Raw genomic sequence first — 57,486 nt, forward strand, 5'->3', positions numbered from 1 at the left:
TGCCGCGCTTGGTGGTGGTTTCCAGCTTGGCCAGCGCGGTCACGGCGGCGCCGTTGCTGAATTCCTGCTGGTAGTGGAAGCCGTTCTGGAACACGTCCACCAGCAGCTTCTGCGACAGCGCGTTGACCACGCTGACGCCGACGCCGTGCAGGCCGCCGGACACCTTGTAGCTGTTGTCGTCGAACTTGCCGCCTGCGTGCAGGACGGTCATCACCACTTCGGCGGCCGACACTTCGCGACCGAGCTTGGCGCTCATCTGCTCGTGCTTGCCGGTCGGAATGCCGCGACCGTTGTCGGACACCGAGACGGAGCCGTCGGCGTGGATCGTCACCGCGACATGGTCGGCGTGGCCGGCCAGCGCTTCGTCGATCGAGTTGTCGACGACCTCGAACACCATGTGGTGCAGACCGGTGCCGTCATGCACGTCGCCGATGTACATGCCGGGACGCTTGCGGACAGCCTCCAGGCCTTCCAGGGCGGTAATGCTGTTGGCGTCGTAATTGCCGTTGTTTGCCGGGGTGTTCTGTTCGTCGCTCATTGCGCTTGCCGTAGGCTCCGCAGGTCGGCCACCGCTTGGAGCGATGTGCCGAGAATGAAAGGATTCCAACCCGAATTATACCAGCCGGGGTCGAGCGGCCCTGGTGTGCCCACTATGGCACAGCCACGATCTGTGCATGTTCCACGTGGAACCGGGCGATGTGGGTCAGTTCCTGCAGCGCCGCCGGCGTTTCGGTGGCGGTGATGAAGATCTGCGCCGGCCCACCGAGCAGACGCTGCAGAACCCGCGCCTGGTGGGTGCGATCCAGCTCCGAGGCCAGATCGTCCAATGCGATCACCGGCCATTCGCCGCGCTGTTCCGCGTAGTCCTCGGCCTGCGCCAGCAGGCAGGCCAATGCCGTCAGCTTGGCCTGACCACGCGACAGTGCATCGCGACCCGGAATGCTTTGGAAATCCACACTCCAGTCCGCCCGGTGCGGTCCAACCGAGGTGTACCCGGCCTGGCGGTCACGTTCCCGGGCCAGAAGCAGCGCATCGGCCAGAGGGAGCTCGTGCCGACGCCAGCCCGGGCTGAGTTCCAGTGCCTGGATGCCGAGCTGCGGGGCCAGGCTGGAAGCCAGCGCCACGGTGCGCTGCTGCAGACGCTCCAGGTAGTGCTGCCGACGGCTGGTCAACGGTTCGCCGGCTTCAGCCAGTTCGTGATCCCAGGTATCCAGCATACGCGACGGACCACCTTGCTTGAGCAGGGCATTGCGCTGTTTCAGTGCCCGCGAATACCGGCGCCACAGGGACAGGAAATCAGGTTCCACGTGGAACAAGCCCCAATCGAGGAATCGGCGGCGGGGTTCACCACCACCGCTGACCAACGCATGGCTGCCTGGCTCGAATGTGACTACCGCAAGCGCTGCGCACAGATTGCCGAGCTGGGCCACGTCTTCGCCGTCCAGACGCCCCTTCCAATCCTGGCCACTGTGCCGCAGGCCGGCCTTTCGGCGGTGCGGCGGGTGATTGGCACGTTGTTCGTCCCATTCCACGAAGATTTCCAGCGCTTCCTGGCCCTGCCGCACCAATCCATCGCGGACACGACCACGGAAGCTGCGCCCATAGGCCATCAGGTGCAGGGCCTCGAGCACGCTGGTCTTGCCGGCACCGTTGTCGCCGGTCAGCAGGTTCAATCCCGGCTGGGGCGACAGCTCCACCGCATTGAAGCGACGCAGTTGGTGCAGGGCGAGGCGGCGGATAAGCATGGGGCGCGAAAGACCATCCGCACGGGGCGGCAGAGGGGCAGGGAATCCATCAGCTTACTGCATCGGTCAAGCCGGACGTGCCCGGCCAGCTATCCGGCCGGCTATGGAGCAGGAACCGCAGGTCTGCCTGCGCCCTGACCGCTGGTTCCACGTGCCGCTGTTTCCTCATCCCAGCAGATGCGGGCCTCGGCAAGCCTGGAAATCCTTCGATTCTGCGAAGGGTTGCGGGGGTGTGAGCCTCGGATTTCGCCGATTTGAGGCGATGCTGTGGACAGCGTTTACCTCGTCGCCGACGAGTGCCGGCGGATGAACCTGCAGATTCCTTGAAATCTGCGATCCCATGCCCTGGGCGGTTCCACAGATTTCAAAGAATTCAGACCGATCGTTTCACGCTGTCCACAGCTGCCCTGTATGACTTATACACAAGGTATGGGCAATCTGTGGATAAAAAAGCCCTTTTGCCATGCCTTCGAAACTATCCACAGGTTCCCCCCCAGGCTGGGAGGCCGATATACAGGGGGTTTCAGGTGCATAAATTTCTTTTAAATCAGTCAGATAAGGTGTTTTTCCACGAGATCTGGCTCTACCATCACCACCATGCTTTAGATTTATACCCAGATTTAGAAGCTAGGCTTGCCCCAATCTGCATCGAATCTTCCCTGTGGACAGCGGCGTTTGCAGAGGGAAGTCCATCGCGCCGCGATGCAGGATCATCGGTCCCTGTCTGGCCGGATCTGGGGACAGGCGACGAGTATCGGATCCTGCACCTGGACTTTCGATCAATCGCGACTCGTCATTGCTACGATCCAGCGATCCTGTTTTCAACGATCGAGACGAACATCCCGGAAAGGCAACGGATTTCAACCGAGCCCATCGACGGAAGTGACGTCGTCCGGAGAACTGCGTCTTCTCGATGCTCCACGTGGAACCTGCAAAAAAAACGCCCGGGAAGATCCCGGGCGTCGTTCGGTTCCACGTGGAACAGCAGCTGTCAGAGACGCAGCGGCATCACCACGTGGCGCGACTTCTCGCTGCTGGATTCACGCACCAGTGCCGAGGAGTTGGAATCGCGCAGCTGGATGATGACTTCCTCATCGCGCAGGGCGGAGAGGGCATCCAGCAGGTAGTTCACGTTGAAGCCAATGGCCAGATCGCTGACCGTGGTATCGGCTTCGATCTCTTCCTGGGCTTCTTCCTGTTCCGGGTTGTGCGCGCTGATCTTCAGGTTGCCCGGCGAGACTTCCACGCGGATGCCGCGGTACTTCTCGTTGGACAGGATCGCGGCGCGCTGAAGCGAGGCGCGCAGCGCTTCGCGATCAACCTTCACTTCACGGTCGGCACCGATCGGAATCACCGCTTCGTAGTCCGGGAAGCGGCCGTCGATCAGCTTGGAGGTAAAGGTGACATCGTCGCGCTTGACGCGCACGTGGCTGCGGCCGACTTCCAGCTCGATCTCGCGATCGCCGCTTTCCAGCAGTCGCTGCAGTTCGGTCACACCCTTGCGCGGCACGATGATCTGGCGCTTGGACCCGCTGGGCTTGGCCAGATCGGTTTCACACAGCGCCAGGCGGTGGCCGTCGGTGGCAACGGTACGCAGGGCATCGCCGCGCAGGTCGAACAGCAGGCCGTTGAGGTAGTAGCGCACGTCCTGCTGGGCCATCGCGAACGCGGTGCGCTCGATCAGCTCCTTCAGGGTCGCCTCACCGATGGCCACGCGCTCGGTGGCTTCGACTTCATCCACCGACGGGAAGTCGTTCGAAGGCAGCGTGGCCAGGGTGAAACGGCTGCGACCGGCCTGCACGGTGATCTTGTCTCCGGTCTGCGAGACGGTGATCCGGCTGCCGTCGGGCAGGGCGCGGATGATCTCGAACAGCTTGCGGGCGGGAATGGTGGTTTCGCCGTCCTGGGCATCTTCAACCGCGATCCGCGACACCATCTCCACTTCCAGGTCGGTACCGGTCAGCGACAGCTGGCCGTTCTGCACCTGGACCAGGAAATTGGCCAGAACCGGAAGGGTCTGGCGGCGTTCGACCACGTTGACGACCTGTGCCAACGGCTTGAGAAAGGCTTCGCGCTGCAGTGTGAAACGCATGTGGTTCCGTGCCCCTATGCTTTAAAAAATGTGGAATAAATCAAAAGCTTGGTGGTGCTGGTAGAGACAGAATCGCTGGAAAACAATGCTAAGTCTTTGTAATTAAAGGTATTTCAGACCTCGAAACCCTCTGTATTACCGACCCCCAAGGGGTGGGGAAAGCTGTGGATAAATCTGGCGCGATTTCAAACGGCATTTTTATCCACAACGTGTCCCGCGCTTGCTACCGGATTCTGCACCGTTTTGTGCGATGACGCCTCATCGGCATCCGTGCATCATTCGCTCAGCTTCCGGATCAGCTTGTCCCAGTCTTCGCGGAGCTTGCCGTCGGTCTCCATCAGGGTCCGGATCTGGCGGCAGGCATGCAGCACCGTGGTGTGATCGCGACCGGCAAAGGCGTCGCCGATCTCGGGCAGGCTGTGCTCGGTCAGTTCCTTGGTCAGTGCCATGGCGACCTGGCGGGGACGGGCCAGCGAGCGGGTCCGACGCTTCGACAGCAGATCCTTGATCTGCAGGCCGTAGTAGTCGGCAACGGTTTTCTGGATGTTGGGAATGCTGATCGCCTGCTGCTGGGCGCGCAGCAGGTCGCGCAGGGTTTCCTGGGCGAATTCGGTGGTGATCGCGCGGCCGGTGAAGTTGGCGCGGGCGGTCAGGGTATTCAGCGCGCCCTCGAGGTCGCGCACGTTGGAGCGCATCTTCTTGGCGATCAGGAACGCAACATCATCGGGAATCTCGGCACCGCGTTCGCGCGCCTTGGCCAGCACGATCGCGGCGCGGGTCTCGAAGTCCGGCGGTTCGATCGCGACCGACAGGCCCCAGGCAAGCCGCGACTTCAGGCGCGCTTCCAGGCCCTCGACTTCGCGCGGATAGCGGTCGCAGGTCAGGATGATCTGCTGCTTGCCATCGAACAACGCGTTGAAGGTGTGGAAGAACTCTTCCTGGGTGCGGTCCTTGCCGGCGAAGAACTGGATGTCATCGATCAGCAGCGCATCCACCTGCTGAAACTGGCGCTTGAACTGATCCATGGTCTTTTCCTGCAGGGCCCGGATCATCGCGCTGAAGAACTGTTCCGAACGCAGGTACAACACCTTTGCACCTGGATTGGCCTGGCGCATGGCGTTGCCGGCGGCGAACATCAGGTGGGTCTTGCCCAGGCCCGTGCCTCCGTACAGCAGCAGCGGGTTGTGCGCCCGGTCGCCCGGTTTCTGCGCTGCCTGGAAGGCGGCGGCCAGGCCCAGCTGGTTGCTGCGGCCTTCGACGAAGTTGGCGAACGTGTAGTGGCTGTCCAGATTGCCGGCGAAGGGCACCTGCGGTTCGCTGGACACATGCGCCGACGGCGTGGAAACCGGCGCGTTCTGCGCCTCCACAGGGCGCGGGCGCGAGCCGATTTCAAGAAAAACGTCGCTGAAACCGGCGAAATGCGCCAGCAGCTCGCGGATCCGGGCCAGGTACAGCTCGCGGACCTGGTCGACGATGAAGGCATTCGGTGCATACAGCACCAGGCTGTCCACGCGCAGATCGGCCTGCAGCGGCTTCAACCAGGTATGAACGTCTTCCGGCGGGAACTCCGCTTCGAGGCGCTCGAGACTACGGGACCAGGCATCCATCAGCAATAATCGTCCGGTGGCCGGGGCATGGACGCGACAAGGCGCCCAAACACAGGCCGGAAAGGGGGGAAATGGATGGCTCAGACTACCACCGAGCGCCCGCCTTCGGAATGCTTGTCCCCTACTTATTCACAAAAACATCCACAGCTATTGCACAGCCCGGTGAATTCGCGTAGCTGCCAGGGGTTGACGCGGGGTAGGGTACCTCTCTAGAATTTCCGGTTCTTTCCGTCCCATTCATACGAGAGGCCCCCAATGGCCACGAAGCGCACCTACCAGCCCAGCAACCTCAAGCGTAAGCGCGACCACGGCTTCCGTGCCCGTATGAAGACCGCTGACGGCCGCAAGATCCTGTCGCGTCGCCGCGCCAAGGGCCGCAAAGTCCTGAGCGCCTGATTGCCATGCCGCACCCCGCGGCAGACGCAATCCCTTCGACAGTGAATACTGCAGACCCGCGCAAGCGATTCCCTCGCTCTGCGCGGGTTCGCACGCGTGCCGAATATTCAACGGTCTTCAACGGCGCCCGCCGTGTGTCCGATCCGCTGATGACCCTGCACTGGCTGCCGGCTGACCGGCCGGCCAGGCTGGGTCTGGCGGTTTCCCGCAAGGTTGATCCGAACGCCGTGGGGCGTAACCGGATCAAGCGCGTCCTGCGCGACATCCTGCGTCAGACACGTACCGAAATCCAGCCAGGCGACTTCGTCGTCGTGGCGCGTAGTGCTGCGCGTTCCGCCAGCAACGACGAGATCCGCCAGGCCTTCCTGCGCCTGCTGCGTCGCCTGCGTGCATTGCCCGCGCCGGGCGTGGACGGCACAATGCCGCCGCCTGATGGCATCGCAACTCCTTCTTTGACCGAGCCGGCATCGCGTCCCGGCCCCGCCGAGCCTGTCCGCTGATGAACCAGACCCGCGTATTCCTCATTTTTGCCTGGCTGATGGTGGCCGTGCTGCTGTGGATGGAGTGGAGCCGTGAAAAGGCTGCTCCGACCCCGGCACCGACGACCACGTCGGCCCCGGCTGCTGCACAGAGTGTTCCGGGCGCGACCCCGGGCAGCATCCCCAGCGCGCAGGTCCCGGGTGCGCCGGGCCAGGCCGCTGTGCAGGCCCAGGCCAGCGCCACCCCGGCCAGCCAGCGCGTGACCGTCACCACCGACGTGCTGCGCCTGGTGCTGGACGGCGGCCGTGTGCTCGATGCCGAGCTGCTGCAGTTCCCGCAGACCAAGGACGAAGGCAGCCCGCCGGTTCGCCTGCTGACCGAAGACCCCGCGCATCCGTACAGCGCGATCAGCGGCTGGGCCAGCGAAGACAAGAACACCCCGGTTCCCGGCGCTGACGGCTTCAAGCTGGTCGGTGATACCAAGGACTTCGTGCTGGCCAAGGGCCAGAACGAACTGCAGATCCCGTTCGTGTGGACCGCCGACAACGGCGTGACCATCAAGCGCACCCTGACCGTCTCGCGCAACGAGTACGCCGTGCGCTTCAAGGACGAAGTCAGCAACGCCGGCGCCGCACCGTGGAACGGCTACGTCTACCGCACCCTGGACCGCACCCCGACCATCCTGTCGCGGAGCATGACCAACCCGGATTCGTTCAGCTTCAACGGCGCCACCTGGTACGACAACGACAAGAAGTACCAGCGTCGTGCGTTCAAGGATTACCTGGACGACGGCGCACTGAACCAGAACATCACCGGCGGCTGGCTGGCGATGCTGCAGCACCACTTCTTCACCGCCTGGATCCCGCAGAAGGACCAGACCGCGCACTACGTGCTGTCGCAGGTGGCCGGTCGTGACCTGATTGAAGCGCGTGGCCCGGCCTTCACCGTGGCCCCGGGCCAGTCCACCAGCACCGAGGCCCGCCTATGGGTCGGCCCGAAGCTGGTCAACCTGATCGCCAAGGAAGACGTGCCGGGCCTGGACCGCGTGGTCGACTACAGCCGCTTCTCGATGATGGCGGTGATCGGCCAGGGCCTGTTCTGGGTGCTGAACCAGGTGCACAAGCTGGTCGGCAACTGGGGCTGGGCGATCGTCGGCCTGGTGGTGCTGCTGAAGCTGGTGCTGTACCCGCTGTCGGCGACCCAGTACAAGAGCGGTGCCAAGATGCGCCGCTTCCAGCCGCGCATCGCGCAGCTGAAGGAACGCTATGGCGATGACCGCCAGAAGTTCCAGACCGCGATGATGGAGCTGTACAAGAAGGAAAAGATCAATCCGATGGGCGGCTGCCTGCCGATCCTCATCCAGATGCCGATCTTCTTCGCCCTGTACTGGGTGCTGGTGGAATCGGTCGAACTGCGCCAGGCGCCCTGGTTCGGCTGGATCCAGGACCTGACCGCACGCGACCCGTACTTCATCCTGCCGGTCATCAACGTGGCAGTGATGTGGTTCACCCAGAAGCTGACCCCGGCACCGGGCATGGACCCGATGCAGCAGAAGATGATGCAGTTCATGCCGCTGGTGTTCGGCGTCATGATGGCCTTCATGCCGTCCGGCCTGGTCCTGTACTGGGTGGTCAACGGTGGCCTGGGCCTGCTGCAGCAGTGGTGGATGACCAAGCGCCATGGCGGCGAGCCGGTTGCGGCCACCACCGCTCCGGCCCCGGTCAAGAAGAAGTAATCGGTAGAGCCGGCCGCTGGCCGGCCGACCCCAGCAAAAGCCCGCCGCAAGGCGGGCTTTTCGCATGCGGCGGTAGAATCGCCGGCACACCGTTCCTCCCACCTTCGAGTCCGCCATGCCGCGTGCGTCGTCGTTCCGCCTGTTCCTGCCCTCGCTGTTGTTGACCCTGGTTGTTGCCGGCTGCGGCGACAAGGACGCGAAGGCGCCGGCGACCACCGTCACCCAGCCAAGCGCGCAGGCCGCGGCCGCCGCCGATCCGGCCGCCGCGCCGTTGCTGGCGGCGCTGCAGAAGCAGCTCGACGGCTACCGCCGGATCATCGTGCTGCTGGCAGACGAGGAACAGCAATCGGCCGCCGACCGCGGCACCTCCACGCGTGTGGGCCAGCAGCTGTTCCACGATGGCCTGGAACAGCGCACGGCGATCGCCGCGCAGTTCGACACCCTGCTGCGCGGCTCCAGCCCGCAGCGCTTCGCCACCCTCGGCACCGTGCTGGACTACATCGAGTCGGCGCCGGAACTGTTCGACGCCGACCGCCTGGCCTTCCGCGAAGTGCTGCGTGATCTGCATGAGCGGGTCGGCACTGATTCGTCGCTGCCGGCGGTCAAGCTGCACCAGCGCATCGGCGAGGACCTGGAGGCACTCGACGAGATCGAGCGAAACTACAACCAGGAACTGACCCGCATCTTCAGCCGCTTCGAGCGCACCCGTGCCATCGAGCTGAAGCGTGAGAAGTGGGACGACTACATCGCCCACCTGCACAAGGACTACAGCCGCGAAGCGATCCTGCGCGACTACGGCGTGATCGAGCCCTACCCGATGTCGATGAAGGACAGCGACCGCGAGATCTTCGGCCGCGACCTGCCGGCCAAGACCGTGGTGCTGACCTTCGACGATGGCCCGCACAAGGCCTATACCGATGAAGTGGTGGCCATCCTCAAGCGCTACGACGTGCCGGGCGTGTTCTTTGAAGTGGGCCGCAACCTTGGCAAGGTCGAGGCCGATGGCAAGGTCAGCCTTGGCCCGATGGCGAAGATCAGCCGCAACCTGATGGAAGAGGGCTATGCGGTCGGCAACCACAGCCTGACCCACGCCCAGCTGTCGCGCACCACCGGTGACGCGCTGCGCCAGCAGGTGCTCGACACCGACACGCTGCTGAAGGATGTCGACAGCAAGCGCGCGCCGCTGTTCCGTTTCCCGTATGGCGCGCGCAACGCCGAAGGCCTGCAGCTGCTCAACGAGGCCGGGCTGAAGTCGATCATGTGGAACATCGACTCGATGGACTGGGCCGACCCGGTACCGGAATCGATCGTGCAGCGCGTGCTAGACCAGGTGAACAAGGAACAGCGCGGCATCATCCTGTTCCACGACATCCACGACCGGGCGGTGAAGGCGCTGCCGCAGATCCTCGACCGGCTGATCGCCGATGGTTACCAGTTCGCCGGCTGGAACGGCCGTGACTTCACTGTCGCCCGTGCGCGCAAGGGTGATGCCGGTGCCGCCACGGTCACCACCGGCTACGAGAAGTCCTGGGCGATCGTGGTCGGCATCGACAACTATGCCAAGTGGCCGAAGCTGGAGTACGCCAGCCACGACGCGCAGGCGGTGGCCGATACCCTGACCGGGCAGTTCGGCTTCCCGTCCTCGCAGGTGATCGTGCTGAAGAACGAGCAGGCGACCCGCAACAACATCCTCGCGGCCTTCCACGATCGCCTGGCCGATGACCGCACCGGCAAGAACGACCGCGTGTTCGTGTTCTTCGCCGGCCATGGCGCGACCCGCCAGCTCGCTTCCGGGCGCGACCTGGGCTACATCATTCCGGTCGATTCGGACCCGAAGGAATTCGCCACCGACGCCATCGCGATGACCGACATCCAGAACATTGCCGAGAGCATGCAGGCCAAGCATGTGATGTTCGTGATGGATGCCTGCTACAGCGGCCTGGGCCTGACCCGCGGTGGGCCGTCGTCGTCGTCGTTCCTGCGCGAGAACGCGCGTCGCAGCGCGCGGCAGATGCTGACCGCCGGTGGTGCCGACCAGCAGGTGGCCGATGCTGGCCCGAACGGCCATTCGGTGTTCACCTGGGTGCTGTTGCAGGCGCTGGCCGGCAAGGGCGACCTCAACGGCGACGGCCTGATCACCGGTACCGAGCTGGCCGCCTACGTGGCGCCGGCCGTATCGGCGGTCTCGCACCAGACCCCGGCCTTCGGCAGCCTGCCCGGTTCGCAGGGCGGCGAGTTCGTGTTCCAGGTGCCGGACAGCCAGGAATTCCTCAACGCCGATACGCGCCAGCTGACCGCCGATGCGATCGCGCTGAACAACAAGGTGGACGCGGCCAGCGAGGCCAAGGGCAGCCAGGCGCCGGTGACGGTGGCCGACCTGCAGGGTGGCAAGGCCAAGCTGGTGGTGCCCACCGCTGGCCCGGCGTCCGACCGCCAGCGCGCGCAGCAGGCCAACGACCGCGGCCTGCAGCTGTACCGCGAGAAGCAGTACGACGAGGCAGCCGCGCAGTTCGCCGAAGCGCTGAAGCTGCGTCCTGATTTCGCCCAGGCCGCCAACAACCTCGGCTTCGTCTACTACCGCCAGCAGCGCTATGCAGAAGCCGCGCGCTGGCTGGAGAACACGCTGAAGATCGACCCGTCGCGCGCGGTGGCCCATCTGAACCTGGGCGATGCCTACTTCAACGCCGGCGACAAGGCCAAGGCGAAGCAGGCCTACACCACCTACCTGGCGCTGCAGCCGCAGGGCAGTGGCGCGGCCCAGGCGCGCGCGCAGCTGGAGAAGCTCTGAGCCATGAACGACGCGATCCGCACCGACACCATCGTGGCCATCGCCAGCGCCCCCGGCGCCGGCGGTGTCGGCCTGTTGCGCCTGTCCGGTCCGCGCGCTGCGGCGATTGCCAATGCGCTGGGGGCGCCTGCACTGCGCCCGCGCCACGCGCACTACGCGCGCCTGCGTGATGCCGACGGCGAGGTCATCGACGATGGCATCGTGCTGTGGTTCCCGGCACCGAACAGTTTCACCGGCGAAGAGGTGGTGGAACTGCAGGGCCATGGCAGCCCGGTGCTGCTGCAGCAGCTGGTCGCGCGCTGCATCGCGCTCGGTGCGCGCCAGGCGCGGCCGGGTGAGTTCAGCGAACGGGCGTTCCTCAACGGCAAGCTGGACCTGGCCCAGGCCGAGGCCATCGCCGACCTGATCGCTGCGGGCGACAACCGTGCCGCACGCGCGGCGCGTCGTTCACTGGATGGCGTGTTCTCGCGCCGCATCGATGCGGTGGTCGAGCAGCTGGTGCTGCTGCGCATCCACGTGGAAGCGGCCATCGACTTCGCCGACGAACCGCTGGATACCCTCGGTGGCGCGCAGGTACGGCGTGGGCTGGAACAGGCGCGCAGCGATCTGGCCATTCTGCGCCGCGATGCCGAACGCGGCCGTCGCCTGCGCGATGGCCTGCACGCGGTGCTGATCGGTCCGCCCAATGCCGGCAAGAGTTCACTGCTCAACGCGCTGGCCGGCAGCGAACGCGCCATCGTCACCGACATCGCCGGCACCACCCGCGACACCCTGCGCGAAACCATCCGCCTGGATGGCCTGGAGCTGACCCTGGTCGACACCGCCGGCCTGCGCGACGGCGGTGACGCCATCGAACGCGAAGGCATGCGCCGCGCCCACGTGGAAATCGAGCGCACCGACCTGGCGCTGATCGTGCTGGATGCGCGCGATCCGGCGGCCGGTGAAGCGGCGCTGGGCGAGGCCGTGGCGGCGGTACCGCACAAGCTCTACATCCACAACAAGTCGGATCTGCTGGCGGCGCTGCCGTCGCTGGATGATCCGGATCGGGTGTTCGTTTCGGCCGCCACCGGCGCCGGGCTCGACGATCTGCATGCGCGCCTGCGTTCGATAGCTTCGGCCGGTGCCGGTGAGCAGGTGGACGGCGAGTTCTCCGCGCGTACGCGCCACGTGGATGCGATTGAACGCGCGCAGGAACATGCGCAGCGCGCCGATGGCGAGCTGGCGCACGAGCACCTGGAGCTGGCCGCCGAGGAACTGCGGCTGGCCCACGATGCGCTGGGTGAGATCACCGGGCAGATGAGTGCCGATGATCTGCTGGGGAGGATCTTCTCCAGTTTCTGCATTGGCAAGTAACACGGGGTCAGATCCCCAAAGGGGCTCTGACCCTGCACGGTTCCGCCACGGGGTCGGAGCCCCTGCGGGGATCCGACCCCAGGTCCCCCACCTGTCACATTGCCGCCGCATACTGACGCCCATCACATACCGCTTGGGGAAGTCGCAGTGAAGTCGTGGGGTTGTGCGTTGCTGTTGTCGCTGGCCGTGGCACCATCGGTGGCCATGAGTGCTGAATCCTCCACCCCGGCCGTGCCCAAGGTGTCGGTCTACGGCCATCGCGGGGCAAGCGCACTGCTGCCCGAGCACACCCTGGCCTCGTATGCGCAGGCCATCGCCGATGGCGCCGACTACATCGAACCGGACCTGGTGATGACCAGGGACGGCGTGATGGTGGCCCGCCACGAGAACGAGATCGGCGGCACCACCGACGTCGCCTCGCATCCGGAGTTCGCCAGCCGCCGCACCCGCAAGGTGATCGATGGGCAGCAGGTCGAGGGCTGGTTCACCGAGGACTTCACCCTGGCCGAGCTGAAGACCCTGTACGCCCGTGAGCGCCTGCCGGAACTGCGCAGCACCGCCTACGACGGCCAGTTCCGCATCGCCAGCCTGGACGAGATCCTGGCCTTCCTGGTGCAGCAGGCCGGGCGCGCCAACCGTGGCATCGGCCTCGTGCCGGAGATCAAGCACCCGACCTATTTCCAGTCCATCGGCCTGCCGATGGAAGACAAGCTGCTGGCCGCGCTGCGTGGCAACGCGTACACCAATGTCGGCCCGGTCACGATCCAGTCGTTCGAGACCGCCAACCTGCGCTACCTGCATGGCAAGATCGGCCGGGGCAGCAACATCCGCCTGCTGCAGCTGCTGTGGAAGGGCGATACCCAGCCGGCCGACATCGCCAAGGCCGGCGGCACGCTGACCTACGCACAGATGATGACCCCGGCCGGGCTGAAGGACATCGCCGGCTACGCCGATGGCATCGGCCCCGAGCTGCGTTCGATCATTCCGCTGGATGCGAAGGGTGCGCTGGGCACGCCGACCGCGCTGGTACGTGATGCGCATGCGGCCGGCCTGATGGTGATTCCGTACACTTTCCGCCCGGAGAACCATTTCCAGCCCAGCAACCTGCGCAAGGGCGCCGACAACGCGCGCAACGTCGAAGGCTCGATCGCTGAGATGCGCGCCTACCTGGCGACCGGCATCGATGCGTTCTTCACCGATGATCCCGCGCTCGGCCGGCAGGCGGTGGACGGGATGGGCGCGGCGGGGAACTGAGCGATCAACGCGCCGGGCATGGCCCGGCGCTACCCGGGGGCCGGTGTGCTCTGGTAGGTGCCAACCTTGGTTGGCACGCAACAACCGCGCCGACCAAGGTCGGCCACTACCGGTTCATGAGGTTGCCGGCCAGTGGCCGGCACTACCGTTACCTCAACCGCGCGGCTCGTCCGGGCGGCGGAACGGGATCACCACGTAGTCCTGGCCCTCGCGCGGCTGCCACAACACCGGTACGCGCTGCGGAGACGGCGGCTCCAGCTCGTCGTCGGCCAGCGGCTCTGCCTCGTCTTCTTCGTCTTCCCAGCTGTAGCGCTGGCGCGGCGGCAGCGGATCGGCGTTGCGGAACAGCAGCGCGGCGATGATGCCGGCGAAGGCGCCGCCCATGTGCGACTGCCAGGACACGCCATCGGCATGCGGCAGGATGGTCATCAGCATGCCGCCATAGAACAGCATGCCGATCAGGCCGGTGGCGATTGCCGCACGGTCGCGGCGCAGCAGGCCGAGGCTGGCCAGCAGGAACATCAGGCCATGGGTCACGCCACTGGCACCCAGGTGCACGCTGCCCGGATTGCCCAGCATCCACGCGCCGAGGCCCGAACCCAGCCACAGCAGGGGCAGGGCGCGCACGGTGGCTTTGGGATACACACTGCCGGCCAGGGTGCCGAGGATCAGGATGGCGATGCTGTTGGCGGCGATGTGCTCGACCGAGGCATGCAGCATCGGGCCGCCGATCAGGCCGAGCAGGCCCTTGGCTTCCAGTGGCGCAACCGCCCACGGTCGCCAGTCGAACGTGCCCTGCAGGGCGAACACGGCCACCAGCACCAGCACGGCCGCCAGGCTGACATTGAACGCCCGCAGGATGCGCGAGCGGTCATTGCGGGGGGCCGGCACGTCGCCGGCGGGCAGGGGCGTGTTGTTGTCCATACCTCAGCAATGGCGGTGGCTGGCGCGAAACCAAGGCCACTGTTGCGGGAGAGTGGGTGCGGCCGGCGGGACAATCCCGCCGGCCGCGTCTTCCCACCGCCCAGGCTCAGGCGTGGCCCGAGCCTTCCTTCGGCGGGTACTTCAGGCTCAGCACCACGGTGGCGGCGATGATCACCGCGACCACGCCCAGCGACACCGGGGTCGGGATCTTGAACAGGTCGATGATCATCATCTTGATGCCGATGAAGGCCAACACCAGCGCCAGGCCGTACGGCAGCAGGTGGAAGCGGTCGGCCATGCCGGCCAGCAGGAAGAACATCGCACGCAGGCCCAGCACCGCGAACACGTTGGAGGTGAGCACGATGAACGGGTCGGTGGTGATCGCGAAGATCGCCGGGATGCTGTCCACGGCGAAGATCACGTCGGTGACCGCGATCAGGATCAGCACCGCGAACAGCGGGGTGAACCAGCGCACGCCATCGCGCTTCACGCTCAGCGCATTGCCGGCGTAGTCCGGCAGCAGGCGCAGGTGCTTGCGTATCCAGCGCAGGGCGGGGTTGGTTTCCAGATCCGGTTCCTGGCCGGCGGCGAACCACATCTTCCAGCCGGTGAACAGCAGGAAGGCACCGAACACGTAGAGCAGCCAATGGAACTGGCTGATCAGCACGCTGCCGGCGAAGATCATGATCGTACGCAGCACGATCGCACCCAGGATGCCGATGATCAGCACCTTCTGGCGCTGCTCCTCCGGTACTGCGAAGTAGCTCATGATCATCAGGAACACAAAGATGTTGTCGACCGCCAGCGCCTTCTCGACCAGGTAGCCGGTCAGGAATTCGAGGCCGACCTTGTTGGCCACCACCTGGCCGGCGGTCTCATTCAGGTAGCACCAGAGGCCGGCGTTGAACAACAGGGCCAGCGCGACCCAGCCGATCGACCACCACAGGGCTTCCTTGAAGGTGACCTTGTGCGGTCCACCATGGCGCATCAACACGAGGTCGACCAGCAGGGCGATGACCACCACCGCTGCGAAGCCGCCCCACAACCACACGTTACCGATCGTCTGCATTGGGAATGTCCGTTGGAAAGATGAATGCCAGGCCGGACGGCGAGGATCTGCAACGGAGGATCGGGAGGGGGATCCAGGGACAGAGCTTCGCCAGTACGGCGAAGGTCTCGCTCGCAGTTCCAGTCGGCTGGAACTGCCGTTGCACCGGAGCCTGCGGGCTCGAAATGACGGCGACAACGTCTGGGAGCTACTCCCCTTCTGGCGCCGATTCTGCCGTCTGGCTGGGCCGCCGTCAAATGGGGGACGAGGGGTCGGATCCCCGTAGGGGCTCTGACCCCATTCCCGAGCCTGTTCCGGCCTGGTGGGTGCCAACCTTGGTTGGCACGCCGGCGGGGGTCAGAGCCCCTTCGGGGATCTGACCCCGGCGCCCGGTTTACAATGGGTGGATGAATACCCCCCTTCCGATTGTCCGCCTCAAGAATGCGTGGCGCTCCAGCCACCCGTGGATCTTCCAGAAACTGGTCGAGAAGCCGACCGTCCGGCCCAAGCCCGGTTCCATCGTCGACGTGGTCGGCATTGATGGCGAGTTCATTGGCCGCGGGTTCTACAACGGGCATTCGCGCATTGCCGTGCGCATCCTTGAGACCGACCAGAACGTGCCGGTGGATGCCGGCTGGTTCTCGCGCAAGATTGCCCAGGCGGTGTCACTGCGCCGTGAGGTGCTCAAGCTCGACGCGGTCTCCGACGCCTGGCGCGTGGTGCACAGCGAAGGCGACGGCCTGTCCGGCCTGGTGGTGGATCGCTACGGCGACCTGGTGGTGGTCGAATTCTTCGCCGCCGGCATGTTCCGCCACCGCGAGTGGATCTACGACGCCCTGCGCGAGCAGTTCCCGGGTTGCCGCTTCCACAGCTTCGCCGATGAGCACGTGCAGAAACAGGAAAGCTTCGATTTCCACGGCAATACCACCACCGAGGCGTCGGTGATCACCGAGTACGGCATCAAGTTCCGCGCCGACCCGGCCGGTGCGCACAAGACCGGCTTCTTCGCCGACCAGCGCGAGAACCGCGAGTGGCTGAGCCAGCAGGTGGAAGGCAAGCGCGTGCTGGACCTGTGCTGCAACACCGGCGGTTTTGCGGTGTACGCGGCGGCGCGAGGCGCCTCGGAAGTGGTCGGCATCGACATCGATGAAGACGTCATCCAGATCGCCAAGGGCAATTCGCGCCTGAACAACGTGCGCCCGAAGTTCGTCCAGTCCGACATCTTCCCGTGGCTGCGTGATGCGGCCAATCGTGGCGAGCAGTACGACGTGGTGATCCTGGACCCGGCGAAGATGACCCGCGACCGCGACCAGGTCATCACTGCGCTGAAGAAGTACCTGGACATGAACAAGCTGGCGCTGGGCGTGGTCAAGCCGGGCGGCCTGTTCGCCACGTTCTCCTGCACCGGCCTGGTGGCCGAGGACCAGTTCCTCGACATGCTGCGCCGCGCGGCGTATTTCTCCGGCCGCACGATCCAGATCCTGAAGGTGGCCGGCGCCGGTCCGGACCACCCGTTCATGGCCCACGTGCAGGAATCGCGTTACCTGAAGGCCGTGTTCTGCCGCGTGGTCGACTGACCGCGTCACTGCCGATCTCTGTAGAGCCGAGCCCACGCTCGGATGATCTGTCTGGCAGCCGAGCATGGGCTCGGCTCTACAAAAAGGCCGGGTGCAGCGCTATGGTCGGGCTCTTCCCATTGCCGGTGAGAGCCCATGCCATCGTTGCGCCACCTGTCCGTCGTGCTCGCCGTGGCGCTGTGCGCGCCGCTGTCGGCTCATGCCATCGAGTTCAGCGCCGAGGAACTGGCCCGTGCCAAGGCGCTGCAGCAGCGCCTGGTCACGCTCGACAGCCATCTGGATACGCCGGCAAATTTCGGCCGGACCGGCTTCGACATCGAGCAGCGCCACGACCGCAACGCGCTTTCGCAGGTGGACTACCCGCGCATGGTCGAAGGTGCGCTCGATGGCGGTTTCTGGGCGATCTACACCGACCAGGGCGATCGCAGCGCAGCGGCCCACCTGGCCGAGCGTGACCACGGCCTGCAGCGACTGCTGGAAATCCGCGAGATGCTGGCGGCCAATCCCGCGCGCTTCGCGCTGGCACTGACCGCCGATGATGCGGCGCGGATCAAGGCCGCCGGCAAGCGCGTGGTCTACATCAGCATGGAAAATGCCAGCCCGCTGGTGGAAGACCCGAGCCTGCTCTCGTTCTACCACCGCGCCGGCCTGCGGCTGCTCAGCACCGTGCACTTCGCCAACAACGAGTTCGCCGATTCGGCCACCGATCCCAAGGGCGCGGAGTGGAAGGGCCTGAGTCCGGCCGGCAAGGAGCTGGTGCGGCAGGCAGTGAAGCTGGGCATCGTGATCGACCAGTCGCATGCCTCGGACGCGGTGTTCGACGACCTGCTGGCGATGATGCCGGTGCCCTTCGTGCTGTCGCACAGCTCGGCCAAGGCGGTGTACGACCACCCGCGCAATCTTGATGACGCGCGGCTGCGCAAGCTGGCCAAGGCCGGCGGCGTGATCCAGGTGAACGCCTATGGCGGCTACCTGATCGACACGGCGAAGACGCCCGAGCGCAAGCAGGCCGAAGAAGCGCTGAGCAAGCAGCTGGGCGGCTGGGAAGGCATGGGCATCGAGCAGGGTGTTGCCCTGCTGAAGGCCGAGCAGGCACTGGACCACGAGCACCCGGTGCGCCATGCCAGCCTCGACGACTTCTTCGCCCACTTCGAGCACATCCTCAAGGTGGTCGGCCCCGAGCACGTGGGTATCGGCCTGGACTGGGATGGCGGCGGCGGCCTGAGTGACCTGCCCGATGTCAGCCAGCTGCCGAAGATCACCGCCTGGCTGCTGCGCAAGGGCTATACCGAGCAGCAGATTGCCGGCATCTGGGGCGGCAACCTGCTGCGGGTGATGCGCCAGGCGCAGGACTACGCGGCAAAGCAGGGCGGTTGACCGCCCTGTGGTAGTGCCGGCCGCTGGCCGGCATTGCCCGTATCAACAGGATGAGAGGTGCCGGCCAGCGGCCGGCACTACCGGTGATCGGTCTATTTCGCGATCAGCGCATGGCGTCGGCTGTACAGCAGGTACAGCACCAGGCCGGCCACGTTCCACAACAGGAAGTACAGCTGGGTGGTGTGCGGCAGGCTGATGAACAGGTAGATGCAACCCAGTGCGGCCAGCGGGCCAACCACGAAGGCCAGCGGCGTGCGGAACGTGCGCGCGCGGTCCGGCTCGCGCAGGCGCAGCACCACCAGGCAGACGCCCACTGCAGTGAACGCGGCCAGGGTACCGGCATTGGCCAGCGCGGCGATCTCGTCCAGGCGGGCCACGCCGGCCAGCGCCGACACCACCACCGCAGTGAACAGCGTGGTCGCCACCGGCGTGCCGGTACGCGCGTTGACCTTGGACAGGCCACGCGGCAGCAGGCCGTCGCGGCTCATCACGAAGAAGATGCGGCTCTGGCCGTACAGGAAGGCCAGCAGCACGGTCGGCAGCGCGATGATCGCGATCACGCCGATCACCATCGCCGCTGTCGGATGGCCCAGCTGGCGCATGATCAGCGCCAGCGGCTCGGCGCTGTGCCCGAACACGGCGTAGCTCATCGCACCCACTGCAGCCAGCGCCACCAGCACGTAGACGATGGTGCAGCCGATCATCGAACCGATGATGCCGATCGACAGGTCACGGCCCGGGTTCTTGGTCTCCTCCGCAGCAGTGGAGATCGCATCGAAGCCGTAGAAGGCGAAGAAGATGATCGCCGCTGCCGCCATCACGCCGTGCTCGACGCCATCGGGGCCCATCGACTTGGCAAAGCCATACGGCATGAACGGCTGCAGGTTGGCGCTGTCGAACGCAGGCAGGGCCACGGCCACGAAGATCGCCAGCGCGATCAGCTTGAACACCACCAGGATGGCATTGAGCGTGGCGCTTTCCTTGGTGCCGGCCATCAGCATGACGGCCACCAGCCAGGTGATGATGATCGCCGGCAGGTTGATCATGCCGCCTTCCACGTGCGGGCCGGCTGCCAGCCAGGCCGGCAGGTGCACGTTCCAGCCGAACTGGGTGTGGACCCATTCGAGGAAGCCGACGAAGTAGCCGGACCAGCCCACCGCCACCGTACTTACCACCAGCGAGTACTCCAGGATCAGGCTCCAGCCCACCACCCAGGCGAACACCTCGCCCAGCGCACTGTAGCTGTAGGTGTAGGCGCTGCCGGCGGCCGGCATCATCGTCGACAGCTCGGCATAGGACAGCGCCGCACAGGCGCAGACCGCACCGGCGATGGCGAAGGAGATCAGCACGGCCGGGCCGGCCAGATTGGCACCGACGCCGATCAGCGTGTAGATGCCGGTGCCGACGATGGCACCGATGCCCAGTGCGATCAGGTGCGGCCAGCTGAGCGTCGGGATCAGGCGCCTGCCGGCTTCGTGGACGGTGACGGAATCTAGGGACTTGCGCCGGAACAGGGACATGCAGGCCTCGGAAGGGGTGACTAAGAACGACAAGTTCCCGAGTGTGACCGAACGCAGCGCAGCATTACCACTGACGGGGGTCATGCATGGCGGGGCACGCGCTGCGCCCCGGCCAGGCTGCCGGAATCGGCACAATCCGGCGGCAGCCACCGGTGTACGTTCGTCCCGGCCTCCGCTAGGACTCGATGTTGGCCATGCCGCTGACCGAATAGCGTTCGCCGGCCGCGGCATGCAGCGGGAAGGCCGCATCCAATGCGTCCAGCGTGGCCGCATCCAGTTCCACCTGCAGTGCAGCGAGGTTCTCGTCCAGCCGTGCCCGCCGCGTCGTGCCCGGGATCGGCACGATGTGCCCGCCGCGCGACAGCACCCAGGCCAGCGCCAGCTGCGAGGCAGCGATGCCGCGCTCGGCGGCCAGCGCCTGCACGGTGTCCACCAGTGCCAGGTTGCGCTGGAAGTTTTCGCCTTCGAAGCGGGGCGAGGTGCGCCGGTAATCGTCGGCGTCGAAGTCGTCCGGGCTGCGGATGGCGCCGGTCAGGAAGCCACGGCCCAGCGGCGAATACGGCACGAAGCCGATGCCCAGCTCCGCCGTGGTGGCCAGCACTCCGTTCTGCTCCGGCTCGCGCGACCACAGCGAGTACTCGCTCTGCACCGCCGTGATCGGGTGCACCGCATGGGCGCGGCGGAGGGTGGCCGCCGAGGCCTCGGACAGGCCCAGCCAGCGCACCTTGCCCTGTTCCACCAGGCGTGCCATGGCACCCACGGTGTCCTCGATCGGCACGGTCGGGTCGACGCGGTGCTGGTAGTACAGGTCGATGTGGTCCACGCCCAGGCGGCGCAGGCTGGCCTCGCAGGCGGCCTGCACATAGTCCGGGTGGCCGTTGATCTGCCGCGCCTTCGGGTCAGCCGGGTCCAGGCCGATGCCGAACTTGCTGGCCAGGAACACTTGGTTGCGGCGGCCGGCAATCGCGCGACCGACCAGCACCTCGTTGGTGTGCGGGCCATACACATCGGCGGTGTCGAGCAGGGTCACGCCACGGTCCAGCGCGTGCCGGATGACGGCAATGCCGTCATCGTCACTGCCGCGGCCGCCGTAGTACGCGCTCATGCCCATGCACCCCAGGCCGAGGGCGGACACGGTGGGGCCGGCGGGGCCGAGAGTACGGGTCTTCATGTGGATCTCCTTGGGGAAGGCGCCACGTCTGGATGGGCAGTGGCGAGGGGCACAGCATCCTCCACGCCATCATGTGGATAAACTGCGTGTCACCGGACTTACCTTGAAGGCTGCCTTCACAATGGATGCCTCCGTCCCGCTCACTGCTGTGGTCGCTTTCGTCCACGTGGCCGAGCACGCCAGCTTTACCCGCGCCGCCGATGCCCTGGGTGTGTCGACCTCGGCGCTGTCGCAGAGCGTGCGCGCGCTGGAAGCGCGGATGGGCGTGCGGCTGCTGCAGCGGACCACGCGGCGGGTCAACCTGACCGAGCACGGCGCGCGTTTCCTGCAGCGCGTGCGCGGCGGCCTGGACCAGATCGACCAGGCATTTGCCGAACTGGACAGCGCGCGCTCGGTGCCTGCCGGGCGGCTGCGCGTGACCCTGCCGCGCATCGTCGCCGATCGCATGGTGCTGCCGCGGCTGCCCGACTTCCTTGCGCGTTACCCGCAGGTGCAGGTGGAACTGTGCGTCGACCCCGCGCTGACCGATCTGGTGGCCGAGGGCTTCGACGCCGGCATCCGCCTGGGCGAATCACTCGCACAGGGCATGATCGCGGTGCCGGTCGGGCCACCCGAGCGGCAGGTGGTGGTAGCCACGCCGGCCTATTTCGAACGCCATGGCGTGCCGCAGACCCCGCATGACCTGCAGGGCCACGCCTGCATCGTGCACCGGCTGGCCAACGGCCGGCTGATGCCCTGGGAGTTCAGCCGCGACGGCCACGACCTGGACGTGCAAGTGAGCGGGCGGCTGGTGTTCAACGATGCCGGCGTCGCCCATGGTGCCGTGCTGGCGGGTCTGGGAATGGCCCAGGGCTTCGCCTCGTTGATGGCCGACGACATCAACGCTGGGCGACTGCAGAGCGTGCTGCAGGACTGGCAGCCGCCATTCCCCGGCTTCCACCTGTACTACCCCGCGCGTGAGCAGATGGCGCCCAAGCTGCGGGTGTTCATCGACCACCTGCGCGCGGAGATGCACGACCGGTAGATGCCAACCTTGGTTGGCATGCTTCAATCGACCACGCGCGCCGCTACGCCTCCCGGCCAATGGCAGCCATCCTCCTGCCACGCCTGGCTGTCATCGTGGAAGGTGGTGCGACGGCCATCACGGGCGCGTTCGTAGCTCAGATCCAGTACCAGCGCGCCCTGCGTGCTCAGCAGGTAGCGGCCGTTGAGGCGCCCGTCGATGCGTTCTTCCCAGACGCTGTCGAACTGGTACGGGCGATCCTCGGCCAGCACCGTGGTCTCCATCGAGATCCGGTGCAGGGGCAGGCGCTCGCGCTGGCCGGCGTAACGCACGTCGGCCCGGCCGTCTTCCAGCCAGCGCCATTCCAGGTGGATGTTGTCGTTGCGACCGCCCGTCAGGCAGCGATGGTCCTGCACGGTGCCGGCAGAGGCGGCACCGGCCAGCAGCAGGGTCATGCCGAGCAGTGGCAGCCGCCCGTTCATCCGTTCAGCCCCAGGCGGATGCCGAACCCCACCAGGAACAGGCCGGCCACCCGGCGCAGCGCATCGCTGATCCGCGGGTGCTGGATCAACCGGCGGCGGGCCAGGTTGCCCACGCCGATCAGCATCGAGCAGTAGGCGATGCTGACCACCAGGATGATGCCGGCCAGCGCGGCGAAGGTGGCGATGCCCTGGTGTGCCTTCGGATCGATGAACAACGGCAGGAAGGCCATGTAGAACAGGATCGCCTTCGGGTTGAGCAGGCTGACCAGGATCGCCTGCTGGAAGTAGCGGCCGGGTTGCATGCGGATCGGGCCGGCGTCGCCGCCCTCGTGCTTGGGCGTGCGCAGCAGGCTGATGCCGACCCACACCAGGTAGGCCGCGCCGAGGTACTGCACGGCGTGGAATACCAGAGGATTGGCCTTCAGCAGTGCGGCCACGCCGGCCAGCGCCAGCCACATCAGGATCTGGTCGCCGACCAGCAGGCCGGCCAGTGCGGTGTAGCCGCCGCGCACGCCGCCACGGCCGGTGGCAGTCAGCAGCGTGAAGGTACCGGGACCGGGCAGGGCGAGAAACACCAGCACGGCGACCAGAAACGTCCACAGGTCCTGGATGCCCATCCACGGCATGGCGGTGCTCTTCTGTTACGGGGGGCCGCCATTGTCGGCCAGCGCTGCGGCGGGCGACAGGGGGCCGGTGGGGCCAACCGGCATCCCGGACAGCAGCGGTTGCAGGTGCTGGCGCAGCTGCGCGTGCAGCTGCCGCACGGCGGGTGAGAACTGCTTGCGATGCGGGCACACCAGCTGCAGCGGGATGCTGCTGCCAACGCCGTCCAGCAGCACCTGCAGGCGCCCGGCCAGCACATCCTCGCGCAGGTCCAGCCAGGACTTGTAGGTGATGCCTTCGCCGGCCACGGCCCAGCGCCGCACCACGTCGGCGTCGTCGCAGACCAGCGGGCCGCGTACCGGAACCACGCTGCGGCGCCCGTCCACCTCGAACGACCAGCGATCGTAGGCGCGGCCATTGAGTTGATAGATCAGGCAGTCGTGCTCGCGCAGATCCTCCAGGCGCGTGGGCGGGCCACGCCGCTGCAGGTAGCCGGGTGAGGCGGCCAGCACGCGCCGGTTGCCTTCCAGCAGGGGCAGGGCTACGTAGTTGGCGTCATCGAAGTGGCCGATGCGGATGGCCACGTCGACCGGTTCGCGGAACACGTCGGCGACCTCGTCGGACAGGCGCAGGTGCAGGCGCAGCCGCGGGTGCGCGGCGCGGAACGCGCTCAGCCAGGGCAGCAGCAGGTTGCGGCCGAAGTCCGACGGCGCCGACAGCTGCAGGATGCCGTGCAGCTCGGTGTCCTCGCCCTGCACGCGGGCCTGGCCTTCGCGCAGGGTGGCCAGCACCTCCTGCGCATACGGCAGGTAGAGCGCGCCCTCGCCGGTCAGGCGCAGGCTGCGGGTCGTGCGCACGAACAGGCGCAGGTCCAGCTCGCGCTCCAACCGTGCCACCGCCGCAGCGACCTGCCCGGGCAGCAGGTCGGCCTCGCGGGCGGCCTGCGAGAAGCTGCCCAGCGCGGCAGTGCGGACGAACAGCTGCAGATCGTCGAAGCGGATCATCTTCATCGCCAGAGTGAAAGTGCTGCCCGATTCTGCGCCTTTCCGAGGGAGCGCGCGCGGCGCAACCTGTCGCCTCCTTCCCCACTGGACCGCTGCCATGCGCGCCATTGCCTATACCCACGCCGGCCTGCCGATCGATGATGCCCGGGCCCTGATCGACATCGAACTGGAGCTGCCGCAGCCCGGCCCCCGCGACCTGCGCGTGGCGGTACGCGCGGTGGCGGTGAACCCGGTCGACACCAAGGTCCGCCGCGGCGTGGCCACCGATGGCCCGCGCGTACTGGGCTGGGACGCGGTCGGCATCGTCGACGCGGTGGGCAGCGAGGTGACCCTGTTCCAGCCCGGCGACGCGGTCTACTACGCCGGCGTCATCGACCGCCTGGGCAGCAATGCCGAGTACCAGCTGGTGGACGAGCGCAGCGTCGGGCGCAAGCCGGCCAGCCTCGATGATGCCGCCGCCGCGGCGCTGCCATTGACTGCAATCACCGCCTGGGAGCTGCTGTTCGACCGCCTGCGCATCCCCGAGGGTGGTGGCGAGGGCCAGACTCTGCTGGTGATCGGTGCTGCCGGTGGTGTCGGTTCGATCCTGGTGCAGCTGGCGCGGAAGCTGACCAGGCTGACCGTGATCGGCACCGCCTCGCGTCCGGATACCCAGGACTGGGCATACGCAATGGGCGCGCACCACGTGATCGACCACCGCCTGCCGCTGGCCGAGGGACTGGCGCGGCTCGGCATCAGCGAAGTGCAGCATGTGGCCAGCCTGACCCACTCCGACCAGTACTACGCGCAGATCGTGGAACTGCTGGCGCCGCAGGGCCAGCTGGGGCTGATCGATGATCCTGGCCAGGTGGACGTGATGGCGCTCAAGCGCAAGGCGTTGTCACTGCACTGGGAGTCGATGTTCACCCGGCCGCTGTACCGCACCGCCGACATGCAGCGCCAGCACGACCTGCTGAACCGTGTGGCCGAGCTGATCGACACGGGCGTGCTGCAGACCACGCTGGGCGAGCACTTCGGGCGCATCGACGCGGCCAACCTGCGGCGCGCCCACGCGCTGCTGGAGAGCCACCGCGCCAAGGGCAAGATCGTGCTGGAAGGCTGGTAAGGCCGGGTCGTTCCCGCACCCTTGGGGTCAGATCCCTTTGCCCCGGGAAAGGGATCCGACCCCTGCCTCAGGCCACGCCGTTGTCGACGTGTTCGGCGAAACCGGGCTGCTGGCGCAGGCGCTCGAACCAGGCGCCCACGTGTGCCAGCGCCGGCTTGTGGCCCGGTGTGCTGCGCCAGCGCTGGGTCGACAGCCCGAGCACGATGTCGGCGAGGGTGAAGGTGTTGCCAGCGGCGTAGCCGCCAGCGGCCAACTGGGCATCAAGCACGCCCATCAAGCCGTTCCACTGGACCAGGCTGGCCTCGGCGCGGGCATCGTCCGGGTAGTCCGGATGCTGGCGCACGCGTGCCATGAACACGTGCCGCCAGGCACTGTTGAGGTCGCTGGCCTGCCAGTCCATCCATTGTTCGACCCGCGCACGATCCTGTGCCGCGCGGGGCAGCAGGTCATCACGGCCAGCGCGTACGGCCAGGTAGCGGCAGATGCTGTTGGATTCCCACAGCACGAAGCCGCCATCGCGCAGCACCGGCACCTGCCGGTTCGGGTTCAGTGTGGCCAGCAGGTCCGTCGGCGGCGCTGGCTCGTGGTGAAGTGGCAGGTCGAGGCCGGCGCACAGCCAGAGCACCTTGCGCACGTTGATGGAGGTGGGTTTTCCGTACAGAGCGAGCATGGGGGCTTCCGGGGCAGACCGACCCAGCCTAGCGCAGCGGGGCTAAACTGATCGCATGAATATCGAAGTCCTCTTGATCCTGGCAGTGGTCCTGCTGCTGGCGACCCTGGTCGCGCTGGTGCTGCTGTGGCGTCGCAGTGCTGGCGGTGCACCCTCCGACGAACTGCAGCGGCTGCTGGACAGCGAACGCGAACAGCATCGCCTCGCCCTGGTCGATGCCGGCCAGCTGCGCGGCCGCCTCGATGCGCTGAGCGCTGAACTGGAGAACGAACGGAGCCGCAGCCAGCAGCACGCACAGACCGTCACTACGCTGACCGCCCGGGTGGAGCGCGAAGCAGCGCTGTCGGCCAGTCGCGAAGCACAGCTGGCCGAACGTGAAGCGGCCCTGGCGCAGGCGCGCGCTGCCGTTGCGGAGACCAGCAGCGAGCTGCAGCAGGCGCAGCAGCGCTACCAGCAGTTGCACGGTGAACATGCCCGCGCGGTGGCCAATCTGCAGCACTCCGAACGGGCCAGTGCCGAACTGCGCAGCTATCTTGATACCGCCAAGGAAAAGCTGTCGGGCGCGTTCGCCGAACTGGCGGGCAAGGTGTTCGACGAACGCGGACAGCAGTTCGAGAAGAACGTGCGGCAGGCGACAGTGCAGTCACGCGCGGACATCGAGGGGCTGCTCAAGCCGTTCGCCGACAAGCTGGGCGATTTCCGCACCCGCGTCGATACGCTGTATGGCGAGGAAGCGCGGCAACGCGCCAGCCTGCTGGGTGCGGTTGGCGAACTGAAGACGCTCAACCAGGACATGGCGGCGCAGGCATCGGCGCTGACGAATGCGCTGAAGGGCAATGCCAAGGTCCGCGGCGACTGGGGCGAGCTGATGCTCGACAACGTACTGCGCGGATCGGGGCTGGAAGAGGGCGTGCACTACCAGCGTCAGAAGCATGCCGTGGATGACGAAGGTGCGCGCCTGCGACCGGACGTGGTGGTGCAGTTCCCCGACGAACGCAGCGTGGTGATCGACAGCAAGGTGAACCTGATCGCCTGGCAGGAAGCCATGAATGCCACTACCCCGGAGCAGTCGGAAGACGCGTTGCGCAGGCACGCGGTTGCGCTGCGCCAGCACGTTAAGGACCTGGGCGAGAAGAATTATCCGAAGGCGTTGGGCAGCGAGACGCTGGACATCACCATCGCCTTCGTTCCCATCGAGGGTGCCTTGTCAGCCGCACTGGGCGCCGATGGCAGCCTGCAGGCGTTCGCCTTCGACAACCGCGTGGTGTTCGCCTCGCCCAACACCCTGATGGCGCTGCTGCGCGTGGCCGAGCGCCTGTGGACGCGCGACAAGGTGCAGAAGCAGGCGCTGAAGATCAGCGAGGCCGGCGGTCTGGTGCTGGACGCCCTGACCGGGTTCCTGCAGGACTTCACCGCCATGGGCAAGAAGCTGGACGATGCCGGCAAGGCCTACGCCGATGCGCGCAATCGCCTGATCGATTCGCCGCAGTCGGCCATCAGCCGCGCCCGTCGGCTTGCCGAACTGGGCAGCAAGGCCAAGCGCGCGCTGCCACCGGAGCTGACCCCGGACCCGATGCAGCAGCTGGGCGCGCCGGAGGACGACGAGGACAGCAATGCGGGTTGACACGTCCCGTGCACCTGCGCCTGGCTATGCTGGGCACCCTGAGTCCGTGGCGGGTATCGACATGCGCTTGCGCTCCTGTGCCGTTCTTGTCCTGGCTGCGTTGCTGGCTGCGTGCAGCAGCACGCCCCCGGTCGCCGACACGACTACGGCCGCTCCTGCGCCGGAAGCCAGCGAGGCCTACCGCGAAGCACGTGACGTCGACTGCCAGGCCGCTGGCGGCACGCTGCAGCGGCTCGGCCGCCTGCAGCGCGAGCAGTGCGTGATTCCCTATGCGGACGCCGGCAAGGCCTGCAGCCGCAAGAGCGACTGCACGGGCCAGTGCCTGGCCGGAGCCGAGGTGGCCGCCGGCAGTGCCGCCACCGGTACCTGCCAGCGTGATGTGCGCCAGAACTTCGGGTGCCGCCAGCGCATCGATGATGGCAAGGCGCAGGGCACGATCTGCGTGGACTGAATCCTGCCTGTAGAGCCGAGCCCACGCTCGGCTGCCATGCCATCAGCCGAGCATGGGCTCGGCTCTACAACTGCGCGCGCGGCGCTATGCTGGTGGGCCATTCCCCGCCGTAGCCGGAGCCCCCGCGTGAGCACCCCGATCCAGGACATTCCCCTCACCACCATCGACGGCCAGCCGTCCTCGCTTGCCGACTACCAGGGCAAGGTGCTGCTGCTGGTCAACGTCGCCTCCAAGTGCGGCCTGACCCCGCAGTACGAAGGCCTGCAGGCGCTGTATGCGGAAAAGCACGCGCAGGGCCTGGAAGTGCTGGGCTTCCCCGCCAACAACTTCCTTGGCCAGGAGCCGGGCAGCGAGGCCGAGATCCAGCAGTTCTGCCAGCTCACCTACGATGTCAGTTTCCCGATGTTCTCCAAGATCAGCGTGGCTGGCGAGGACACCCACCCGCTGTACCAGCAGCTGACCGCCGCGCAGCCGCAGTCGATCGGCGAAGGCCCGCTGCGTGAGCGTCTGGCCAGCAAGGAGATCCCGATCCATCCGGCACCGGCGGTGCTGTGGAACTTCGAGAAGTTCCTGGTCGGCCGTGATGGCAGGGTCGTCGCACGCTTTGCCCCGGACGTGGCCGCCGATGACGCGCGCCTGCGCGAGGCCATCGAGGCCGCGCTGGCGGCCTGAGCACGGCGTGCCAACCAGGGTTGGCACCCACCGGAAAAGAAAAACCCCGCCGAGGCGGGGTTTTTCATGCACCGTCGCGCGGCCTCAGTGGGTCCACTGCGGCATCGGCATCGCATCGACCGGGATCGGCGAATTGGCATCGTCATGGCCGCGGTCGCGCTTGCTGCGCAGATCGTTCTCGATCTGGTAGTTGCGGCGCTGCATCCAGGCATCGCGGACCAGGGCGTATTCGTCCACTGCGGTGTCGCGCAGATCGTCGATCGCCAGCAGTTGTGCGCGGGTGTCGACCAGCTGCAGGCCCTGCAGGCCGATGCGGATCTTGTCTTCCTCGACGCGCCGGATCGGCGACAACGGGATGTCACCGGCCAGGCCGAACACGTCGCGTACGGTACGCGGGCCGAAGAACGGCAGTTCCACGTAGCGCGAACGACGCCAGCCCCAGGCACCCAGGGTCTGGCCGAAGTCTTCATTGCGACGCGGCACCATCGCCTTGCTGGCTGGATCGAACAGGCCACCGATGCCCAGCGTGCTGTTCATCAGGAAGCGGCCGAGGCTGTCCCACGCATCGGCACCACGGCCCTGCAGCAGCTGGTTGGTGATGGTCACCGGCGCACGCAGGTTGCTGAAGAAGTTGCTGACGCCGGTGCGCGCGAAACGCGGCACCACATGGGTATAGGCGGTGGCCAGCGGGCGCGCCACGCCGCGGTCGACCGCATTGTTGAAGGTGTGCACCTTGCGGTTGAACGGTTCCCACGGATCGTAGGCCGCCGCGTTGCCGGTGTTGCCGGTACCACCATAGAGGGCGTCGAAATCATCGTCGCCGGCGGCGGCGGTGGACGCTGCGGCCTTCGGTGGGCTGGCCTCTATGCCCTGCGGCGCAGCCGTCGGCGCTGAAGCGGTGGGCTCGGCAGGGTTGGCCACGGAGGCGACCGGAGCAGCGTCGACCCCGCCGGTATCGGCCGTTGCGGCCGGAGCAGCAGGGCCGGGCGCAACCACGGTGCTGGCGACCGGTGCATCGCTGCGCGCGGGCTTGCCGGCACAGGCGGTCAGGGTGGCCAGGAGGATCAGGGGGAAAGTGCGTACGACGTTCATGTCAGCTCGCAGCAGAAGTAGCGTTGAAATCCAGGTCGGGCGACAGCCGGTAGGCTGCGCTCAGCTCGTTGAAGCCGGCGGGCGCGCCGGAAATGGCCAGCGCATGGCCCGCCTTGCGTGCACGGGCCGCCAGCTCGGCCAGCAGCGCCAGGCCGGCGCTGTCCACGCGCTCGACCTCACCCAGCTCCAGCCGCGCCAGCTTGGCCGGCAGGGCCTGCAGCTGCGGCCACAGTGCGATCACCGCGGCACGGTCAAGCACCCCGCGCAGGCGCAGGGTGTCGCCTTCCAGCAGCGCAAGTGCGTTACTTGCCATTGCCGGCGGGCCCGGCCTGCATGCTGCCGCTGTGCAGCTCGCTGGCCACCTGCTTGATGCCCTTCTGGCGCAGCGGGGTATCGAACTGGTTGCGGAAGGTCTGCACGTAGGAGATGCCTTCGATGTTGACGTCGAAGATCTTCCACTGGCCGTTCACGTTGCGCATCCAGTATTCGACCGGGGTCGGTTCGTTGCCGGCGCGCACCAGTTCGGTGCTCACGCGCACGCCACGGTTGCCCGGCAGCGGGCTTTCACCCTTCAGGCGGAAGCTCGGCTTGCCCTGGATGTTGAGCAGGGTCGAACCGTAGCGCTGCATCAGGCTGTCGGCCATGGCATCGGCGAACAGCTTGATGTCGGCATCCGAGGCGCCGCGGGCGTGCGGGCCCAGCACCAGGCGCGCGGCATAGTCGCGATCGAAGGTGCGGTTCAGTTCGCTGTCGATGTAGCTGCGCAGGCTGGCCGGGTTGCTGCTGAACTCGCTGCGGCGCTGCTGCAGGGTGGTGAGGATGCGCGTGCTGGCATCGATCACCACCTTGCCGGCCTGGCCCTGCGCCGCGGCAGCGGCGGGGGCGGTGGCCTGGGCCTGGGCCTGGGCGAGGAATGGAGTAGCCGCCAGCAGCGCCGAGGCGAGCAGGGCCGGGATCAGTTTCATCTTCATGGTTGCGGTTCCGTTGCAGGCGCCTGCGCGCCATCGTTGGGCTTCTGGCCTGCGCCACCACCGGCGCCGCCACTGAACATGTACTTGCCGACCAGCTGGATCAGGTCCACCGCCGGCTGGGTGAAGACGATCTCGTCACCGGCCTTGAGCACGTCCGGGTCACCGCCCGGCTGCAGACCGATATAGCTCTCGCCGAGCAAACCACTGGTGAAGATGCCGGCCGAGGTGTCCGCCGGCAGGTCCTTGACCTTGCTGTCCATGCGCAGGGTCACGATGGATTCGAACTTCACCGGATCCAGGTCGATCGAGGCGACCTGGCCGACGGTGACGCCGCCGATCTTCACCGGCGCCTGCTTGCGCAGCTGGCCGACCTGGGAGAAACGCGCCTTCAGCTCGTAGCCCTGGCTGCCCCAGCTCCAGCGCTGGTTGGTCGAGGCCACGGCCAGCACCATCAGCGAGGCCAGGGCCAGCAGCAGGAAGGCGCCGACGGAGAATTCGAGTCTGGGACCGCGGATGGCCATGTGGATTACCTGATCGAGTCGTGGTGGCCGCGCGCGCCTGCGCACCGCCGGTGGAGGGGTTAGGTGAACAACATTGCCGACAGCACGAAGTTGAACATCAGTACCAGCAGCGAGGCGTTGACCACCGCACGGGTGGTCGCCACCGAGGTGCCCTCGATGGTCGGCTCGGCGTGGAAACCAACGTAGGCGGCGACCAGCGCGGCGGTGCCGCCGAAGATCGCCGACTTCAGCATCGCCACGCCGAAGTCATCCCAGAAATCGACGCTGTTGCGCAGCGCCGACCAGAACACGCCATTGTCCAGGCCCAGCACGTGTACCGCTTCGAAGTAGCTGGCACTGATCGCCAGCGAACAGAAGATGCCGGTCAGCAGGGGCACGGTCAGCACCGCCGCCCAGAAGCGCGGCGCCACGGCCTTGGCCACCGGGTCGATCGCCATCAGCTCCAGTGCCTTGATCTGGTCGGTGGCGCGCATCAGGCCCAGTTCGGCGGCGATCGAGCTGCCGGCGCGGCCGATGAACAGCAGCGCGGTCAGCACCGGTGCCAGTTCGCGGTACAGCGACAGGCCGAGCAGGGTCGACAGCGCGTCGGCCGCACCGAAGGTGGTCAGCGTGCGGTAGCCCTGCAGCGTCAGCACCAGGCCGACGAAGGCGCCACCGACGGCGATGATCGGCAGCGAGCGCGCGCCGATCTTGTAGATCTCGCGGGTCAGCTCGGCCAGGAAATCACGGGTCGGCAGCGAACCACGAAGCACGGTCAGCGAGAACAGGCCGGCGCGGCCGAGCGAGCGGGTGGCTTGGACGAACGGCATCAGGCGACCCTCGCGCGCGGTGCGGCATCGAACGGGATGGGGCCATCAGGCTGGCCGTGCAGGAACTGCCGCAGCAACGGGTCCTGGCTGGACTGCAGCGCCTCGGGCGTGCCCTGGAACACGATGCCGCCATTGGCGATGGCGATCACCTGGTCGCAGATCGGCAGGGTCTCGTGCACGTGGTGGCTGACGATGATGCTGGTCAGGCCCAGGCTGTGGTTGAGGCGCTGGATCAGGCTCATGATCACGCCAGAGGCGATCGGGTCCAGCCCGGTCAGTGGCTCGTCGTAGATCATCAGCGGCGGGTCCAGCGCCAGCGCGCGGGCCAGCGCGACGCGGCGCGCCATGCCACCGGACAGCTCGCGCGGCCAGGCATCGGCAGCGGCCAGCAGGCCCACCGCATGCAGCTTCATTTCCACAAGGCGGCGCAGCACGGCGTTCGGCAGGCGGGTATGCGTGCGCAGCGGCAGCGCGACGTTTTCGGCCACAGTGAGGTCGGTCAGCAGGCCGTTGCCCTGCAGCAGCACGCCCACACTCTTGCGCATTTCCAGCAGCGCGCCGCTGTCCTGCGGAATCGGCTTGCCGAACAGGGTGACCTCGCCAGCCACCGGGCGCAGTTCGCCGGTCAGTGCCGCCAGCAGGGTCGACTTGCCGCTGCCGGACGGACCCAGCACGGCCGTGATGCTGCCCTTGGGCACCTGCAGCGACACGTCGCGCAGGATCGTGCGCCCGCTCCGGTCGATGCGGACGTTGGATAACTGCACCAGACTGGAGGTGGAAGCCGACATGGGCACCATTAACGTTTTTTAGACATCGAAGGATCGGGCTCGTCGGCTGAACATAAGCAGACTGGACGGTCCAGTATTGTGGCACGGCAAGATCCCTGCCAGGCCGGGATAATCGGCCGGCAGCCCGGAACAATCCGTACCGGCGATGGGCCGGCCATTGAATACTGCCTGCCGTGCTGCACACTGTGCATGATGAGTGACCCGGGCAGCGATTTCCGCCTCTACCATTCCAACTCCCTGGACGTGCTGGCCGCGCTGCTGGCGCGCAACGTGCGTGCGCCGGTTGCGGGTCAGCCGCTGCTGGCGCCGGAGGTGGTGCTGATTCCGCAGGTGGCGATGCGGCGTTGGCTGCAAGCAACACTCGCTGCCGAATATGGCGTGGCCGCCAATCTTGAGTTCCTGACCCCGGGCGAGTTCGTTGCCCGTGCACTCAACGCCAATGTGCCCGGCGAACGCGACGACCTGGACGCGGCCGGCCTGCACTGGAAGGTGTACCAGGCACTGCGCGACCCGGCGTTGCTGGCGCAGCCACCGATGCGCGCGCTGCAGTCCTATCTTGCCGGTAGCGATGCATTGAAGCCGTGGGCGTTGGCCGGTGAACTGGCGTCGGTGTTCGAGAAGTACCAGGCCTGGCGCCGCGACTGGCTGCTGCGCTGGGAGGCCGGCGCCGACCCGGCCGACCCGCAGGCCATCCTCTGGCGCAGCATCGCCGCTGGCCACGACTACCGCGCGCGCCGCATCCAGGCTTACCTGGACCGCTTCGAGGGCGCCGGCCAGCCGTTGCCGCAGGGCCTGCCACCACGCATGTCCGCGTTCGCGACGCTCAACATCTCGCCCGATGTGCTGCGGGTGATGGCCACCCAGGCGCGGGTGGGCGAGCTGCACTTCTATATGCCCACGCCGGTGCAGTCGTACTGGGGTGACCTGCAGACGCTGGCCGAGCGCCTGCGCAGCGGCGCGCCCGATCCCTTCGGTGAAGCGGCCGGTGAGAACCGCCTGCTGGAAGCCTGGGGCGCGGCCGGGCGCGATTTCATGGCGGTGCTGGGCAGTTACGAGGTGGTGCACCCGGCCGGCGAGATTGCCGCGTATTCGGATCCGGAGGACGACACCCGGCCGACGCTGGCCGAAGGTGGACTGTCCGACAGCCTGCTGCATCGCCTGCAGCGCGATCTGTTCCACCGCCGTGCGCTGCCCTCGGGCGAGCTGCGCGACGGGCTGCGCAGCGACGATCCCAGCCTGCAGGTGCATGCCTGCCATACCCGCCTGCGCGAACTGCAGGTGCTGCACGACCAGCTGCGCAGCCTGCTGCAGGACCCGCGCTTCGACCCGCCGCTGCAGGCGCGGGAGATCGCCGTGCTTGCACCGGACATCGACCCCTATGTGCCGTATCTGGAAGCAGTGTTCGGCGGCCGTGGGGGCGAGGACGAGCACATTCCCTATGCGCTGGCCGACAGCAGTCCGCTCGCCGGCGAGCCACTGGCCGACGTGTTCGTGCACCTGCTGGGCCTGCCGGTCTCGCGTTTCGGCCTGAACGAAGTGCTGGACCTGCTGGCCAGCGCGCCGCTGGCCGAAGCGGCCGGGCTGGAGGCGGTGGACTTTGATCGCCTGCATGGCTGGCTGCAGCAGGCTGGCGCGCGCTGGGGCCTGGATGCGAAGCACCGCAACCAGCACCAGGCCCCGGCCGACGACGCCTACACCTGGCAGTTCGCGCTGGATCGCCTGGTGCTCGGTCATGCCACCGGCAGCGAGGCCGACCTGGCCGGTGTTGCCCCGTGGATCGAGCTGGAGGGCGGCGCATTGGACGCCCTGGACCGGCTGCTGCGCCTGTTGCGCGTGTTGGCGGTCTACCAGCGCCGCCTCGGCGAACTGCTGACGCCGGCGCAGTGGCGGCAACGCCTGCTGTCGCTGCTGGACGCGCTGCTGCCGACTGCGCCCAGTTCGCCCAACAGCCAGCGTGCCCTGGAGCGCCTGCGCAAGCTGCTCAACCAGTTCGCCGATGATGCCGCCAAGGCCGGCTTCACGGACGGGGTGCCGCCGGAGGTCGTGCGCGCGCACTTCGCCGGAGCACTGGGCGAGGCCGATACGCGCGCGCCGCTGCTGACCGGTGGCATCAGCTTTGGCCGCATGGTGCCGATGCGCCTGCTGCCGTTCCGGGTGATCTGCGTGCTCGGTCTCAATGATGGCGATTTCCCGCGCCGTGACCCGGCTGCCGGTCTCAACCAGCTTACTGCCGAGCTGGACACGCCGCGCCGCCGGCCCGGCGACCGCTCCACCCGCGAAGACGACCGCTTCCTGTTCCTGCAGCTGTTCGCCGCCGCGCAGGAGGTGTTCTACCTGAGCTACCTCGGTGCCGATCCGCGCGATGGCAGCGCGCGTGAGCCGTCGGTGCTGGTCAGTGAACTGATCGATGCCGCCGCTGCGTATCACCTCGATCCGCCTGCGGCGGTCCGCGACTTCACCGTGCGCCACGCACTGCAGCCGTTCTCTCCGGCGGCGTTCGGTGACGGTGATCCACGCCGCTTCAGCTATCGCCGCCAATGGCATCCGGCCGCCGGTCGCCTCACCGGCGCGCGCGGAGGCCTGCAGCCGTGGTTCGATGCCGCGTTGCCGCCGCTCGACGATGCGGTGGAAGACGACGTTGCACTCGATACCCTGCGCCGCTTCCTGTGCGATCCGGCCGGGCAGTTCTTGGCGCAGTCGCTGGGCCTGCGCCTGGCCGACGATGTCGAGGAGGTCGATGACCTGGAACCGCTGGTGCTGTCCTCGCGCGGGCCGGAAAAGCGCAGCGTGCAGGCGGCGGTGGTACGCGCCACGCTCAGTGGCGATACCGAGCCGTTGTATCCGCGGCTGCGCGCGCGTGGCCTGCTGCCGTCGGGCCCCCTGGGCGAGCGCCAGTTCGAGGTGGAGCAGTTGAAGACCCGCCCGTATGCCAGTGCATTGCTGGGCTGGATGCGGGGCGAGCCGCTGGAAAGCCGCCGCTATGAAGTGGAGATCGATGGCGTGCGCCTGCATGGCCGTGTGGCCGATCGACACCCCGACGGGCTGGTGCGCCTGCGCGCTGGCACCCTCAATGGCACTGCGGTGATCCGCCAGGGCCTGGATTGGCTGCTGGCCAACGCTGCCGGCGATGCCCTGCCGCTGGTGCAGTTCCATGATGGCGGCGACGCCGGTCCCGGCCCGCATGTACTACCGGCACTGAGCGCTCCTGCTGCACGCGCGGCATTGCGCGCATTGCTGCAGTTGCGCCAACGCGGACTGCGTGAACCGCTGCGCTTTGCCCCCTACACCGGCTGGGTGCTGTACAACGCGCCGGCCGAAAAGCAGCGCAGCGAAGGCTGGAAGCAGTGGCACGGCAGCGACCGCAGTTGGGGTGAATCCAGCAGCGACGCCTGGCAGCTGCTGCTGCGCGGTGCCGATCCATTTGCCACCGACGCCGGCTATGCCGATCTGCTGCGCAACAGCCAGGTGGTCTTCAGCGCGGTGCGCGAAGGCCGCACCCTTGGCGCCGATGCACGCCAGGAGGGCAGCACATGAGCACCGCCATCGTCGATGAGGACTCCCAGCGCATGGCGGGCGATCCCTATCTGGCCCTGCCGCTGGATGGTATCCGCCTGATCGAGGCCAGCGCCGGTACCGGCAAGACCTTCACCCTGGCCACGCTGTTCACCCGCCTGGTGGTGGAGCAGGGCCTGCGCATCGGCCAGATCCTGGCGGTGACCTTCACCGATGCCGCCACCCAGGAACTGCGCAAGCGCATCCGCGAGCGCCTGTCGCTGGCCGCGCGCCTGGTCGATCTGGAACCGGCCGGGGGCGAAGCACCGGACACGAGGCTGACCCGCCAGGTGCTGCAGCGCCATCTGCAGGGGGGGACCGAGAGCGCCGCCGCACTGAAGCGCCGCCTGCAGGTGGCCGCCGATGAGATCGACCTGGCGTCGATCTTCACCATCCACGGCTTCTGCACCCGCGTGCTGCGCGAGCATGCGCTGGAGAGCGGCCATACCTTCGATCCGCCGGAACTACTGGCCAGCGACCGTGAGCTGTTGGAGGAACTGGCGGCCGATCTGTGGCGGGTGCATGCCAACGACGCGGCCACGCTGGAGCCGCTGACCTGGCTGTGGTCCAACCCGGACGCGCTGGCCACCGATCTGCGCGCGTTGCTGGCTGCGCCGCCTCTGCACCCGTTGCCGCGGCCGGTGGCGCTGGCCGATCCACAGCCGGCTTTGCAGGCCGCCGCCACCGAACTGCAGCAGGCGCTGCGCGGGCATGGCGAGCAGTTCTTCATCGACCTCTGCGATGCCGTCGACAACAAGTGGATCAACGGGGTGTCCTACAAGCTGGGTTGGCTGCACTCGCTGGGCCGGCAGCTGCTGGCCTGGGCCGAGCGCGGCGACCCGCGCGAGCTGCTGGCCAGCGAGCGCCTGCCGGCACTGCTGCCGGAGGTGCTGGCCGACAAGACCAACAAGAAGTTCCCCGACCGCACGCCGTCGTCGCCAGTGCAGGTGCCATTGGCGCGCTATGTCGCGCTGCTGGCCGAACGCGATGCCTGGCTGCGTGGTACCGCGCTGAATTTCCTGCACGCGCTTCGCGCCGAAGCCATGCAGCGCCTGCAGGCGCTGAAGCGCACGCGCCGGGTGCAGACCTACGACGATCTGATCGATGGCGTGGCACTGGCCCTGGAAGGCCCGCAGCGGCTGCCGCTGGTAAGGCAGCTGCGCGCGCAGTACCGCATCGCGCTGGTCGATGAGTTCCAGGACACCGATGATCGCCAGTGGAACATCTTCCACACCGTGTTCGGCAATTCGCCGGAGGTGCGCGAACTCGGCCTGGCACCGGCGCTGTTCCTGATCGGCGATCCCAAGCAGGCGATCTACGGGTTCCGCGGCGGCGACATCCACACCTACCTGAAGGCCAAGCAGGTGGCGCAGCAGGCGCCGGTGCTGGACCAGAACTTCCGCTCGCGACCGTCAGTGCTGCGCGCGTTGCAGGCGCTGTACGACAACGGGGGTGAGGACGCCTTCCTCGAGCGTGACATCCAGTTCGAGCCGGTGCGTCCCGGTGGCGTGCGCACCGATGAGGACTATCTGCACGACGGCCACGCCGCCAAGGCACTCACCCTGCGCGTGCTGCGCAGCGGGGGTGACAAGGCGATGAGTGCCGATGCCTCGCGTGAGGCAGCGACCCAGGCCTGCGTGGCTGCGATCCACCAGGCCCTGGTCGAGGCGCGTGCGGGCAAAGCGGTGTTGCGTGGGCGCCCGGTGCAGCCTGGTGATATCGCGGTGCTGGTGCGCTCGCATCGCGAGGCGACGCTGGTGCAGCGCGCGCTGGCTGCGGTTGGCATACCCGCAGTGGCGGCGGGCAAGCAGAGCCTGTTCGCCACCAGTGAGGCACGTGATCTGCGCGCGCTGCTGCTGGCGCTGCTGCAACCGGCAGACGAAGGCCGCCTGCGTGCAGCGCTGGCCACGGTGTTGCTGGGCCAGCGGGCCAGTGCGATCGCGGCGATGGAGCGCGAGGGCGACCTGCAGCGCGGGTTCCAGGCGCAGCTGCTGCACTGGCGCGAGCGCTGGCAGCGCGGTGGTCCGTTCGCGGTGATCGCCGATGTCTGTGCCGCGCACGGCGAACGCCTGCTGGCGCTGATCGACGGCGAGCGCCGCCTGACCAACTACCTGCAACTGGGCGAACTGCTGCAGGAAGCCTCGGCGCAGGCGCTGGGCATGCATGGCCTGCTGGACTGGCTGCAGGGGCAGATGGCCAGCGCCGACCAGGATGACGAGCAGCAGTTGCTGCGCCTGGAATCGGATGCACGCCGCGTGCAGATCATCACCCTGCACAAGAGCAAGGGCCTGGAGTATCCGCTGGTGTTCCTGCCCTTCGTCGGCATCGACGGCGGCGCACCGAACACCGCCTCGCACTGCACCGTGCACGTCGATGGCCAGCGCCAGCTGCACTGGAAGCTGGACAGGGACGAGGCCTGGGAAGCGGCCAGCACACAGCGCGAGCGTGAGCAACGGGCCGAGGATGCGCGCCTGCTGTATGTGGGACTGACCCGCGCCGAGCATGCGCTGTGGATCGCCGTGGGTGATCTGGCCGGGCTTGGCAAGACGCGCCTGGCGCCGCTGCTGGGCGACCTGCAGGCGCTGCGCGCGCACGCCGACGTGCACATCGATGACAGTGAGACAGTGGCCGCGCTGCCGCAGCTGGCGGCCGAAGTGGAAGGGGATCTTCCGGCAGTGCGTGCACTGACCCGGCGCGTGCCGCACGACTGGTGGGTATACAGCTTCACCCAGCTGGCGCATGCCGACGCGGGCGCTGGCAGTGATATTGAAGCCGCCGCCACCGAGCTGCCGGCGCCCGCCGCCGACGAACCCGCGGGCCCGGAACTGCCGCTGGAGCCCGCGCTGCCGGAACCCGCCGCCGTCGAAGACAGCCCGCCGGTCGACCCGCGCTTCATGGGCAGCCGCTTCGGCAACGTGCTGCACGAGGCGATGGAGAACGTCGACTTCGCTGCGTGGGGGGGCTGGCAGCCGGGCCTGGAAGCGCCCGAGGGCCAGGCCGAGGTGCTGCGCAAGGCGCTGCACGATGAAGGCTATGCCGACGTCGACCTGGACGATGGCGTGGCGGTGCTGGTGCCGTTGGTCGGCCACACGCTCACCGTGCCACTGCCCGAGGGCGGTGCGCTGCACAGCCTGGGCGAAGGCGAGCGGCGCGCGGAAATCGACTTCCATTTCGCCATCGAACCGACCACGGTACCGGCGCTGTTGCAGCTGCTGCATGCACATGGGGTTTCCAGTGCGCGTCGCGGCTTCGGCCAGCGCCGCCGCCTGGAAGGGCTGATGACCGGCATGATCGACCTGACCTACGTGCGCGACGGGCGCTGGTACGTGCTCGACTACAAATCCAACCGGCTGCCCGGCTACAGTCCGGACCTGCTGGCCATTGCCATGCGCCACAGCGAGTACGACTTGCAGGCGCTGATCTATACCGTGGCCCTGCATCGCTGGCTGCGCTTCCGTCTGGGCGCGGCCTACGATTACGAGCGCGACATGGGGGGCATCCGCTACCTGTTCTGCCGCGGCCTGGATGCTGCCGGCAACGGCGTGCATGTGGACCGCTTCCCGTTCGCGCTGGTGGATGCACTCGACGCACTGTTCGCAGGTGGCGAACAGGCCCAGGCCGAACTGGCCGCACGTGCCCGTGGGGCCAGCGCATGAGCCTGCTGAAGGAACTGCACCAGAAGGGCCTGCTGCGCACCCTCGATCACGCGTTGGCGACCAGCCTGCAGCGGTTGCGCGACGACACGCCGGACAGTGTGGCGCTGGCGGCCGCGCTGGCCTCGCTGGCGGTGTCGCAGGGCCATGCCGGGTTTGATCCGGCACAACCGCAGCGGTTGCTGGACGGCGTGCCCGAGTGGCCTGCCGCGCAGGACTGGCTGGCGCAGCTGCGCGCATCGCCCTGGGTAGCGACGCCGGAGCAGGCCGATGCCATCGCCGAGGATGCGCCGCTGGTGCTGGAGAACGGCCTGCTCTACCTGCGCCGCTATCGCGAGTACGAGCGGCAGTTGGCGGCCGGGCTGCAGCGCATCGGCCGGCATCCGCTGCCGGCACCGGACATGGCCGCGCTGGCACCGTTGTTCGCGCAGCTGTTCCGGCAGGCACTGGGCAGCGAGGATCACCAGGCACGCGCCGCCGGCGTGACCCTGCGCCATCCGCTGGCGCTGGTCACCGGCGGTCCCGGCACCGGCAAGACCACCACCATCGCGCGGCTGTTGCTGCTGCTGGCCGCACAGGCCCGGCACGCTGGCCAGCCGCTGCCCGAGGTGGCGCTGGCCGCGCCCACCGGGCGCGCCGCCGAACGCATGGCCGAGAGCCTGCGGCTGGCCGTGCAGCGCCTGCAGGAGCACGGCGTGGACCCGGCGCTGTGCGCGGCACTGCCCAGTTCCGGCACCACCCTGCATCGCCTGCTCGGCGTGATCCCGGATTCGCCGCGCTTCCGCCACCACGCCGACAATCCGCTGCCGGTGGACGTGGTGGTGGTCGACGAAGCCTCGATGATCGATCTGCCGATGATGGCCAAGCTGGTCGATGCGATCGCCAGCGGCACGCGGCTGATCCTGCTCGGCGATCCCGACCAGCTGCCGTCGGTGGAGGCCGGCGACGTACTCAGTGCGATCCTGCGTGCCAGCGGTGATGGCATCGGCACCCGCGCCGATGACGCGCAGGCGCTGCGTGGATTGCTGGCGCCGTCCACGCTGCAGCCCCAGGCCGAACCGAACACCTTCGCCGGCCGCCGCGTGCAGCTGCAACGAGGGTACCGGCAGAGCGATGCACTGGTGCTGGCCCCGTTGGCAGATGCCGTGCGCGAGGGTGACGCCGTCGCCGCTTTGCAGCTGCTGCGCGGCGGTGAACTGGCAGGCGTGCATTTCAATGAAGGTGAGGCAGACCCGCTGCGCGGCCAGCGCGAGCACCTGCTGGGCCATTGGCGTGCGTTGGCCGACGCCGCCGATCCAGCGCTTGCCCTGCAGCAGGCCGGGCGCCTGCGCGTGCTGACCGCGCTGCGCGAAGGCCCGCAGGGTGCGCGCGGGTTCAACAGCCGCATCGAACAGCTGCTGGCCGGCAACACCCCGGGCTACTTCCAGGGCCGCCTGCTGCTGGTCACCGAGAACAGCTACCGGCACCGCCTGTTCAACGGCGATATCGGCATCTGCCTGCGCGATGGCAGTGGCGCGATGGTGGCCTGGTTCCCCGGCGACACCGTCGAGCAGCCGCGCGCCTTCCACCCGGCCGCACTGCCCGCGCACGAAAGCGCCTTTGCGATGACCGTGCACAAGGCACAGGGCTCGGAGTTCGATGAAGTGTGGTTGCAGCTGCCACGCCAGGACAGCCGTGTGCTGTCGCGCGAACTGGTCTACACCGGCCTGACCCGCGCCCGCCAGGTGCTGCATGTGGCGGGCAGCGCAGAGGTGCTGCAGGCCGCATTGAAACGCCACGCCAGCCGGTTGGGTGGCCTGGCCTGGCGGCTGGGTGCGGAAGCGGTGGCCGAAGCACCGGCGCGCATCGAACAGCCTACCGTGCAGGGCACCTTGTTCTGAACCGGGGTCGGATCCCGTTCCCACCGGGAACGGGCTCTGACCCCTTCACCTGATCGCCAGGCAGAAGCAGTCGAGCATGGCTCGACTCTACAAAAGCGTACTTCGATCATTCCGACGTTCATCCACGCATGCCGTGGATCTACCGTGTCGACCAAGGTCGACACCCACCAGAGCAGAACGCCGTGCCGACAGATCACAGGAAACTGTCGAAGGCGGGGTGGGTCCGGTTGAGGGGGTGTGAGCGGCATGGATGCCGCGACCAAGCCCCCATGGATGGGTTTACGGCGTCCCCCTCAACCGGACCTACCCCGCCATCCCACGGAATGCCAGCCTTTGACGTTGCCGTTGAAGTTGATTCGGCAAGTGCAGGGCGCAGCCCTCCCGCCACACCTATTCCGCGATCAACACCAGCCCATCCGGGAACACGATTGCCGCTTCATCGGCACTCACATCGAAGAAGCCCACGCCGTGCTTTTCGGCCAGGTCCTGCACGCGTCCATGCGCACGCTCGGCCACCGAATAGGCAAACGCACCGTAGATCACCTGCTGGCCGATGCTGTACTCGGTCACCTCGGCGCGGTCGTCATCGTCGTTGCTCAATGGACCGTTCAACGGCGGGAAGTCCTGCGCCATCTCCGCGAACCACGCCTGCAGCGCCGCGCTGCTGACTGCCGGGTCGTCGTACTCGTGGCGCTCGTTCCACTGCGTCTGCTTTTCGAACCAGGCGATGAAAGCTGCCGCCTCGCGTGGTGCGGCGCTGGCCTCGAACACCATCATGTCGTAACTCATTGGAGCTTCCTGTGCAGAGCAGGGGTCAGAGCCTTCGCCCGCAGCGAAGGATCCGACCCCGGCAACGGGGTCTGTGGACGCACAGGGTATCGCGCTACGGCTGTTCGGCTGCACTCATGGCCAGGCCCGGCGCCAGCGCCTTCGCCTCCGGGAACAGCGCGAAGCGCAGGCCGATCAGGCCCATCAGCGCCTCGTCGCGTGCCTTGCAGGCGGCTACGCTGCCGACCCGCCCCAGCGAGGTATCCAGCCGCTCGCGCAATGCGTCGGCCGCCACCATCGGCTTGCGTGCGGCAATCTGCCGCCGGTAGTGCGCGGCGATCTCCTCAAGAATGTGCTCGACCGCTTCGCGGCTGCGCTCGGGCAGTTCCAGCCGCGCGCGGCGCAGCTGCAGGATGTTCAGGCCGATGCGCGCTTCGTTGAGCATATCCACCGAGGCGATGTCGCTGCCCTCCGGGGTTGCCGCCAGGCGCGGCGCGAGCAGGCCCAGCAGGTCGAGCATGCGTGCGGCGAAGCGCTGGCGGTCCTGCTGGCCGCGCCCTTCGGCGGCCTCGGCCAGCGTAGTCCAGCCCTGCCGCACCAGCCGGCGCGCGGTCCACTCGGCACCCACCGAACGGAACAGGCGGGTCATCACCACCGCAAAGCCAATGCCGATGAACATCGCGATCGACGAGTTGAGGAAGGTCTGGATGTTGGCGCTGTAGGTGTTCTGCAGGCTCAGCAGCGCGGCCAGGTTCACCGTCAGCGGCAGTGCGAACAGCGCGCTCTTGGGGTGGTGCAGCATCAGCCCCAGCGGCAGGAACGCCACCGCCAGCACCAGCGCCAGCAGGCCGAAGTCGTGCACGGCCGGGAACACGCCGAACAGGTACACGCCTGCCACCACCGAGGCGACCATGGCCCACACCAGGAACGACACCATGCTCGGTGCCGGGTCGTCCTGCGCGGCGAAGAACGCCGCGGTCACCGCGGCCATCATCGCGCCGTTGCCACCGCCCTCCCAACCCAGCGCGATCCACAGCACGCAGTAGCTCATCAGTGCCACGCCGGCACTGAGCGCGGAGAACAGCGCCATGCCGTAGTCGACGTGCTTGTCAGCGGCTACGCGTTCGGTACGGATGCGGTAATGCGCGCGGTCCAGCGGCGCGGTGCCGTGGTCGATGGCGTGCTGCAGGGTGCGGCAGTCCTGCCACAGGTCCACCAGTTCCTCCAGGCGCAGCAGCAGGCTGGCCAGCTGCAGATGCTGCAGGTCGCGGTCGACCTGCGGCTTTAGGGCACTGATGCGCGCGCGCAGGCGGGCGTATTCACTGGCGTTGGTTGGGCCATCCAGCCAATCGTGGATGTCATCGACCAGCGCCGGCAGCCCTTCGGGCAGGGCCTGGCCGTCGCTGCGCAGCGCACTCAGGCGATCGGCAATCGAGGACAGCACTGGCAACAGCAGCAGCATGCGCTCACGCAGGCGCTCCATCGACACCGCAGACCCGGCATGGCGCGGATCATCGCGGCGCAGGAATTCGATCAGTGCCTCGAACTGCACCAGGTCGGCGGCCAGCCGGTTGCGCGGCGCGTGCGCGCGTCCACGTTCAAGGATCTGCCGGCACCACTGCGCGGCGTCCTCCATCCAGTTGCCGATGCGCGCGCGCAGCATCGGGCGTACCGAAGCCGGGAACAGCAGCGAGGCGAACAGCACGGCCACCACCGTGCCGAGAATGATCTCCTCGCTGCGTGCCACCACCGTGTCGAAGATGGTTTCCGGCGAGGTCACCGCCGGAAAGCCGATGAAGGCGGTGGTGTAGCCGGCCAGCAGGAACGCGTAGCCGCGCGGGCCGCGGTTGAGCAGGGCCATGAACAGGCAGCCGGCCAGCCAGATCGACATCGCCGCGCTCAGCACCAGCGGCGTCTCCACCAGCGCCGGCAGCACCAGCAGGGTGGCCAGGCCGGCCACCAGGGTGCCGACGATGCGGTACACGCCCTTGGCCCGGGTCGGGCCCAGCAGCGGCTGGCTGACGATGTACACCGTGCCCATCGCCCAGTACGGGCGCGACAGGTTGCCGGCCATGGCGATGTACAGCGCGGCCACCGCGGCCAGGTAGGTCTTGATCGAGAACAGCCAGGCCTGGCGGTCGGTCAGCGCGTTCATGGTTTACTTCGCTGCGGTCGAGGCGTTGGGCGCGGTGGCGCTTGCCTGCCAGCCACCGCCCAGCACCAGGAACAGATGGATCTGGTCGCGCGAGACCTGCGCTTCGGCGGCGGCCAGGGTGGCGTCGCTGGTGGCCAGGCTGCGGTCGGCATCCAGGCTGGACAGGTACGGCGTACGGCCACCCTGGTACAGCCGGCGGTTCTGCTCGGCGGCCAGTGCGGCCTGCTCCTGCGCGATGCGCAGCGACTGCAGCCGGCGCAGGTCCTGCGCGTAGCGGTCCAGCGCGGTCTGGGTCTCGCGCAGCGCTTGCAGCACGGTGTGGTCGAACTCGGCCAGGGCCGCATCGGCGCCCGCTTCGGCAGCGTGGATGCGTGCGTGCGTGCCGGACGACGGCAGCGTCCACGAGATCAGCGGGCCGATCGACCACTGCTGGGTCATCGGCGTGCCGAAATCCTCCAGCAGGCCGGCGGCACCGAGCGAGGCCCCCAGGCGGATGTCCGGATACAGCTCAGCGGTGGCGACGCCAATCCGCGCGGTGGCCGAAGCCAGCTTGCGTTCGGCCTGGCGCACGTCCGGGCGGCGCTGCAGCAGTGCACGGCCATCACCAACCGGCAGCGGCTGCGCCAGGCCAGGGGCGTGTGCACAGTCGATCACGCCGGCCGGCAGCTGGCCCGGGGTCTGCCCGAGCAGGGCGGCCAGCGAATAGGCGGCCGCAGAACGCTGCGCGCGCAGCGGCGGCAGCGCGGCTTCCAGCAGCGCGACCTGGGCATTGGCGCGGGCCAGTTCCGGCGGCGTGCCACGGCCAGCCGCGATCAGGCGCTCGGTGACCGTGCGGCTGCGTTGCTGCAGCTGCAGCGAATGTTCGGCCACGTGCAGCTCGTGGTTGGCGTGGCAGATTTCCAGATAGCTGTCGGCCACCTGCGCGACCACGCTGACCTGGGCCAGGTCGCGCGCGGCAGCAACGGACTGCTCGTCGGCACGCGCTGCCTCGGCGCCGCGCTTGAGCTTGCCGAACAGGTCGAACTGGTAGCTGACCGCGAACTTGCCATCGGCCAGGTTGATCACCGGCAGCTCGTGCTCCTGCAGGAACGATTCGGCCGACAGCTGCGCGCGGCTGACCCCGGCCTCGGCCTCGTACTCGAAGCCACCGGCGTCCAGCGCCTGCTCGTACACCGCCGCGGCACGGCGCAGGTGTGCATCGGCGGCCTTCAGCTCGACGTTGTCACGCAGCGCCTGCGTGATCAGGCCGTCCAGCACCGGGTCGTTGTACAGCGACCACCAGCGGTCGGGCAGCGCCTGGTTGGCGGCCACCTGCGGGTTCTGCGTATCGATGAAGGCCGCATTGGCCTGCGGGCGCTTGAAGGCCGAGCCTTCCGGCAGGGCGTAATCCGGGCCGACGGTCTTGCAGGCCGCCAGGCTGGCCAGCGCAACGATCAGGCCGAGACGGGGCAGGGCGGCGTTCACAGGCCCGCCTGTGTCGGCGCAGTGCCGGCCTTGTCGTTGTGCGGATGGCGGCCGGTGTCCACGGTCACCGTGGCGGTACGGCCGGCGATCAGTTCCACGCCCTTGGGTACTTCGTCGATGGCGATGCGCACCGGAATGCGTTGTGCCAGCCGCACCCAGTCGAAGGCCGGGGTCACGTTCGGCAGCAGGGTGCTGCCGTTGCTGCGGTAGCGGTCTTCGATGCCGGCGGCGATGCTCTCCACATGGCCACGCAGCGGGGCCGACTCGCCCATCAGGCGGATGTCCACGCGCTGCCCCGGGGCCACGCCGCGCAGGCGGGTTTCCTCGAAGTAGCCATCGATGCGGAACGAGCCGGTATCCAGCAGCGCCAGCACCGGCTTGCCGGCTACCACGTAGTCGCCCACGCGCAGGGTGCGGTCGTTGACCCGGCCATCGGCCGGTGCGCGTACTTCGGTGCGGCCCAGGTTGAGCTCGGCCAGGTCGACCGCCGCCTGTGCGGTGGCCAGCGCAGCCTGTGCGGCCTGCAGCTTGGCGCGGCGCACTTCGGCGTCCTCGGCGGCGACCAGGTCCTGCAGGCTGCGGTCACGGCCGATCTCGCGGCGCAGCTGCGCCACCGATGCCTGGCGCTCGGCCAGGTTGGCGCGGGCCTGCTCCAGCGCGATGCGGTAGCGGGCGCGGTCGACCACGAACAGCAGGTCACCCTTCTTCACCGCCTGGTTGTCGGCCACCTGCACCGTTTCCACCAGCCCGGACACGTCCGGCGCCACCTGCACCACGTCGGCGCCGACATGGGCATCGCGGGTCCACGGCTCATCCATGTAATAGACCCACAGCTGGCGCAGCACCAGCAGGGCGATGATCACGGCTGCGCTGGTGAGCAGCACCGGCAGGGTCTTCTTCACGATCTTGTTCACGATTGCATCCAACGCAGGAGGTGGAACAGCAGGCCAAGCACGATCCCGTACAGGGCCAGGTTGAACAGCGCCGGGTGCCATACGTGGCGATAGGCGCCGGCACGCTGCAGCAGCGCGTGCAGGCCGCTGTTGACCAGGTAGGCCAACAACATCAGCCCGAGCAGGGTCGGGACGAACACTCCGTGGAGACTGAATTCACCGGGCATCGGTAGGGGCGGGGGCGAGGTGGGGGAGGGGAGGAACAACGAAACAACGGCAACGGGTAAAAGCCGCTGGCGTGTGCACGGCAGCGGCGGTATTCGGGGGCAGCGGTCTTACGTGATGCGGTCGGCGGCCTCGGCCAGCAGGCGCCATGCCTTCAGCACGGCGTGCAGTTCATCCATGGAAAGCTCGCCGAACACGTCCTGGCGCAGGCCGATCAACTGGTCTTCCAGCTCGCTGACCAGCGCATGGCCCGCGTCGGTCAGCCACAGCAGATTGGCGCGGCGGTCGCTGGCGTCGCTCTCGCGGCGGACCAGGTCGCTGGCGCACAGCTTGTCCAGCAGGCGCACCAGGGAAGGACCCTCCATGCCCAGCTGCTGGGCCAGCGCCACCTGACGGATGCCACCGCCGGAGCGGCCGATCATCAGCAGGGGCATGGTGCAGGCGGTGGAGATGCCGTAGCTGCCGAGCCGGCTGTCGGCCAGGCGCTGCCACTGCCGCCCTGCGTACAGCAGGCCGGAGCTGAGCTGCATCTGCAGCACGGTGCGCTCGTCGAGGGGTCGGTCCATAAGAGATAGATAGGATACTACTAATTTCATTCCTATCAATAGGTTTTTCTGAATGGGGGTGTAGTGGGGAAAGCGTTGCGCCTGCCTGGTGTCGGGTGGGGCAGCGGGGGCCGGACGGTGCAGGACACGCCGCAAGTACGTCCCTGTAGGCTCGGCCGCGGCATCCATGCCGCGGACGGTCCTGCCCCGCCCGGCCCCCGCTGCCCTCCCATCACCCCGCGAGCGCGGTGGGTTGGCTCTTTAAAGGCAGGAGCAGTGCGGACCAACGGCCCGCACCCACCGCAGCAGCGGCCCGCGGTGCTTCCGAAGCCATGAACCCCCGCTTTTGCCCCCGCTTTCGGGCGGTTCGGCCGCGCCCGCAGGAAACCGTCGGAGAGGGGGAGGGGCAGGCCGGGCAGGACCGTCCACGGCATGGATGCCGTGGACGAGCCTACAGGGACGTACTTGCGGCGTGTCCTGCCCGGCCTGCCCCTCCTCCTCTCGCTCAGCAGCACCGAGGCGCTGCAAGAGACCCCCGATGAACCCGACCAACAGGACGACCCACCCCCCGGTCGGGTACGATGCTCGCCCCCCGTTCGGGACGCTGTACGCAATGAGCAAGAACAACGAAAAGGCCGCCCCGCAGGGCGACGTGACCCAGGACCAGGCCGAGGATGCCGTGCGCACCCTGCTGCGCTGGGCCGGTGAGGACCCGTCCCGCGAAGGCCTGCTGGATACCCCCCGCCGTGTCGCCGAAGCCTATGGCGACTGGTTCAGCGGTTACCGCGACGACCCGCGCGCCTACATGGAGCGGACCTTCGAGGAAGTGGCCGGTTACGACGAACTGATCGTCCTGCGTGACATCGAGTACGAAAGCCACTGCGAGCACCACATGGCGCCGATCATCGGCCGCGTCCACGTCGGCTACCTGCCGGCCGGCAAGGTGGTGGGCATCAGCAAGCTGGCCCGCGTCGTCGAAGCCTACGCCCGCCGTTTCCAGGTGCAGGAGAAGATGACCGCGCAGATCGCCCAGTGCATCCAGGATGTGCTGCAGCCGATCGGCGTCGGTGTGGTCGTCGAAGGTGCCCACGAATGCATGACCACCCGCGGCATCCACAAGCGCGGCGTCAGCATGGTCACCTCGAAGATGCTGGGCAGCTTCCGCGACGACGCGCGTACCCGCGCCGAGTTCCTGCGCTTCATCGAAGTGGGCGGCAAGCGCTGAGCCGCTTGACCGCACTGCGCCGGCCTCTGCGGGCCGGCATGCCCACGGCTGCCCGCGCGGCCGCCGCGGGCGGCTGCTCGTCCCCGCCAGCCCTCATGACTCCTTTCGCTGCATGAAGCACCGCGAACGCATCTCCCGTTACCGCCATCTGCGCGAACAGCCCCAGTGGAAGCTGCTTGCCGCCGACCACGCCCCGGAAATCATCGGCCTGCTGCAGGGGCTGCTGATGGACGGCGAGCGCACGCTGCCGTCGTCGGTGCTCAACGAGCGCCTGCAGCGTGCGCTGGACCAGCTCAACGGCGACGAACTGTCGCGTGAGCTGCCGCGTACCGCGCAGGCCTACATCGCGCACTGGCTGGCCCAGGGCTGGCTGGAACGCCGCCTGCCCGAAGGCGCCGACCAGGAGCAGTACGAGCTGTCGACTGCGGCACTGCAGGCCATCCGCTTCGCCGATGGCCTCGAGCAGGCCCGCGTGGCCGCCACCGAAAGCCGCCTGGCGCTGGTCATCGAACAGCTCTCGCAGTTGGCCGCGCAGACCGAGTCCGACCCGGATGCACGCCTGTCAGCACTGCGCGACGAGCGCGACCGCATCGACGCCGAGATCGCCCGCGTCGGTGCCGGACGTGTGATCGCGCTGGATGGCAAGCGCGCGCTGGAGCGTGCGCGCCAGATCATCGGCCTGGCCGACGAGCTGACCGAGGATTTCCGTCGGGTGCGCGACGATTTCGAGCAGCTCAACCGCGACTTCCGCGAACGCATCATCGACGACGAGGGCGAGCGCGGCGATGTGCTGTCGCAGCTGTTCGAAGGCGTGGATGTGATCGGCGAGAGCGATGCCGGTCGCAGCTTCCAGGCCTTCTGGCGCCTGCTCAACGACGCCGAACAGAGCGCCCAGCTCGATGCCGCGCTGGAAGCGGTGCTGGCGCGTGGCTTCGCCCGCCGCCTGGACCGCAACGAACGCAACTTCCTGCGCGGCTTCACCAGCACCATGCTCGAGCGCGGTGGCCAGGTGCACGACGTGCTGCAGAACTTCGCGCGCAGCCTGCGTGGCTTCGTGCAGAGCCGTGGCTATCTGGAACAGCGCCGCCTCAACCAGCTGCTGAAGCAGGCGCAATCCGAAGCGCTGTCACTGCGTGACGAATTCCCCGCACAACGCGGCATCGGCTGCGACCTGCAGCTGACCACCAGCCGCCTGCGCTCGTGGTCGCAGTGGAAGCTGCACGATCCGCGCAGCGCCCAGGTCGATGGCAACGTCGAGTACAACGACGCCGCAGCCATCAGCCTGGAGAGCGTCGGTGATCTGGTCGCTTCGTCTGAAATCGACTTCCGCACCCTGCGCCGCGACCTGCACGACCTGCTCGATGCACAGCCGCGGCTCAGCATCGCCCAGGCACTGTCGCAGCGCGAAGCACCGCAGGGTCTTGGCAGCGTCATCGGCTACCTGTCGCTGGGCACGCGCTTCGGCAACGTGATCGCTGGTGAGCAGGAGCTTGCCGAATGGCGTGGTGGCGACGGCCAGGTCCGTCGCGCCCGCATCCCGCTGGTTTGGTTCACCCAGGAGAGACGCCATGAGCTGGCATGAAGATCCCATCGACGCACCGCAGGCCGACGTGGCGGAAGACGCCTACGAAGCCGAACCGGTGGCGGCCGTGGCGCAGCCCCGCCGTGGCAATGACGTGTATTACCTCGGCGACACCGGGCGCCTGCCGCTGGATGCACGCCGCGCGCTGTGCCAGCTGCTGATCGGCCCCAGCATCGACCAGCTGCGCCACGCCAAGCTGTGGCCGGCACTGATCCGCAGCGAGGCGGCCATCCGCTCCTCGCTGGCGGACCTGTTCCTGGAACTGGTGCTCGACCGTGACAGCGGCGTGGCCTTCACCCGCCAGGCCGACACCGAAGACGTGGATGCGCCGGTGTTGCTGCGCACCTCGCCGCTGACCTTCATCGACTCGGTGCTGCTGCTGTACCTGCGCCAGCAGCTGGCCGAGGCCGATGCGCGCGGCAACCGCGCGGTGGTCGCCGACGCCGAGATGGCCGAAGCGCTGGCCATCTACGAAAAGAACCTGTCCACCGACCGCGCCGGCTTCAATCGCCGCGTCGCTTCGGCGGTGCAGAAGATGAAGGACAACCACATCCTGACCCGCCTCAGCGGCCAGGAAGACCGCCACGAAGTCTCGCCGGCGCTGAAGCTGCTGTTCTCCGCCGAAGACGTATCCCAGCTTTCGGCGGTCTACCGCCAGCTGCGTGAAACCCCGGCCGCCGAGGCCTGAGAGACCCGACCATCGCATGGCTATCTCCAAGCACACTCCCGCCCTGTTCAACGAAGGCCTGCCGGACCCGCGCCTGCAGCAGTTCCGCATGCGTCGCCTGCAGGTACACAACTGGGGCACGTTCAACGGACTGACCGAAGTACCGATCGCCGAGCGTGGCTTCCTGTTCGTCGGCCGTTCCGGCTCGGGCAAGTCGACCCTGCTCGATGCCATGTCCGCGCTGCTGACGCCGCCGGCCATCGTCGATTTCAACGCCGCCGCGCGTGAAGCCGAGCGCAGTGGCCGCGACCGCAACCTGGTGTCCTACGTGCGTGGCGCGTGGGCCGACCAGCAGGACAGCGGCACCGGCGAAATCGCCACCCAGTACCTTCGCAAGGGCGCGACCTGGACTGCGCTGGTGCTGGAGTACCGCGCCGGCGATGGCCGCGTGGTCAGCCTGGTGCGCCTGCTGTGGATCTCCGGTAACGGAACCTCGGCCGGTGACGTGCGCAAGCACTACATGATCGCCGAGCGTCCGTTCGACATCGCGAAGGATCTTGGCGGCTTTGACCTGGACCTGCGCAAGCTCAAGCAGAAGCTGTCCGACCTGCACCACTTCGACACCTTCTCCGGCTACGCCGAGCGCTTCCGCGACCTGCTCGGCATCGACAACGAGATGGCGCTGCGCCTGCTGCACAAGACGCAGTCGGCGAAGAACCTGGGCGACCTCAACGTCTTCCTGCGCGACTTCATGCTCGACACGCCGAAGACCTTCGACGCCGCCGAGCGCCTGGTCAGCGACTTCGCCGAACTCGATGGCGCGCACCAGGCCGTGGTCACCGCCCGCCGCCAGGTGGAGACCCTGCTGCCGGCACGCGCCTACTACAACGACCTGAAGGAAATGCACCGCCGGCGCGGCGACGACGAAGCCCTCAAGCTCGGCGTCGACAGCTTCCGTGAAAGCCGCCGCCAGGCGCTGATCGAAGCGCGCCTGCGCGAGATGGACGTGCGTGACCGTGGCCTGCTCGGCGAAGAAGCCCAGCGCCGTGCCGCACTGGACAACCACACCGAGCGCCTGGCCGAGCTGGAACTGCAGCGCCGCCAGCAGGGCGGTGAGCGCATCGAGGAACTGGAGCGCGAGCAGGGCCGTGCCGAAGCCGAGCGCGACCGCCGCCAAGCCAAGCGCGAGCAGGCAAGCCTGGCCGCGCAGCAGCTGGGGGCTGAACTTCCGGACGACGCACACGGCTTCGCCGAGCTGGTCGAGCGTGCGCAGAACGAACTGCAGGACCGCCAGCGTGCCTCTTCGGCGCTGGACGATGCGATCAGCGATCGCCTGGGTGGCAAGCGCGATGACGAGCGCCGTTTCGGCGAAGTCCGTGCGGAACTCGAAGCGATGCAGCGCACGCCCTCCAACATCCCGGCGCCGATGCAGAAGCTGCGCGCGCGCCTGGCCGAGGAAACCGGCATTGCCGAGGCGGCGCTGCCGTTCGTCGGCGAGCTGATCCAGGTCCGCTCGGAAGAGCAGGGCTGGCAGGGTGCCATTGAGCGTGTGCTGGGTGGCTTCGCGCTGTCGCTGCTGGTCGATGACAAGCACTACAACGACGTCGCCGAGTGGGTGAATCGCACTCACCTGGGCATGCGCTTCACCTACTACCGTGTGCGCCGCAACGATGATGCGTTCGCGCGCGAGCCGTCGGCGAAGTCGCTGCTGCACAAGCTGGAGCTGCGCGAGCACGTATTCGAAAGCTGGCTGCGCCGTGAGCTCGGCAAGCGCTTCGACTACGAGTGCGTGGATGCCAAGCAGCTGCGCAACGTCGACCGCGGCATCACCCGCGAAGGCCAGGTCAAGCATCCCGGCGACCGCTTCGAGAAGGACGACCGCAGTGCGGTGGGCGACCGCCGTCGCTGGATCCTCGGCTTCAACAACCACGACAAGGTGGGCGCCTTCGAGCGCGAAGCCCAGGAACTGGCCAAGCGCATCGCCAGCTGCGAGACCGACATCGCGCGCCTGCGTGGGCAGCGTGACCGCGACAACGAACGTCGCCTGGCCTGCCACGAGCTGGTCAGCATCAGCTGGAACGAGATCGACATCGCCGCCCCGCAGCAGCGCCTGACCGATATCGAGGCCACCCTGCGCGACCTGCGCGAAGGCAATGCCGACCTGGCCAAGCTGGCCAAGCAGATCGACGCCGTGCGCGCCGACATCGAGCAGGCTCGCCGTACCTATGAAGACGTCCGCGTCGAGCGCGGGCAGCTGGTCAAGGAGCGCGATCGCCTCGACCGCGCGCGACAGCAGAGCCGTGCGCTGGTGTTGCCGAGCCTGGCCCAGGAGCAGGAAGCCGGCCTTGCCGAGCGCCTGCAGGAACAGGGCCCGCTCAGCCTGGAAACGCTGGAGGCGCACATGCGCCAGGTCAGCAACGCGCTGAACGAGCAGCTGTCGACCTCGCAGCAGGACCTCAACCGCATCGAGAACCAGCTGATCGGCTGCTTCCGTCGCTTCATCCAGCAGTGGCCGGAGGAATCGGGCGACTTCACCGTATCGGTGGCCTCGGCCGAGGATTTCCTTGCCCGCCTCGAGCGCCTGGAGCGCGACGGCCTGCCGCAGCACGAAGAGCGCTTCTTCGATCTGCTGCAGAACCAGAGCAAGAACAACCTGCTGGCCCTGCAGCGCCACAGCGCCGAGGCCCGCAAGTCGATCGGCCAGCGCCTGGACGAAGTGAACGCCAGCCTGGAGCAGGTGCCGTTCAACCGTGGCACGCTGCTGACCATCGAACTGAGCGACCGCCGCCTGCCGGAAGTCGGCGAGTTCCACCTGCAGCTGCGCGAGGTGCTGGCGCAGCAGCAGACCGAGCAGCGCGAGCTGGCCGAATCGCAGTTCACCGTGCTGCGCCAGCTGGTCAACCGCCTGGGTTCGCAGGAAGGCGAGGACAAGCGCTGGCGCGAGCTGGTGCTGGACGTACGCATGCACGTGGAGTTCATCGGCGTCGAGCTGGATGCGGAAACGCGCCAGCAGGTCGAGATCTACCGCAGTGGCGCGGGCAAGTCCGGTGGCCAGCGCCAGAAACTGGCCACCACCTGCCTGGCTGCGGCACTGCGCTACCAGCTCGGCGGCGCCGACAGCCAGCTGCCCAGCTACGCCGCCGTCGTGCTCGACGAAGCCTTCGACAAGGCCGACAACGAGTTCACCGCGCTGGCGATGAACATCTTCGACAACTTCGGTTTCCAGATGGTGGTCGCCACCCCGCTGAAGTCGGTGATGACGCTGGAGCCGTTCATCGGTGGCGCCTGCTTCGTCGAGATCAGCGGCCGCCACGACTCCGGCGTGCTGCTGATCGAGTACGACGAAGAAGGCAAGCGCCTGAAGCTGCCCGAGCGCAGCCGCCAGCAGGCCAACGAACCGGAAGAAGCCGAAGCCTGACCCGGTCGATTGAATGGGGATGCCGGCCAGCGGCCGGCATTACCCATGGGCGGGGTTCACGACCTGATCGGATGGGGATGCCGGCCAGCGGCCGGCACTACCCATGGGCAGCGTTCATGACCCGGTAGTGCCGGCCGCTGGCCGGCAACCGCATTCACGCACCGCGGAAGGTATCCCACGCCATCCGCGCGATCAGTACCACCACCAGCCCCACGAACAACTTGCGGATGAACGGCGTGCCGCCCTTCAACGCCAGGCGCGTGCCCACCACCGAGCCGATGATGTTGGCCGCCGCCATCGGCAGCGCGAACAGCCACAGGATGTTGCCGGTCGGTACGAAGAACGAGATTGCCGCCACATTGGTCGCCAGGTTCACCACCTTCGACGCCGCTGACGCACGCAGGAAATCCAGGCCGAAGAAGCGCACGAACAGGAAGATCAGGAAGCTGCCGGTGCCCGGCCCGAAGAAGCCGTCGTAGAAGCCGATCGCCGCACCGATCGCCAGCGCGATCGCCAGTTCGCGGCGGCCGATCTCCTGCGGCCGGTGCAACGCGCCGAAGTCCTTCTTCCACAACGTGTAGGCCAGCATCGCGATCAGCAGCACCAGCACCAGTGGGCGCACCGCGTCCTTGGGCAGCAGGCTCACCGCGGTGGCCCCGGCGAAGGAGAAGATGAAGGCGGTACCGGCCGCGAACAGTACCGGCTTCCACGGGAAGCGCACGTTGCGCGCATAGCGCCAGGCGGCCGCACCGGTACCGAACATCGAACTGAACTTGTTGGTACCGAACAGCATCGCCGGCGTCTGCTGCGGCAGCACCGTGAACAGGCCGGGCAGCTGCACCAGGCCACCGCCACCGACAGCGGCATCCACAAGGCCGGCGATGAAGGCGATCACCACCAGCCACCACAACTCAGGGGGAACCAGTTCCAGCACGGCGATCAATCAAGGAGGGGGCGCGACAGCATACGCCTGTCCTGCTCCGGGCGACTGCGGCCCCGCGTGGATCAATCCCGGCAACCCGGCGACAATGCCGGCATGAGCCGAAAACCCGCCGATCCCTGCCCCTGTGGCCTTCCCGCCGACTATGCCGCCTGCTGTGGCCGTTTCCATGCCGGTGAAGCCGCGCCTGATGCAGAGCACCTGATGCGTTCGCGCTACAGCGCCTATGTGCGTGGCCTGGCTGACTACCTGCGCCAGTCCTGGCATCCGGACACGCGTCCGGCCGAGCTGTCGCTGGACGATGCCCCCGGCCAGCGCACCCATTGGCTGGGCCTGACCGTGCACGAGCACACCATCACTGGTGCTGACAGCGCCGAAGTCCGCTTCACCGCGCGCTACCGCATCGGCGGCGGCAGCGCGGTGAGGATGACCGAGCACAGCCGCTTCCAACGCATCGACGGCCGCTGGTACTACCTCGACGCGGTCTGAGCACTACGCGCCGTGCGCTGCCAGAACGCGCTGGCCGCCGTGCGCGCGCACCTGGTTGCGGCCCCCGTCCTTGGCCACATACAGGGCCTGGTCGGCGGCCTTGACCACGGCCATCGGCCGCGGATCCACGCAGCTGTCGGCCAGCCCGATGCTCACCGTCACCTGCACCACCTGGCCGCTGCCACCGCGTCCGCGCCGCTGGCGGCCGGCTTCGTCGTCACGGCTGCGGGTGCTGCGGTCGCGAAGCTGCATGCGGGTGTCCTCGATGCTCTGCCGCAATGCTTCCACGGCATCGACACAGGCTGCCGCCGGCCGGTCCAGGAACACCACCGCGAACTCCTCGCCGCCATAGCGGAACGCACGGCCACCGTCGCCCACCCGCGCCAGCCGCGACGCCACCAGGCGCAGCACATCGTCGCCGGTGTCGTGACCATGGGTGTCGTTGAATGACTTGAAGTGGTCAACGTCCACCATCGCGATGCTGTAGGTACCGCGTGCCCGCTGCAGGGTCTCGTTGAACGCCCGTCGCCCCGGCAGGCCGGTCAGCTCATCGCGGAAGGCCATGTGGAAGGATTCCTGCAGCATCGCGCCCAGCATCAGCAGCAGGGCGGCACTGCTCAGCGCCGGCAGCAGCACCGGCTGCAGGAAGATCCGCGGCAGCATCCACCACAGGCACAGCAGGGCCAGCAGCATTGCCGTGTGCAGTGGCCGCGGATGCCGCCACGCCTGCCAGCCCAATGCTGCGGTCGCCAGCAGGAACAGCAGCGCCGGCAACTGCGCCAACGCGTTCCAGTTGGCGGGAATCCAGGCCCAGTGACGGTTCGACAGCAGATCGTGCATCCCCTGCGGCTGCTGTGCCGCCAGCAGCAGGAAGATCATCAGCGCCGCGCCGCACACTACGCTGCGCAGCAGCAGGTCCTGGCGTCGGCGTCCGCGTTCCGGCCATAGTGCCAGTCCGGCGAACAGCAGCGGCACCCACGCCGAGATCGCGTGGAAGCGCAGCGGGGTCAGGGCGTCGACATGGCCGCTGCGCAGGTAGCCACCGACGTCCCGGTGCAGCAGGGCGAATACCACCGCCACCACCAGCAGCAGGCACAACGTGCGCATCTGGTGGTAGAGCAGGGCCAGGCCTGCACCGAGACAGGCCAGCAGCCAGGGCAGGATGCGC

General features: G+C 67.7%; 47 protein-coding genes (2 of these 47 only partly in view). 21 read left to right on the top strand and 26 right to left on the bottom strand.

The window, feature by feature from the left end; all coding sequences use genetic code 11:
- The 4 genes from gyrB to dnaA all read right to left on the bottom strand — a co-directional run.
- Window positions 1–538: the start of a DNA topoisomerase (ATP-hydrolyzing) subunit B gene (gyrB, locus tag AC5P98_RS16270; RefSeq protein WP_014645407.1), read on the bottom strand. 1,922 nt of this gene lie to the left of the window's left edge; only the first 538 of its 2,460 coding nucleotides appear in the window; its start codon is at window positions 536–538; its stop codon lies off the left edge, out of view.
- Between the two features lie 112 nt (window positions 539–650).
- Window positions 651–1,745: a DNA replication/repair protein RecF gene (gene recF / locus AC5P98_RS16275; protein ID WP_049408442.1), complete on the bottom strand. Its 1,095-nt coding sequence runs from the start codon at window positions 1,743–1,745 to the stop codon at window positions 651–653.
- Between the two features lie 991 nt (window positions 1,746–2,736).
- Window positions 2,737–3,837: a DNA polymerase III subunit beta gene (gene dnaN, locus AC5P98_RS16280; RefSeq protein WP_005411731.1), complete on the bottom strand. Its 1,101-nt coding sequence runs from the start codon at window positions 3,835–3,837 to the stop codon at window positions 2,737–2,739.
- 275 nt (window positions 3,838–4,112) lie between these two features.
- Window positions 4,113–5,444 carry a chromosomal replication initiator protein DnaA gene (gene dnaA / locus AC5P98_RS16285; protein ID WP_014645405.1) on the bottom strand — a complete coding sequence of 444 codons (1,332 nt, stop codon included), beginning with the start codon at window positions 5,442–5,444 and terminating at the stop codon, window positions 4,113–4,115.
- A gap of 255 nt (window positions 5,445–5,699) precedes the next feature.
- Between dnaA and rpmH the strand changes: the two genes are divergently transcribed.
- The 6 genes from rpmH to AC5P98_RS16315 all read left to right on the top strand — a co-directional run bounded on the left by rpmH (window position 5,700) and on the right by AC5P98_RS16315 (window position 13,450).
- Complete coding sequence (rpmH, locus tag AC5P98_RS16290) at window positions 5,700–5,840, top strand: 50S ribosomal protein L34 (protein ID WP_005411729.1); 141 nt, start codon at window positions 5,700–5,702, stop codon at window positions 5,838–5,840.
- A gap of 5 nt (window positions 5,841–5,845) precedes the next feature.
- Window positions 5,846–6,340 (top strand): ribonuclease P protein component, encoded by a 495-nt coding sequence (gene rnpA, locus AC5P98_RS16295; RefSeq protein WP_080053031.1) that lies wholly within the window; start codon window positions 5,846–5,848, stop codon window positions 6,338–6,340.
- Complete coding sequence (gene yidC, locus AC5P98_RS16300; protein ID WP_014648955.1) at window positions 6,340–8,055, top strand: membrane protein insertase YidC; 1,716 nt, start codon at window positions 6,340–6,342, stop codon at window positions 8,053–8,055. The genes rnpA and yidC overlap by 1 nt, the downstream gene beginning before the upstream one ends.
- 115 nt (window positions 8,056–8,170) lie before the next feature.
- The gene (locus AC5P98_RS16305) at window positions 8,171–10,843 is read left to right on the top strand and encodes a polysaccharide deacetylase family protein (RefSeq protein ID WP_032958459.1); all 2,673 of its coding nucleotides are present in this window, start codon (window positions 8,171–8,173) and stop codon (window positions 10,841–10,843) included.
- Window positions 10,844–10,846: 3 nt separating this feature from the next.
- Window positions 10,847–12,196, top strand: a complete 1,350-nt coding sequence (gene mnmE, locus AC5P98_RS16310) for a tRNA uridine-5-carboxymethylaminomethyl(34) synthesis GTPase MnmE (protein ID WP_049408439.1) — start codon at window positions 10,847–10,849, stop codon at window positions 12,194–12,196.
- 147 nt (window positions 12,197–12,343) lie between these two features.
- Window positions 12,344–13,450: a glycerophosphodiester phosphodiesterase gene (locus AC5P98_RS16315; protein WP_049408437.1), complete on the top strand. Its 1,107-nt coding sequence runs from the start codon at window positions 12,344–12,346 to the stop codon at window positions 13,448–13,450.
- A 153-nt stretch (window positions 13,451–13,603) separates the two neighbouring features.
- Here AC5P98_RS16315 and AC5P98_RS16320 read toward each other — a convergent pair whose 3' ends face one another.
- Together AC5P98_RS16320 and AC5P98_RS16325 are read right to left on the bottom strand one after the other, a co-directional pair.
- Window positions 13,604–14,374 carry a rhomboid family intramembrane serine protease gene (locus tag AC5P98_RS16320; RefSeq protein ID WP_032958447.1) on the bottom strand — a complete coding sequence of 257 codons (771 nt, stop codon included), beginning with the start codon at window positions 14,372–14,374 and terminating at the stop codon, window positions 13,604–13,606.
- A gap of 106 nt (window positions 14,375–14,480) precedes the next feature.
- The gene (locus tag AC5P98_RS16325) at window positions 14,481–15,443 is read right to left on the bottom strand and encodes a TerC family protein (protein WP_495230112.1); all 963 of its coding nucleotides are present in this window, start codon (window positions 15,441–15,443) and stop codon (window positions 14,481–14,483) included.
- 386 nt (window positions 15,444–15,829) lie between these two features.
- Between AC5P98_RS16325 and AC5P98_RS16330 the strand changes: the two genes are divergently transcribed.
- Window positions 15,830–16,999, top strand: a complete 1,170-nt coding sequence (locus AC5P98_RS16330; protein WP_032958445.1) for a class I SAM-dependent rRNA methyltransferase — start codon at window positions 15,830–15,832, stop codon at window positions 16,997–16,999.
- Window positions 17,000–17,134: 135 nt separating this feature from the next.
- Complete coding sequence (locus tag AC5P98_RS16335; RefSeq protein WP_049408434.1) at window positions 17,135–18,376, top strand: dipeptidase; 1,242 nt, start codon at window positions 17,135–17,137, stop codon at window positions 18,374–18,376.
- A 92-nt stretch (window positions 18,377–18,468) separates the two neighbouring features.
- Here the strand turns inward: AC5P98_RS16335 and AC5P98_RS16340 are convergent, their stop codons facing one another.
- Window positions 18,469–19,896, bottom strand: coding sequence for an amino acid permease (locus AC5P98_RS16340; RefSeq protein ID WP_049408432.1), 1,428 nt, complete (start codon window positions 19,894–19,896; stop codon window positions 18,469–18,471).
- A gap of 175 nt (window positions 19,897–20,071) precedes the next feature.
- Window positions 20,072–21,067 carry an aldo/keto reductase gene (locus AC5P98_RS16345; protein WP_046433390.1) on the bottom strand — a complete coding sequence of 332 codons (996 nt, stop codon included), beginning with the start codon at window positions 21,065–21,067 and terminating at the stop codon, window positions 20,072–20,074.
- A 121-nt stretch (window positions 21,068–21,188) separates the two neighbouring features.
- Here AC5P98_RS16345 and AC5P98_RS16350 point away from each other — a divergent pair, with 121 nt between their 5' ends.
- Window positions 21,189–22,091: a LysR family transcriptional regulator gene (locus AC5P98_RS16350; protein ID WP_032958441.1), complete on the top strand. Its 903-nt coding sequence runs from the start codon at window positions 21,189–21,191 to the stop codon at window positions 22,089–22,091.
- Window positions 22,092–22,114: 23 nt separating this feature from the next.
- Here AC5P98_RS16350 and AC5P98_RS16355 read toward each other — a convergent pair whose 3' ends face one another.
- From AC5P98_RS16355 to AC5P98_RS16365, 3 genes are read right to left on the bottom strand one after another with little or no spacing between them, the layout of a single operon-like run.
- A complete protein-coding gene (locus tag AC5P98_RS16355) occupies window positions 22,115–22,552 on the bottom strand; it encodes a hypothetical protein (RefSeq protein WP_014648944.1) in 438 nt (145 codons plus the stop codon).
- The gene (leuE, locus tag AC5P98_RS16360; protein WP_005411716.1) at window positions 22,549–23,178 is read right to left on the bottom strand and encodes a leucine efflux protein LeuE; all 630 of its coding nucleotides are present in this window, start codon (window positions 23,176–23,178) and stop codon (window positions 22,549–22,551) included. The genes AC5P98_RS16355 and leuE overlap by 4 nt, the downstream gene beginning before the upstream one ends.
- A gap of 15 nt (window positions 23,179–23,193) precedes the next feature.
- Entirely contained in the window at window positions 23,194–24,165 is a 972-nt protein-coding gene (locus AC5P98_RS16365; RefSeq protein WP_049408426.1) for a LysR family transcriptional regulator, read from the bottom strand.
- 91 nt (window positions 24,166–24,256) lie between these two features.
- On the opposite strand from AC5P98_RS16365, the gene AC5P98_RS16370 reads away from it, so the two are divergent.
- Window positions 24,257–25,264 (top strand): zinc-binding alcohol dehydrogenase family protein, encoded by a 1,008-nt coding sequence (locus tag AC5P98_RS16370; RefSeq protein ID WP_049408425.1) that lies wholly within the window; start codon window positions 24,257–24,259, stop codon window positions 25,262–25,264.
- A 67-nt stretch (window positions 25,265–25,331) separates the two neighbouring features.
- Here AC5P98_RS16370 and AC5P98_RS16375 read toward each other — a convergent pair whose 3' ends face one another.
- A complete protein-coding gene (locus tag AC5P98_RS16375; protein WP_032958433.1) occupies window positions 25,332–25,934 on the bottom strand; it encodes a glutathione S-transferase family protein in 603 nt (200 codons plus the stop codon).
- 55 nt (window positions 25,935–25,989) lie between these two features.
- Between AC5P98_RS16375 and AC5P98_RS16380 the strand changes: the two genes are divergently transcribed.
- From AC5P98_RS16380 to AC5P98_RS16390, 3 genes are all read left to right on the top strand, one after another.
- On the top strand, window positions 25,990–27,558 hold the full coding sequence (locus tag AC5P98_RS16380) for a DNA recombination protein RmuC (RefSeq protein ID WP_049408423.1): 1,569 nt from the start codon (window positions 25,990–25,992) through the stop codon (window positions 27,556–27,558).
- Between the two features lie 61 nt (window positions 27,559–27,619).
- Window positions 27,620–28,009: a hypothetical protein gene (locus AC5P98_RS16385; RefSeq protein ID WP_041863989.1), complete on the top strand. Its 390-nt coding sequence runs from the start codon at window positions 27,620–27,622 to the stop codon at window positions 28,007–28,009.
- Between the two features lie 126 nt (window positions 28,010–28,135).
- Window positions 28,136–28,681 (top strand): glutathione peroxidase, encoded by a 546-nt coding sequence (locus tag AC5P98_RS16390; protein WP_049408420.1) that lies wholly within the window; start codon window positions 28,136–28,138, stop codon window positions 28,679–28,681.
- Between the two features lie 84 nt (window positions 28,682–28,765).
- Here the strand turns inward: AC5P98_RS16390 and AC5P98_RS16395 are convergent, their stop codons facing one another.
- The 6 genes from AC5P98_RS16395 to AC5P98_RS16420 are packed head-to-tail and all read right to left on the bottom strand — an operon-like array spanning window position 28,766 to window position 32,862.
- A complete protein-coding gene (locus AC5P98_RS16395; protein WP_049408418.1) occupies window positions 28,766–29,773 on the bottom strand; it encodes an MlaA family lipoprotein in 1,008 nt (335 codons plus the stop codon).
- Window position 29,774: 1 nt separating this feature from the next.
- Window positions 29,775–30,086 carry an STAS domain-containing protein gene (locus AC5P98_RS16400; RefSeq protein WP_014648936.1) on the bottom strand — a complete coding sequence of 104 codons (312 nt, stop codon included), beginning with the start codon at window positions 30,084–30,086 and terminating at the stop codon, window positions 29,775–29,777.
- Window positions 30,076–30,744, bottom strand: a complete 669-nt coding sequence (locus AC5P98_RS16405) for an MlaC/ttg2D family ABC transporter substrate-binding protein (protein ID WP_049408416.1) — start codon at window positions 30,742–30,744, stop codon at window positions 30,076–30,078. The genes AC5P98_RS16400 and AC5P98_RS16405 overlap by 11 nt, the downstream gene beginning before the upstream one ends.
- Window positions 30,741–31,265, bottom strand: a complete 525-nt coding sequence (gene mlaD, locus AC5P98_RS16410; RefSeq protein WP_014039020.1) for an outer membrane lipid asymmetry maintenance protein MlaD — start codon at window positions 31,263–31,265, stop codon at window positions 30,741–30,743. Before mlaD ends, AC5P98_RS16405 begins: the two co-directional genes overlap by 4 nt.
- Window positions 31,266–31,324: 59 nt before the next feature.
- Window positions 31,325–32,074 carry an MlaE family lipid ABC transporter permease subunit gene (locus AC5P98_RS16415; RefSeq protein WP_005414955.1) on the bottom strand — a complete coding sequence of 250 codons (750 nt, stop codon included), beginning with the start codon at window positions 32,072–32,074 and terminating at the stop codon, window positions 31,325–31,327.
- A complete protein-coding gene (locus AC5P98_RS16420) occupies window positions 32,074–32,862 on the bottom strand; it encodes an ABC transporter ATP-binding protein (RefSeq protein ID WP_049408414.1) in 789 nt (262 codons plus the stop codon). The genes AC5P98_RS16415 and AC5P98_RS16420 overlap by 1 nt, the downstream gene beginning before the upstream one ends.
- 189 nt (window positions 32,863–33,051) lie before the next feature.
- On the opposite strand from AC5P98_RS16420, the gene recC reads away from it, so the two are divergent.
- Genes recC through recD form a run of 3 tightly spaced genes read left to right on the top strand, consistent with a single transcriptional unit; the run spans window position 33,052 to window position 41,947 of the window.
- Window positions 33,052–36,396, top strand: coding sequence for an exodeoxyribonuclease V subunit gamma (gene recC, locus AC5P98_RS16425; protein ID WP_041863987.1), 3,345 nt, complete (start codon window positions 33,052–33,054; stop codon window positions 36,394–36,396).
- On the top strand, window positions 36,393–40,070 hold the full coding sequence (recB, locus tag AC5P98_RS16430) for an exodeoxyribonuclease V subunit beta (RefSeq protein WP_049419187.1): 3,678 nt from the start codon (window positions 36,393–36,395) through the stop codon (window positions 40,068–40,070). Before recC ends, recB begins: the two co-directional genes overlap by 4 nt.
- Window positions 40,067–41,947, top strand: coding sequence for an exodeoxyribonuclease V subunit alpha (recD, locus tag AC5P98_RS16435; RefSeq protein WP_049407317.1), 1,881 nt, complete (start codon window positions 40,067–40,069; stop codon window positions 41,945–41,947). The genes recB and recD overlap by 4 nt, the downstream gene beginning before the upstream one ends.
- Before the next feature lie 390 nt (window positions 41,948–42,337).
- On the opposite strand, the gene AC5P98_RS16440 is transcribed toward recD, so the two are convergent.
- The 6 genes from AC5P98_RS16440 to AC5P98_RS16465 form a co-directional block, all read right to left on the bottom strand.
- Window positions 42,338–42,736, bottom strand: a complete 399-nt coding sequence (locus tag AC5P98_RS16440; RefSeq protein WP_049405551.1) for a hypothetical protein — start codon at window positions 42,734–42,736, stop codon at window positions 42,338–42,340.
- A 94-nt stretch (window positions 42,737–42,830) separates the two neighbouring features.
- Window positions 42,831–44,870 (bottom strand): FUSC family protein, encoded by a 2,040-nt coding sequence (locus AC5P98_RS16445; protein ID WP_049405552.1) that lies wholly within the window; start codon window positions 44,868–44,870, stop codon window positions 42,831–42,833.
- A 3-nt stretch (window positions 44,871–44,873) separates the two neighbouring features.
- On the bottom strand, window positions 44,874–46,334 hold the full coding sequence (locus AC5P98_RS16450) for an efflux transporter outer membrane subunit (protein WP_049405554.1): 1,461 nt from the start codon (window positions 46,332–46,334) through the stop codon (window positions 44,874–44,876).
- Window positions 46,331–47,248 (bottom strand): efflux RND transporter periplasmic adaptor subunit, encoded by a 918-nt coding sequence (locus AC5P98_RS16455; protein WP_049442557.1) that lies wholly within the window; start codon window positions 47,246–47,248, stop codon window positions 46,331–46,333. Before AC5P98_RS16455 ends, AC5P98_RS16450 begins: the two co-directional genes overlap by 4 nt.
- Window positions 47,245–47,454 carry a DUF1656 domain-containing protein gene (locus AC5P98_RS16460; RefSeq protein ID WP_010487502.1) on the bottom strand — a complete coding sequence of 70 codons (210 nt, stop codon included), beginning with the start codon at window positions 47,452–47,454 and terminating at the stop codon, window positions 47,245–47,247. The genes AC5P98_RS16455 and AC5P98_RS16460 overlap by 4 nt, the downstream gene beginning before the upstream one ends.
- A gap of 108 nt (window positions 47,455–47,562) precedes the next feature.
- Window positions 47,563–48,018, bottom strand: coding sequence for a MarR family winged helix-turn-helix transcriptional regulator (locus AC5P98_RS16465; protein ID WP_012481667.1), 456 nt, complete (start codon window positions 48,016–48,018; stop codon window positions 47,563–47,565).
- Between the two features lie 592 nt (window positions 48,019–48,610).
- Between AC5P98_RS16465 and folE the strand changes: the two genes are divergently transcribed.
- The 4 genes from folE (at window position 48,611) to AC5P98_RS16485 (ending at window position 54,889) form a co-directional block, all read left to right on the top strand.
- The gene (gene folE, locus AC5P98_RS16470) at window positions 48,611–49,222 is read left to right on the top strand and encodes a GTP cyclohydrolase I FolE (protein ID WP_004141296.1); all 612 of its coding nucleotides are present in this window, start codon (window positions 48,611–48,613) and stop codon (window positions 49,220–49,222) included.
- Window positions 49,223–49,334: 112 nt separating this feature from the next.
- Entirely contained in the window at window positions 49,335–50,804 is a 1,470-nt protein-coding gene (locus tag AC5P98_RS16475) for a DUF3375 domain-containing protein (RefSeq protein ID WP_495230113.1), read from the top strand.
- Complete coding sequence (locus AC5P98_RS16480; protein WP_005421303.1) at window positions 50,791–51,492, top strand: DUF4194 domain-containing protein; 702 nt, start codon at window positions 50,791–50,793, stop codon at window positions 51,490–51,492. The genes AC5P98_RS16475 and AC5P98_RS16480 overlap by 14 nt, the downstream gene beginning before the upstream one ends.
- 16 nt (window positions 51,493–51,508) lie before the next feature.
- Window positions 51,509–54,889 carry an ATP-binding protein gene (locus AC5P98_RS16485; protein WP_032960149.1) on the top strand — a complete coding sequence of 1,127 codons (3,381 nt, stop codon included), beginning with the start codon at window positions 51,509–51,511 and terminating at the stop codon, window positions 54,887–54,889.
- 154 nt (window positions 54,890–55,043) lie between these two features.
- On the opposite strand, the gene AC5P98_RS16490 is transcribed toward AC5P98_RS16485, so the two are convergent.
- Entirely contained in the window at window positions 55,044–55,823 is a 780-nt protein-coding gene (locus tag AC5P98_RS16490; RefSeq protein ID WP_032960169.1) for a sulfite exporter TauE/SafE family protein, read from the bottom strand.
- A gap of 102 nt (window positions 55,824–55,925) precedes the next feature.
- Here AC5P98_RS16490 and AC5P98_RS16495 point away from each other — a divergent pair, with 102 nt between their 5' ends.
- Entirely contained in the window at window positions 55,926–56,318 is a 393-nt protein-coding gene (locus AC5P98_RS16495) for a YchJ family protein (protein ID WP_032960150.1), read from the top strand.
- Window positions 56,319–56,321: 3 nt separating this feature from the next.
- Here AC5P98_RS16495 and AC5P98_RS16500 read toward each other — a convergent pair whose 3' ends face one another.
- Window positions 56,322–57,486, bottom strand: the 3' portion of a protein-coding gene (locus tag AC5P98_RS16500) for a GGDEF domain-containing protein (protein ID WP_049405563.1). 116 nt of this gene lie beyond the right edge of the window; 1,165 of the gene's 1,281 nt are visible here — the last part of the coding sequence; its start codon lies beyond the right edge, outside the window; the stop codon is at window positions 56,322–56,324.

This window comes from Stenotrophomonas sp. YJH_SMC_135, assembly GCF_059372355.1.

Excerpts from the sequence above, each read along its gene's own strand:
- AC5P98_RS16355 (WP_014648944.1), bottom strand. The coding sequence starts at position 22,552 with ATGAACGGGCGGCTGCCACTGCTCGGCATGACCCTGCTGCTGGCCGGT.
- AC5P98_RS16375 (WP_032958433.1), bottom strand. The coding sequence starts at position 25,934 with ATGCTCGCTCTGTACGGAAAACCCACCTCCATCAACGTGCGCAAGGTG.
- AC5P98_RS16340 (WP_049408432.1), bottom strand. The coding sequence starts at position 19,896 with ATGTCCCTGTTCCGGCGCAAGTCCCTAGATTCCGTCACCGTCCACGAA.
- AC5P98_RS16415 (WP_005414955.1), bottom strand. The coding sequence starts at position 32,074 with ATGCCGTTCGTCCAAGCCACCCGCTCGCTCGGCCGCGCCGGCCTGTTC.
- AC5P98_RS16395 (WP_049408418.1), bottom strand. The coding sequence starts at position 29,773 with ATGAACGTCGTACGCACTTTCCCCCTGATCCTCCTGGCCACCCTGACC.
- AC5P98_RS16320 (WP_032958447.1), bottom strand. The coding sequence starts at position 14,374 with ATGGACAACAACACGCCCCTGCCCGCCGGCGACGTGCCGGCCCCCCGC.
- yidC (WP_014648955.1), top strand. The coding sequence starts at position 6,340 with ATGAACCAGACCCGCGTATTCCTCATTTTTGCCTGGCTGATGGTGGCC.
- AC5P98_RS16405 (WP_049408416.1), bottom strand. The coding sequence starts at position 30,744 with ATGAAGATGAAACTGATCCCGGCCCTGCTCGCCTCGGCGCTGCTGGCG.
- leuE (WP_005411716.1), bottom strand. The coding sequence starts at position 23,178 with ATGCCGTGGATGGGCATCCAGGACCTGTGGACGTTTCTGGTCGCCGTG.
- recF (WP_049408442.1), bottom strand. The coding sequence starts at position 1,745 with ATGCTTATCCGCCGCCTCGCCCTGCACCAACTGCGTCGCTTCAATGCG.
- AC5P98_RS16325 (WP_495230112.1), bottom strand. The coding sequence starts at position 15,443 with ATGCAGACGATCGGTAACGTGTGGTTGTGGGGCGGCTTCGCAGCGGTG.
- rnpA (WP_080053031.1), top strand. The coding sequence starts at position 5,846 with ATGCCGCACCCCGCGGCAGACGCAATCCCTTCGACAGTGAATACTGCA.
- dnaN (WP_005411731.1), bottom strand. The coding sequence starts at position 3,837 with ATGCGTTTCACACTGCAGCGCGAAGCCTTTCTCAAGCCGTTGGCACAG.
- AC5P98_RS16475 (WP_495230113.1), top strand. The coding sequence starts at position 49,335 with ATGAAGCACCGCGAACGCATCTCCCGTTACCGCCATCTGCGCGAACAG.
- AC5P98_RS16385 (WP_041863989.1), top strand. The coding sequence starts at position 27,620 with ATGCGCTTGCGCTCCTGTGCCGTTCTTGTCCTGGCTGCGTTGCTGGCT.
- dnaA (WP_014645405.1), bottom strand. The coding sequence starts at position 5,444 with ATGGATGCCTGGTCCCGTAGTCTCGAGCGCCTCGAAGCGGAGTTCCCG.
- AC5P98_RS16400 (WP_014648936.1), bottom strand. The coding sequence starts at position 30,086 with ATGGCAAGTAACGCACTTGCGCTGCTGGAAGGCGACACCCTGCGCCTG.
- recB (WP_049419187.1), top strand. The coding sequence starts at position 36,393 with ATGAGCACCGCCATCGTCGATGAGGACTCCCAGCGCATGGCGGGCGAT.
- recD (WP_049407317.1), top strand. The coding sequence starts at position 40,067 with ATGAGCCTGCTGAAGGAACTGCACCAGAAGGGCCTGCTGCGCACCCTC.
- recC (WP_041863987.1), top strand. The coding sequence starts at position 33,052 with ATGATGAGTGACCCGGGCAGCGATTTCCGCCTCTACCATTCCAACTCC.
- AC5P98_RS16330 (WP_032958445.1), top strand. The coding sequence starts at position 15,830 with ATGAATACCCCCCTTCCGATTGTCCGCCTCAAGAATGCGTGGCGCTCC.
- AC5P98_RS16370 (WP_049408425.1), top strand. The coding sequence starts at position 24,257 with ATGCGCGCCATTGCCTATACCCACGCCGGCCTGCCGATCGATGATGCC.
- AC5P98_RS16335 (WP_049408434.1), top strand. The coding sequence starts at position 17,135 with ATGCCATCGTTGCGCCACCTGTCCGTCGTGCTCGCCGTGGCGCTGTGC.
- AC5P98_RS16420 (WP_049408414.1), bottom strand. The coding sequence starts at position 32,862 with ATGTCGGCTTCCACCTCCAGTCTGGTGCAGTTATCCAACGTCCGCATC.
- AC5P98_RS16380 (WP_049408423.1), top strand. The coding sequence starts at position 25,990 with ATGAATATCGAAGTCCTCTTGATCCTGGCAGTGGTCCTGCTGCTGGCG.
- AC5P98_RS16445 (WP_049405552.1), bottom strand. The coding sequence starts at position 44,870 with ATGAACGCGCTGACCGACCGCCAGGCCTGGCTGTTCTCGATCAAGACC.
- AC5P98_RS16480 (WP_005421303.1), top strand. The coding sequence starts at position 50,791 with ATGAGCTGGCATGAAGATCCCATCGACGCACCGCAGGCCGACGTGGCG.
- mlaD (WP_014039020.1), bottom strand. The coding sequence starts at position 31,265 with ATGGCCATCCGCGGTCCCAGACTCGAATTCTCCGTCGGCGCCTTCCTG.
- rpmH (WP_005411729.1), top strand. The coding sequence starts at position 5,700 with ATGGCCACGAAGCGCACCTACCAGCCCAGCAACCTCAAGCGTAAGCGC.
- AC5P98_RS16440 (WP_049405551.1), bottom strand. The coding sequence starts at position 42,736 with ATGAGTTACGACATGATGGTGTTCGAGGCCAGCGCCGCACCACGCGAG.
- AC5P98_RS16345 (WP_046433390.1), bottom strand. The coding sequence starts at position 21,067 with ATGAAGACCCGTACTCTCGGCCCCGCCGGCCCCACCGTGTCCGCCCTC.
- AC5P98_RS16465 (WP_012481667.1), bottom strand. The coding sequence starts at position 48,018 with ATGGACCGACCCCTCGACGAGCGCACCGTGCTGCAGATGCAGCTCAGC.
- folE (WP_004141296.1), top strand. The coding sequence starts at position 48,611 with ATGAGCAAGAACAACGAAAAGGCCGCCCCGCAGGGCGACGTGACCCAG.
- AC5P98_RS16305 (WP_032958459.1), top strand. The coding sequence starts at position 8,171 with ATGCCGCGTGCGTCGTCGTTCCGCCTGTTCCTGCCCTCGCTGTTGTTG.
- AC5P98_RS16495 (WP_032960150.1), top strand. The coding sequence starts at position 55,926 with ATGAGCCGAAAACCCGCCGATCCCTGCCCCTGTGGCCTTCCCGCCGAC.
- AC5P98_RS16365 (WP_049408426.1), bottom strand. The coding sequence starts at position 24,165 with ATGAAGATGATCCGCTTCGACGATCTGCAGCTGTTCGTCCGCACTGCC.
- AC5P98_RS16485 (WP_032960149.1), top strand. The coding sequence starts at position 51,509 with ATGGCTATCTCCAAGCACACTCCCGCCCTGTTCAACGAAGGCCTGCCG.
- mnmE (WP_049408439.1), top strand. The coding sequence starts at position 10,847 with ATGAACGACGCGATCCGCACCGACACCATCGTGGCCATCGCCAGCGCC.
- AC5P98_RS16460 (WP_010487502.1), bottom strand. The coding sequence starts at position 47,454 with ATGCCCGGTGAATTCAGTCTCCACGGAGTGTTCGTCCCGACCCTGCTC.
- AC5P98_RS16350 (WP_032958441.1), top strand. The coding sequence starts at position 21,189 with ATGGATGCCTCCGTCCCGCTCACTGCTGTGGTCGCTTTCGTCCACGTG.